The sequence below is a fragment of the Saccharothrix sp. CCNWYY140 genome, assembly GCF_037401995.1.
Lineage (GTDB): Bacteria > Actinomycetota > Actinomycetes > Mycobacteriales > Pseudonocardiaceae > Actinosynnema.
This window is the reverse complement of record NZ_JBBEGC010000038.1, coordinates 1-55,946: the sequence shown is the minus strand read 5'-3', so window position 1 is coordinate 55,946 and position 55,946 is coordinate 1. Positions and strand designations below refer to the sequence as shown.

52 protein-coding genes and 1 pseudogene (1 of these 53 running past the window's edge) are annotated in these 55,946 nt (G+C 72.0%); 27 read left to right on the top strand and 26 right to left on the bottom strand.

Annotation, left to right across the window (positions count from 1 at the left end; translation table 11 throughout):
- A protein-coding gene (locus WBN91_RS18885) for a WXG100 family type VII secretion target (RefSeq protein WP_337723750.1) crosses the window boundary here: on the top strand, window positions 1–1,501 show its 3' portion. It extends 143 nt beyond the left edge of the window; the window shows 1,501 of its 1,644 coding nt (coding positions 144–1,644); its start codon lies beyond the left edge, outside the window; it ends in the stop codon at window positions 1,499–1,501.
- A gap of 62 nt (window positions 1,502–1,563) precedes the next feature.
- Here WBN91_RS18885 and WBN91_RS18880 read toward each other — a convergent pair whose 3' ends face one another.
- Together WBN91_RS18880 and WBN91_RS18875 are read right to left on the bottom strand one after the other, a co-directional pair.
- Window positions 1,564–3,000: a glycerol-3-phosphate dehydrogenase/oxidase gene (locus WBN91_RS18880; RefSeq protein ID WP_337723749.1), complete on the bottom strand. Its 1,437-nt coding sequence runs from the start codon at window positions 2,998–3,000 to the stop codon at window positions 1,564–1,566.
- A complete protein-coding gene (locus WBN91_RS18875; RefSeq protein WP_337723748.1) occupies window positions 2,997–3,566 on the bottom strand; it encodes a TetR/AcrR family transcriptional regulator in 570 nt (189 codons plus the stop codon). The genes WBN91_RS18880 and WBN91_RS18875 overlap by 4 nt, the downstream gene beginning before the upstream one ends.
- A gap of 16 nt (window positions 3,567–3,582) precedes the next feature.
- On the opposite strand from WBN91_RS18875, the gene WBN91_RS18870 reads away from it, so the two are divergent.
- Both WBN91_RS18870 and WBN91_RS18865 read left to right on the top strand, forming a co-directional pair.
- Window positions 3,583–5,199, top strand: coding sequence for an FAD-binding oxidoreductase (locus WBN91_RS18870; RefSeq protein ID WP_337723747.1), 1,617 nt, complete (start codon window positions 3,583–3,585; stop codon window positions 5,197–5,199).
- Window positions 5,196–6,392, top strand: coding sequence for an amidohydrolase (locus WBN91_RS18865; protein WP_337723746.1), 1,197 nt, complete (start codon window positions 5,196–5,198; stop codon window positions 6,390–6,392). The genes WBN91_RS18870 and WBN91_RS18865 overlap by 4 nt, the downstream gene beginning before the upstream one ends.
- Here WBN91_RS18865 and WBN91_RS18860 read toward each other — a convergent pair.
- Together WBN91_RS18860 and WBN91_RS18855 are read right to left on the bottom strand one after the other, a co-directional pair.
- Window positions 6,389–7,402: an NADP-dependent oxidoreductase gene (locus tag WBN91_RS18860; RefSeq protein WP_337723745.1), complete on the bottom strand. Its 1,014-nt coding sequence runs from the start codon at window positions 7,400–7,402 to the stop codon at window positions 6,389–6,391. The two genes, WBN91_RS18865 and WBN91_RS18860, sit on opposite strands and share 4 nt — an antisense overlap.
- Before the next feature lie 38 nt (window positions 7,403–7,440).
- Entirely contained in the window at window positions 7,441–8,139 is a 699-nt protein-coding gene (locus tag WBN91_RS18855) for a GNAT family N-acetyltransferase (protein ID WP_337723744.1), read from the bottom strand.
- 34 nt (window positions 8,140–8,173) lie between these two features.
- Here WBN91_RS18855 and WBN91_RS18850 point away from each other — a divergent pair, with 34 nt between their 5' ends.
- Window positions 8,174–8,578 (top strand): GNAT family N-acetyltransferase, encoded by a 405-nt coding sequence (locus WBN91_RS18850; RefSeq protein WP_337723743.1) that lies wholly within the window; start codon window positions 8,174–8,176, stop codon window positions 8,576–8,578.
- Here WBN91_RS18850 and WBN91_RS18845 read toward each other — a convergent pair.
- From WBN91_RS18845 to WBN91_RS18825, 5 genes are all read right to left on the bottom strand, one after another.
- A complete protein-coding gene (locus tag WBN91_RS18845) occupies window positions 8,575–9,000 on the bottom strand; it encodes a hypothetical protein (protein WP_337723742.1) in 426 nt (141 codons plus the stop codon). The genes WBN91_RS18850 and WBN91_RS18845 overlap by 4 nt on opposite strands.
- Entirely contained in the window at window positions 8,997–11,765 is a 2,769-nt protein-coding gene (locus WBN91_RS18840) for an FtsK/SpoIIIE domain-containing protein (protein ID WP_337723741.1), read from the bottom strand. Before WBN91_RS18840 ends, WBN91_RS18845 begins: the two co-directional genes overlap by 4 nt.
- Window position 11,766: 1 nt before the next feature.
- Window positions 11,767–12,018: a hypothetical protein gene (locus tag WBN91_RS18835; RefSeq protein ID WP_337723740.1), complete on the bottom strand. Its 252-nt coding sequence runs from the start codon at window positions 12,016–12,018 to the stop codon at window positions 11,767–11,769.
- Window positions 12,019–12,038: 20 nt separating this feature from the next.
- Window positions 12,039–12,299 (bottom strand): hypothetical protein, encoded by a 261-nt coding sequence (locus WBN91_RS18830; protein ID WP_121223353.1) that lies wholly within the window; start codon window positions 12,297–12,299, stop codon window positions 12,039–12,041.
- A gap of 134 nt (window positions 12,300–12,433) precedes the next feature.
- Window positions 12,434–13,249, bottom strand: a complete 816-nt coding sequence (locus tag WBN91_RS18825) for a hypothetical protein (protein WP_337723739.1) — start codon at window positions 13,247–13,249, stop codon at window positions 12,434–12,436.
- 121 nt (window positions 13,250–13,370) lie between these two features.
- Between WBN91_RS18825 and WBN91_RS18820 the strand changes: the two genes are divergently transcribed.
- The gene (locus WBN91_RS18820; RefSeq protein ID WP_337723738.1) at window positions 13,371–14,117 is read left to right on the top strand and encodes an SDR family NAD(P)-dependent oxidoreductase; all 747 of its coding nucleotides are present in this window, start codon (window positions 13,371–13,373) and stop codon (window positions 14,115–14,117) included.
- Window positions 14,118–14,286: 169 nt separating this feature from the next.
- On the opposite strand, the gene WBN91_RS18815 is transcribed toward WBN91_RS18820, so the two are convergent.
- From WBN91_RS18815 to WBN91_RS18800, 4 genes are all read right to left on the bottom strand, one after another.
- On the bottom strand, window positions 14,287–15,069 hold the full coding sequence (locus tag WBN91_RS18815; RefSeq protein WP_337723737.1) for an alpha/beta hydrolase: 783 nt from the start codon (window positions 15,067–15,069) through the stop codon (window positions 14,287–14,289).
- Entirely contained in the window at window positions 15,070–15,648 is a 579-nt protein-coding gene (locus tag WBN91_RS18810; protein WP_337723736.1) for a DUF4232 domain-containing protein, read from the bottom strand.
- 91 nt (window positions 15,649–15,739) lie between these two features.
- On the bottom strand, window positions 15,740–16,801 hold the full coding sequence (locus WBN91_RS18805; RefSeq protein ID WP_337723735.1) for a gamma-glutamylcyclotransferase: 1,062 nt from the start codon (window positions 16,799–16,801) through the stop codon (window positions 15,740–15,742).
- A 151-nt stretch (window positions 16,802–16,952) separates the two neighbouring features.
- Window positions 16,953–17,327: a winged helix-turn-helix transcriptional regulator gene (locus WBN91_RS18800; protein ID WP_337723734.1), complete on the bottom strand. Its 375-nt coding sequence runs from the start codon at window positions 17,325–17,327 to the stop codon at window positions 16,953–16,955.
- 95 nt (window positions 17,328–17,422) lie between these two features.
- Between WBN91_RS18800 and WBN91_RS18795 the strand changes: the two genes are divergently transcribed.
- The gene (locus tag WBN91_RS18795) at window positions 17,423–18,238 is read left to right on the top strand and encodes an NAD(P)H-binding protein (protein ID WP_337723733.1); all 816 of its coding nucleotides are present in this window, start codon (window positions 17,423–17,425) and stop codon (window positions 18,236–18,238) included.
- Here the strand turns inward: WBN91_RS18795 and WBN91_RS18790 are convergent.
- Entirely contained in the window at window positions 18,235–19,224 is a 990-nt protein-coding gene (locus tag WBN91_RS18790; RefSeq protein WP_337723732.1) for a LysR family transcriptional regulator, read from the bottom strand. The genes WBN91_RS18795 and WBN91_RS18790 overlap by 4 nt on opposite strands.
- A gap of 321 nt (window positions 19,225–19,545) precedes the next feature.
- Here WBN91_RS18790 and WBN91_RS18785 point away from each other — a divergent pair, with 321 nt between their 5' ends.
- The gene (locus WBN91_RS18785) at window positions 19,546–19,971 is read left to right on the top strand and encodes a nitroreductase family deazaflavin-dependent oxidoreductase (protein ID WP_337723731.1); all 426 of its coding nucleotides are present in this window, start codon (window positions 19,546–19,548) and stop codon (window positions 19,969–19,971) included.
- An 11-nt stretch (window positions 19,972–19,982) separates the two neighbouring features.
- Here the strand turns inward: WBN91_RS18785 and WBN91_RS18780 are convergent, their stop codons facing one another.
- The gene (locus WBN91_RS18780) at window positions 19,983–20,798 is read right to left on the bottom strand and encodes a PhzF family phenazine biosynthesis protein (protein ID WP_337723730.1); all 816 of its coding nucleotides are present in this window, start codon (window positions 20,796–20,798) and stop codon (window positions 19,983–19,985) included.
- Between the two features lie 75 nt (window positions 20,799–20,873).
- Here WBN91_RS18780 and WBN91_RS18775 point away from each other — a divergent pair, with 75 nt between their 5' ends.
- Entirely contained in the window at window positions 20,874–21,689 is an 816-nt protein-coding gene (locus WBN91_RS18775) for a LysR family transcriptional regulator (RefSeq protein ID WP_337723729.1), read from the top strand.
- Between the two features lie 218 nt (window positions 21,690–21,907).
- Here the strand turns inward: WBN91_RS18775 and WBN91_RS18770 are convergent, their stop codons facing one another.
- From WBN91_RS18770 to WBN91_RS18760, 3 genes are all read right to left on the bottom strand, one after another.
- Window positions 21,908–23,275, bottom strand: a complete 1,368-nt coding sequence (locus tag WBN91_RS18770; RefSeq protein ID WP_337723728.1) for a GTPase domain-containing protein — start codon at window positions 23,273–23,275, stop codon at window positions 21,908–21,910.
- Window positions 23,272–25,071, bottom strand: a complete 1,800-nt coding sequence (locus tag WBN91_RS18765; protein WP_337723727.1) for a dynamin family protein — start codon at window positions 25,069–25,071, stop codon at window positions 23,272–23,274. The genes WBN91_RS18770 and WBN91_RS18765 overlap by 4 nt, the downstream gene beginning before the upstream one ends.
- A 105-nt stretch (window positions 25,072–25,176) precedes the next feature.
- Complete coding sequence (locus WBN91_RS18760; protein ID WP_337723726.1) at window positions 25,177–26,109, bottom strand: IniB N-terminal domain-containing protein; 933 nt, start codon at window positions 26,107–26,109, stop codon at window positions 25,177–25,179.
- Window positions 26,110–26,362: 253 nt separating this feature from the next.
- Between WBN91_RS18760 and WBN91_RS18755 the strand changes: the two genes are divergently transcribed.
- Both WBN91_RS18755 and WBN91_RS18750 read left to right on the top strand, forming a co-directional pair.
- Window positions 26,363–27,622 (top strand): Hsp70 family protein, encoded by a 1,260-nt coding sequence (locus WBN91_RS18755; RefSeq protein WP_337723725.1) that lies wholly within the window; start codon window positions 26,363–26,365, stop codon window positions 27,620–27,622.
- 8 nt (window positions 27,623–27,630) lie between these two features.
- Entirely contained in the window at window positions 27,631–30,033 is a 2,403-nt protein-coding gene (locus tag WBN91_RS18750) for a helix-turn-helix transcriptional regulator (protein ID WP_337723724.1), read from the top strand.
- Between the two features lie 88 nt (window positions 30,034–30,121).
- Here WBN91_RS18750 and WBN91_RS18745 read toward each other — a convergent pair whose 3' ends face one another.
- Window positions 30,122–30,649, bottom strand: coding sequence for a DUF2165 domain-containing protein (locus WBN91_RS18745; RefSeq protein ID WP_337723723.1), 528 nt, complete (start codon window positions 30,647–30,649; stop codon window positions 30,122–30,124).
- A gap of 667 nt (window positions 30,650–31,316) precedes the next feature.
- The gene (locus WBN91_RS18740) at window positions 31,317–35,357 is read right to left on the bottom strand and encodes an nSTAND1 domain-containing NTPase (RefSeq protein WP_337723722.1); all 4,041 of its coding nucleotides are present in this window, start codon (window positions 35,355–35,357) and stop codon (window positions 31,317–31,319) included.
- Window positions 35,358–35,655: 298 nt separating this feature from the next.
- Between WBN91_RS18740 and WBN91_RS18735 the strand changes: the two genes are divergently transcribed.
- From WBN91_RS18735 to WBN91_RS18725, 3 genes are all read left to right on the top strand, one after another.
- The gene (locus WBN91_RS18735) at window positions 35,656–35,841 is read left to right on the top strand and encodes a hypothetical protein (RefSeq protein ID WP_337723721.1); all 186 of its coding nucleotides are present in this window, start codon (window positions 35,656–35,658) and stop codon (window positions 35,839–35,841) included.
- Between the two features lie 104 nt (window positions 35,842–35,945).
- Window positions 35,946–37,403 (top strand): DNA-3-methyladenine glycosylase 2 family protein, encoded by a 1,458-nt coding sequence (locus WBN91_RS18730; RefSeq protein ID WP_337723720.1) that lies wholly within the window; start codon window positions 35,946–35,948, stop codon window positions 37,401–37,403.
- Between the two features lie 11 nt (window positions 37,404–37,414).
- Entirely contained in the window at window positions 37,415–37,906 is a 492-nt protein-coding gene (locus WBN91_RS18725) for a methylated-DNA--[protein]-cysteine S-methyltransferase (protein ID WP_337723719.1), read from the top strand.
- Here the strand turns inward: WBN91_RS18725 and WBN91_RS18720 are convergent.
- Window positions 37,855–38,580, bottom strand: a complete 726-nt coding sequence (locus WBN91_RS18720) for a DUF2306 domain-containing protein (RefSeq protein ID WP_337723718.1) — start codon at window positions 38,578–38,580, stop codon at window positions 37,855–37,857. The two genes, WBN91_RS18725 and WBN91_RS18720, sit on opposite strands and share 52 nt — an antisense overlap.
- A 207-nt stretch (window positions 38,581–38,787) precedes the next feature.
- On the opposite strand from WBN91_RS18720, the gene WBN91_RS18715 reads away from it, so the two are divergent.
- From WBN91_RS18715 to WBN91_RS18700, 4 genes are read left to right on the top strand one after another with little or no spacing between them, the layout of a single operon-like run.
- Entirely contained in the window at window positions 38,788–39,375 is a 588-nt protein-coding gene (locus WBN91_RS18715; protein WP_337723717.1) for an ArsR/SmtB family transcription factor, read from the top strand.
- The gene (locus tag WBN91_RS18710; protein ID WP_337723715.1) at window positions 39,375–40,082 is read left to right on the top strand and encodes an SRPBCC family protein; all 708 of its coding nucleotides are present in this window, start codon (window positions 39,375–39,377) and stop codon (window positions 40,080–40,082) included. The genes WBN91_RS18715 and WBN91_RS18710 overlap by 1 nt, the downstream gene beginning before the upstream one ends.
- On the top strand, window positions 40,079–40,723 hold the full coding sequence (locus tag WBN91_RS18705; RefSeq protein WP_337723714.1) for a DUF998 domain-containing protein: 645 nt from the start codon (window positions 40,079–40,081) through the stop codon (window positions 40,721–40,723). Before WBN91_RS18710 ends, WBN91_RS18705 begins: the two co-directional genes overlap by 4 nt.
- A 14-nt stretch (window positions 40,724–40,737) precedes the next feature.
- Window positions 40,738–41,529: an alpha/beta fold hydrolase gene (locus tag WBN91_RS18700; RefSeq protein ID WP_337723713.1), complete on the top strand. Its 792-nt coding sequence runs from the start codon at window positions 40,738–40,740 to the stop codon at window positions 41,527–41,529.
- Here the strand turns inward: WBN91_RS18700 and WBN91_RS18695 are convergent.
- Window positions 41,522–41,686 carry a hypothetical protein gene (locus WBN91_RS18695; protein ID WP_337723712.1) on the bottom strand — a complete coding sequence of 55 codons (165 nt, stop codon included), beginning with the start codon at window positions 41,684–41,686 and terminating at the stop codon, window positions 41,522–41,524. The two genes, WBN91_RS18700 and WBN91_RS18695, sit on opposite strands and share 8 nt — an antisense overlap.
- Before the next feature lie 44 nt (window positions 41,687–41,730).
- On the opposite strand from WBN91_RS18695, the pseudogene WBN91_RS18690 reads away from it, so the two are divergent.
- A pseudogene (locus tag WBN91_RS18690) lies at window positions 41,731–41,904 on the top strand (winged helix-turn-helix transcriptional regulator); the annotation flags it as partial.
- A gap of 18 nt (window positions 41,905–41,922) precedes the next feature.
- On the opposite strand, the gene WBN91_RS18685 reads toward WBN91_RS18690, so the two are convergent.
- Window positions 41,923–42,756, bottom strand: coding sequence for an SAM-dependent methyltransferase (locus WBN91_RS18685; RefSeq protein ID WP_337723710.1), 834 nt, complete (start codon window positions 42,754–42,756; stop codon window positions 41,923–41,925).
- A 223-nt stretch (window positions 42,757–42,979) separates the two neighbouring features.
- On the opposite strand from WBN91_RS18685, the gene WBN91_RS18680 reads away from it, so the two are divergent.
- The 3 genes from WBN91_RS18680 (at window position 42,980) to WBN91_RS18670 (ending at window position 44,522) form a co-directional block, all read left to right on the top strand.
- Entirely contained in the window at window positions 42,980–43,864 is an 885-nt protein-coding gene (locus WBN91_RS18680; protein ID WP_337723709.1) for a helix-turn-helix domain-containing protein, read from the top strand.
- 135 nt (window positions 43,865–43,999) lie between these two features.
- Window positions 44,000–44,239 (top strand): DUF397 domain-containing protein, encoded by a 240-nt coding sequence (locus WBN91_RS18675; protein WP_337723708.1) that lies wholly within the window; start codon window positions 44,000–44,002, stop codon window positions 44,237–44,239.
- Entirely contained in the window at window positions 44,223–44,522 is a 300-nt protein-coding gene (locus WBN91_RS18670) for a hypothetical protein (protein ID WP_121223323.1), read from the top strand. The genes WBN91_RS18675 and WBN91_RS18670 overlap by 17 nt, the downstream gene beginning before the upstream one ends.
- Before the next feature lie 188 nt (window positions 44,523–44,710).
- Here WBN91_RS18670 and WBN91_RS18665 read toward each other — a convergent pair whose 3' ends face one another.
- Complete coding sequence (locus WBN91_RS18665; protein WP_337723707.1) at window positions 44,711–45,310, bottom strand: TetR/AcrR family transcriptional regulator C-terminal domain-containing protein; 600 nt, start codon at window positions 45,308–45,310, stop codon at window positions 44,711–44,713.
- A gap of 73 nt (window positions 45,311–45,383) precedes the next feature.
- Here WBN91_RS18665 and WBN91_RS18660 point away from each other — a divergent pair, with 73 nt between their 5' ends.
- Window positions 45,384–45,905 carry a peroxiredoxin-like family protein gene (locus WBN91_RS18660; protein WP_337723706.1) on the top strand — a complete coding sequence of 174 codons (522 nt, stop codon included), beginning with the start codon at window positions 45,384–45,386 and terminating at the stop codon, window positions 45,903–45,905.
- A 105-nt stretch (window positions 45,906–46,010) separates the two neighbouring features.
- Here WBN91_RS18660 and WBN91_RS18655 read toward each other — a convergent pair whose 3' ends face one another.
- Both WBN91_RS18655 and WBN91_RS18650 read right to left on the bottom strand, forming a co-directional pair.
- Complete coding sequence (locus WBN91_RS18655; protein ID WP_337723705.1) at window positions 46,011–46,388, bottom strand: hypothetical protein; 378 nt, start codon at window positions 46,386–46,388, stop codon at window positions 46,011–46,013.
- Window positions 46,389–46,686: 298 nt separating this feature from the next.
- Window positions 46,687–48,930, bottom strand: a complete 2,244-nt coding sequence (locus WBN91_RS18650; RefSeq protein ID WP_337723704.1) for a PQQ-dependent sugar dehydrogenase — start codon at window positions 48,928–48,930, stop codon at window positions 46,687–46,689.
- A gap of 234 nt (window positions 48,931–49,164) precedes the next feature.
- On the opposite strand from WBN91_RS18650, the gene WBN91_RS18645 reads away from it, so the two are divergent.
- From WBN91_RS18645 to WBN91_RS18625, 5 genes are all read left to right on the top strand, one after another.
- Window positions 49,165–50,073 (top strand): helix-turn-helix domain-containing protein, encoded by a 909-nt coding sequence (locus tag WBN91_RS18645; RefSeq protein ID WP_337723703.1) that lies wholly within the window; start codon window positions 49,165–49,167, stop codon window positions 50,071–50,073.
- A 121-nt stretch (window positions 50,074–50,194) separates the two neighbouring features.
- Window positions 50,195–51,055 carry a dioxygenase family protein gene (locus WBN91_RS18640; RefSeq protein ID WP_443217747.1) on the top strand — a complete coding sequence of 287 codons (861 nt, stop codon included), beginning with the start codon at window positions 50,195–50,197 and terminating at the stop codon, window positions 51,053–51,055.
- A gap of 224 nt (window positions 51,056–51,279) precedes the next feature.
- Window positions 51,280–51,714 carry a hypothetical protein gene (locus tag WBN91_RS18635; protein WP_337723701.1) on the top strand — a complete coding sequence of 145 codons (435 nt, stop codon included), beginning with the start codon at window positions 51,280–51,282 and terminating at the stop codon, window positions 51,712–51,714.
- 19 nt (window positions 51,715–51,733) lie between these two features.
- Entirely contained in the window at window positions 51,734–54,664 is a 2,931-nt protein-coding gene (locus tag WBN91_RS18630; RefSeq protein ID WP_337723700.1) for an ATP-binding protein, read from the top strand.
- A 31-nt stretch (window positions 54,665–54,695) separates the two neighbouring features.
- Complete coding sequence (locus WBN91_RS18625) at window positions 54,696–55,847, top strand: FAD-dependent monooxygenase (RefSeq protein WP_337723699.1); 1,152 nt, start codon at window positions 54,696–54,698, stop codon at window positions 55,845–55,847.
- Window positions 55,848–55,946: the final 99 nt, after the last annotated feature.

Below are 55,946 nucleotides of genomic sequence, written 5' to 3'. Positions count from 1 at the left end.
GGCGTCCAACCCGCTGTCGGGCTTCCTGTCCGCCGGGTTCAGCTGGGCCATCCAGCACGTGGACTTCCTGCGCGAGCCGTTCGACGCGCTGCTGGGCAACCCGCAGGCGATCCAGAAGATGTCGAGCGACTGGGCGTCCGCGGCCAAGCAGATCGAGGGCATCGTCGCCGACTACCGGCGCACCGCCGTCGAGGAGACCCGCGGCTGGCGCGGCCGGTCGGCGGACGGCTACCGCGAGGCGGCCAAGAAGCACGCCTCCGGCCTGGAGACGCTGAGTAAGGCCGCGCACGGCATCTCCAACGCCGCCAAGGGCGCGGGCGAGCTGGTGGCGCAGGTCCGCAAGACCATCATGGACCTGATCAGCAAGGCCGTGTCGGACATGGTCATGAAGATCATCCAGTGGCTGTCGGTGTCCTGGCTGACCTTCGGCGCGTCCATCGCGGCGGCGATCGCCGACATCATCCAGATGGCCGTGAACTACGCCAAGAAGCTCGCGGACTTCCTCCAGAAGCTCGGCAACTCGCTCAAGAAGCTCATCGACCTGATCAAGCAGGTCGTGCAGATCATCAACACCGCCAAGCAGATCCTCCAGGCGATCACCGCGATGACCCACTCCAACAAGGGTGGCGGCGCGGGCGGCGGCGGTGCGGGCTCCCGGCCGTCGTCGGGTGGCCTGGGTCTGACCGAAGAGCAGCTCAACCACATGGACCGCAACGCCAACGACCGCTACACGTCGGGCAACGGCGGCGGCGGCACCAACACCAGCGGTGTGGGCGCCGGCTCCGGTGGGCCGCAGGTGAGCCGTCCGCCGACGCTGGGCGGCACGCCGACCGGTGGCGAGTGGGGTTCCGGTTCGGGTTCCGGCGGCGGCTACACCCCGCCCGGCGGCACGGTCAGCCGTCCCCCGCAGGTCGGTGGCGGCTCGGCCGGTCGCGGCGGGAGCGGCGGCAGCGGCGGTGGCGCGAGCTCCGGTGGCCACTGGGAGCCGGGCCGGTGGGTCCCGGCGGCGTCGGGCTCGACCCCGCCTCCGACCACGCTGCCCGGCGGCATCCGCGACACCACGTACGCCACCAACACGACCCTGCCCTACGTGCCTTCGGCCAAGCCCTTCTCGACCCCCGACCTGCCCACGTCCGGTGGTAGCGGCGGCGGGGTCGGCGGCGGCGGTGGCGGCGGTATTCCGGGTGGTTTCGGTGGTGGCGGCGGTGGCGGTCTCGGCGCTTCCGGTGGCGGCGGCGCCGGTCAGACCCTCCAGGCCGGTGGCGCGTCCGGCGTCCTCCCGCAGGGCTCGGGCGGTGCGGCCGGCGGCGGCGTGCCGGGTGGCGGCGCGGGTGGTCGGGCCGGCGGCATGGGCGGCGGCATGATGGGCGGCATGATGCCGCCGATGGCGCCCCAGGGCGGCCAGGGCGACGGCAAGGACCACCAGCGCAAGGTCCGGCTGGAAGGCGAGCCGCTGATCGACGAGCCGCCGAAGGCCGCGAAGCCGATCATCGGCGAGTGACCTGACCGGTAGCCGGTCACGCAGGCCGAAAGGGGACCTCCTGGGCGGGAGGTCCCCTTTCGCTATGCGTGCAGGGCGGCGAGTTCTTCCTCGACTTCCCGGCGCACGGCGTCTTCCCGTGCCCTGCGGTCCTCCGGCACCAGTCCGGTGCGGGTGCGGCGGTCCAGCACGTCGTCCGCGTCCAGCGCGCCTTCGTGCCGCACGGCCCAGGCCACTTCGCCGATCTCCGCGACCTTCCCCGCCTCGGTGCCGTAGCGCGCGACCAACTCCGCCGGCCCGGCCGCCAAGCCGGAACCGACCAGTGGCAAGGACTTCGTGCGGCAGGGGACCGTCGTCAGGCCGGTGGCGTCGACGGCGTCCGCCGCCATCCGCCGGTAGGTCGTGAGCTTGCCGCCGACCACGGTGGTCACGCCGTCCGAGGTCAGCACCGCGTGCCGCCGGGACAGGTCCGCGCTCGGCCCGCCCCCGGTGTCCAGCAACGGCCGCAGACCGGCGAACGCGCCCAGCACGTCGTCCCGGGTCAACTTCCGGCGCAGCACCGAGGACGCCATGTCCAGGAGGAAGTCCACATCGGACTCCGGCACCTCGGGGACGTCCGGCACGGGTCCGTCGACCGGTTCGTCGGTCAGGCCCACGTACACGCGCCCGTCCCGCTGCGGCAGCACCAACCCGTAGCGGTTGTGGGTCCCCGGCACCGGCACGGTCAGCGCGGTCTGCGTGATGCCCATCGTGTCCGCCGCGAGGACGAGGTGCGAGCCGCGGGACGGGCGGAGCTTCACGTCCACGAGGTTCCCGGCCCACACGCCGGTCGCGTTCACGACCGCGCGGGCGCGGACGGTGAGGCTCTCGCCGGTCAGGACGTCGACGACCTGCGCGGTCCGGCCGTGCAGGGCGGTGACCCGGGCTCGGGTGATGACGCGTGCGCCAAAGCCGGCGGCGGTCCGGGCGAGCGCCACCACCAACCGGGCGTCGTCGACCAGTTGGCCGTCGTAGGCGAGCAGACCACCGCGCAGGCCGTGCGGGTCGAGGCCGGGGACCAAGGCCAGGGCCTCGGCGGCGGGCACGTGCCGGGGCCGGGGGAGGACGCGGCTCGGCGTGCGGGCCAGGCGGCGGAGGACGTCGCCCGCGCGCAGACCGGCCATGACCACGGGGTCGTTCGCCTTGCCGTGCAACGGGACCAGCTGCGGCAGCGGGCGCACGAGGTGGGGCGCGGTGCGGGTCATGAGGATGCCGCGCTCGACCGCGCTCTCGTAGGCCAGGCCCACCTCCCCCTGCGCCAGGTACCGCAGGCCGCCGTGCACCAACTTGCTGGACCACCGGGACGTCCCGAACGCCAGGTCGTGCGCCTCCACCAGGCACACGTCCAGGCCGCGCGACGCGGCGTCCAGGGCGACCCCGGCCCCGGTCACCCCGCCGCCGACGACCAGCAGGTCGACGGTCCTCTCGGCCACCTCGGCGAGTTCGCGGCGGCGGCGGACGGCGTTCAGCGAGGTGGTCACGACAGCGCCCCGTTCAGGAAGTCGGCGAGCTCGGCCACCAGGGCGTCGAAGTCCAGGTCGGTGGTGGCCGGGCGGACCGACAGCACCATCGACTGGGTGGTCAGCAGCACCAGCCGGGCCTGAGCGTGCGGGTCGCCGGGGCGGATCGAGCCGTCGGCGTGGCCCGCCTCGACCTCGCCCAGCAGGAACGCCTCGACCAGGCGCTGCGTGCTGCCCAGGCGCTGCACCAGGTAGGGCAGCATCAGCTCGGCGTCCAGGTCCAGCACCCGGCGCATCAGCGGGTCGGCGGCCAGCAGGCGGATGCCCGCGATGGCCCTGGCGACCAGCCGTTCCCGCGCGGTCGCGCCGGAGGGTTCCTCGATGCGGGCCAGCAGCGCGGTGAACTCCCTGGTCATCAACGCCCGCACGAGGGTCCGGACGTCCGGGAACCGGCGGTAGAGGGTCATCCGGCTCACGCCGGCGCGCTTGGCGATGTCCGTCAGCGTGGTGCGGCGGACACCGACCTCGACCACGCAGTGGCGGGCCGCGTCGAGGAGTGCGTCATCACTGTGACGTTGGGACGTCATGTGTCACACTGTAGCGGTGACCGAGCGCATCGACCACACCCTCCGGGGCAGGTGGACCCCCTCGACGGCCGAGCTGCCGCCGCACGCACTCAAGCTGCTCCGGCAGCGCACCGGCCTTACCGAGGTCCGCACCCCCGCGCGTCCGCTCGACGTGCCGGAGCCCGCCCTGGACGCCGACGCCCGTGCCGCGCTGGACGCCGTGGTCGGCCCCGGGTTCGTGCGGGTCGACCGCGACTCCCGGCTCGGGCGGGCCGGTGGCCTGTCCTACCTGGACCTGCTGCGGCAGCGCGGCGCCGGCGACCTCGCCGTGCCCGACGCCGTGGTGCTGCCCGCGACCCCCGAGCAGGTGACCGAGGTGCTCGCGGTGTGCGTCGAGCACGACGTGGCCGTGGTGCCGTTCGGCGGCGGCACGTCCGTGGTCGGCGGGGTGGCGGCGATGCGCGGGGACAAGGCGTCCGTGATCGCCCTGGACCTGGTCCGGCTGGACAAGCTGGTCTCGCTGGACCCGGTGTCCCGGATCGCCGTGCTGCAAGCCGGGTTGCCCGCGCCCGAGGCGGACCGGCTGCTCGCGCCGCACGGGTTCACCGTCGGGCACGTGCCGCAGTCCTACGAGCGCGCCACCATCGGCGGGTTCGCCGCGACCCGGTCCGCCGGGCAGGCGTCCTCCGGGTACGGCCGGTTCGAGGACATGGTGGAGGGCGTCCGGGTGGCCACACCGGTCGGCGAGTGGCGGCTGGGCGCCGCGCCCGCGTCGGCGGCCGGGCCGGACCTCAAGCAGCTGGTGATCGGCAGCGAGGGCGCGTTCGGCGTGCTCACCGAGGTCGCCGTGCGGGTCCGGCCGCGACCGGTGGTCGAGCGCTACGAGGGTTTCGTGGTGGACGGCTGGGAGCGCGGCGCGTCGGTCGTGCGGCGGCTCGCGCAGCGCCGGGTGCTCGCCGACGTGACCCGACTGTCCGATGTGGACGAGACCGAGGTGTCGCTGTCGATGGCGGGCGGCTGGAAGACCTCGGCGTTGAAGGGCTACCTGCGGGGACGCGGGGTCAAGGAGCCTTGCCTGCTGATCCTCGGTTGGCACGGGGCGTCCGAAGCGGAGGTCAAGCGCCGTCGACGGGAGACCGTGCGGGGCCTGCGGGCCGTGTCGCTGGGCAAGCTGTTGGGCGAGGCGTGGCGGCACGGCCGGTTCAACGGCCCGCGCCAGCGCGACGCGCTGATGGAGGTCGGCGTGTGCGTCGAGACTCTGGAGACGGCGACGCACTGGTCGCGGATCTCCGCCTTGCGCACGTCGGTTCGTGACGCTTTGCGGGACGCGTTGGGCGAGTGCATCGTGATGTGCCACATCTCGCACGCCTACGAGACCGGCGCGTCGCTGTACTTCACCGTCCTCGCCGCACGCGACGCCGACGACCCGGTCGGACAGTGGCAGGTGGCCAAGGCCGCCGCCGGCGAGGCGATCAGCGGCGTCGGCACGATCAGCCACCACCACGCGGTCGGCACCGACCACGCCCCCTACCTGGAGGCGGAGATCGGGTCGCTGGGCGTGGCGGTGCTGGCGTCCGTCAAGCGGACACTCGACCCCACCGGCGTGCTCAACCCTGGCAAGCTCATCCCGGGCGGGATAGTTTCGGGCGGGTGACCGGTGATCTGCTGATCCGTTCCGTGCGGCCGTGGCCGAACAGCCTTGACGTGCCCGCGGTCGACGTCCTGTGCTCGGGTGGGAAGCTGGCGGCGTTCGGCGCCGGCCTGGCCGCCCCGCCCGGTGTGCCCGAGGTGGACGGCCGCGGCGGCGTGCTGCTGCCCGCCTTCACCGACGCCCACGCCCACCTCGACTCCACCAGGCTGGGCCTGCCGTTCCGCCCGCACAGCGCCGGCGCCGGCCTGGCGGAGTTGATCGACAACGACCGCCGCAACTGGCGTGGCGCCGAGCGGTCGGTGTCCGAACGCGCCACGCACACGCTGGGTCGGACGATCGCCGGCGGCGCGACCGTCGTCCGCAGCCACGCCCAGGTGGACGTCGACTCCGGACTGGAGAAGCTGGAGGGCGTCCTGGCGGCCCGCGAGACCCACGCCGGCCGCGCGCACGTCGAGGTCGTGGCCTTCCCGCAGTGCGGGATCCTGCGGGAGAAGGGCACCGCGGAGCTGCTGGACGCGGCCCTGCGCGCGGGCGCGGACCTGGTCGGCGGCCTGGACCCGGCCGGGTACGACCGCGACCCGGTCAAGCACCTGGACGTGGTGTTCGGGTTGGCCGAGAAGCACCAGCGCGGGGTGGACGTCCACCTGCACGACGCCGGGTCGCTGGGAGCGTTCCAGATCGAGCTGATCTGCGAGCGGGTGGCGGCTCTGGACATGCGCGGCAAGGTGACCGTGAGCCACGCCTTCGCGTTGTCCACTGTGGACGAAGAGCGGCAGCGCGGGCTGATCGAGATGTTGGCCGAGCACGACGTGGCCGTCACCACGGTGGCGCCCGGCGTGCGCGAACCGTTGCCGCTGCGGCAGTTGCGGTGGGCAGGTGTGCGGATCGGCCTTGGTCAGGACGGCATCCGCGACTACTGGTCCCCGTACGGGAACGGCGACATGCTGGACCGGACCTGGCAGCTCGCGTACCGGAGCGGGTTCCGAGCGGATGCCCTGGTGGAGATGTGCGTGGACATCGCCACCAGGGGCGGGGCTTCGGTGGTGGGGCGCACCTTGGGGTTGACCGAAGGTGCGCCGGCGGACGTCGTGGTGGTGCCCGGTGACACGGTGACCGCCGCCGTCATGGACCGTGCGCCTCGCACATTGGTGGTGCACGAGGGCCGGGTCGTCGCGGCGGAGGGCGAGCTGGTCTAGAAGGTGACGAGGGCCTTGCCGAGGTTCTCGCCGCGGAGCATGCCGAGGAAGGCCTCCGGAGCCTTCTCCACCCCGCCCTCGGTGACGGTCTCGTCGTACTTCAGCTCGCCCGACGCGATCCAGCCGCCGACCTCCCGCACGAACTGCTCGCGCAGGTGCTCGTGGTCCGCGACCAGGTACCCGCGCAGCGTCAGGCGCTTGCCGACGGCCAGGAACAGGTTGTCGGGGCCGGGCTTGGGCTCGGCGTCGTTGTAGACCGAGATCGCGCCGCACAGCGCCGCCCGGCCGTTGAGGTTGAACGCGTCCAGGGCCGCTTCGAGGTGGTCGCCGCCGACGTTGTCGAAGTACACGTCGATGCCGTCCGGCGCGGCCTCGGCCAGCTGCTCCCGCACGGGGGCGTTCCGGTAGTTGAAGGCCGCGTCGAAGCCCAGCTGGTTCACCAGGTAGTCGGCCTTGGCGTCGGTGCCGGCGCTGCCGATCACGCGCTTGGCGCCCTTCAGCTTCGCCAGCTGGCCCGCCACCTGGCCGACCGCGCCGGCCGCGCCGGACACGAAGACGACGTCGCCCTCCTTGAAGGCGGCCACCTCCACCAGACCCGCGTACGCGGTCATGCCGGGCATGCCGAGGACGCCCAGGTATGCGCCCAGCGGCGCCTTGGTCGGGTCGACCTTCTTGGCGTGGGCCGCGTCGAGCAGGGCGTATTCGCGCCAGCCCAGTCCGTGCAGGACGGTGTCGCCCACGGCGAAGCCCTCCGCCCCGGACGCCACGACCTCGCCGACCGCGCCGCCGTCGAGCGGCTGGCCGATCTGGAACGGGGGCACGTACGACTTGCGGTCGTTCATCCGGCCGCGCATGTACGGGTCCACGCTCATCACGAGGTTGCGGACCAGGATCTGGCCGTCCCCCGGGGTGGGGACCTCGACCTCGGCCAGGGCGAAGTCGTCGAGGGTCGGGAAGCCCTTCGGGCGGGCGGCGAGGTGGATCTCCCGCGCGGTGTTCGGCACGCTCATGTTCCGTGCAACCACCGCGTCGGCCGCCGGTGTTCCCGTCATTTCAGGGCTGTGACGCTGCGATAGGTGAAACCGAGGCGTTCGTAGACCCTGATAGCCGGGGCGTTGGCCCCGTCCACCATCAGGGCGCACTCGCCGTGCTCCGCCAGGAGTGCGCAGGCCACGTACGCGCAGATCCGGGTGGACAGTCCGCGTCCGCGGTGGTCGGGGTGGGTCGCGACGCCCGCGAGGAAGCCGATGCCGGGCGCCGACCAGGCTTCGGCGGCCACCGCGACCAGGCAGTCGTCGACGTGGATGCCCGCCCACCGGCGTGGTCCGCGTTCGTGCGGCCATACGTAGGAGTGAGGGCTGGCCTTGCGCAGCAGGGACTCCACGTCGTCCCACTCGTCCTCGCGCAGCCAGCGGACGCCGTCGGGCGCGGCGAGCGTGCCGGTGCGTTCCATCCACCCGAAGGTGCCGCGCGCGGGGTACTGGGGGAGTGCGGCGGCCGTCTCCGTGGTGACCATCGGTTCCAGGCCGGGTCGGTGGAGGGTGTCGAGCAGCGTGGCGATGTCGTCGGTGGGGCCGGCGAGCACGAGCCGGTCGTGCCGGTTCAGGGCGGGCGCGTGGACGGCCACCGCGCCGCCGTGCGCCCACGCCGCGCCGCCGCCTCCAGGCAGCAGGCTCTGGGCGGCCCACCGGACGATCGGGTCAGGGTTCGCCGCCGCCACCTCGTCCGGGGTGTGCAAAACACGCATGACCGCATCATCGTCGAGCACTACCCTCGCCCGCATGCAGATCCGGCGGGTGACCTCGTACGACGATGTGATGGCCGCCGCACGACTGTTCGACGACCCGCCGACGGCCGCGGCCACCCGGGCGTTCCTCGCCGATGAACGCCACCACCTGCTCATCGCGTACGTGGACGACGAGCCGGCGGGCTTCGTGTCCGGGGTGGAGACCACCCACCCGGACAAGGGCACCGAGATGTTCCTGTACGAGCTGGGCGTGGACGACGCCTACCAGCGCCGGGGCATCGGCACGGCCCTGGTGGAGGCCTTGCTGGCGTTGGCGAAGGAACGCGGTTGCTACGGCGCGTTCACCGCCACCGAACCCGACAACACCGCCGCCCTGGCGACCTACGCCCGCACCCGGGCCGACGCCGAGGCGACGGTGTCGTTGAGCTGGACGTTCTAGGAACCCTTGCGGAACAGCGTCCGCTTCTGGAGGGCGTCCTCCAGTCGCTGGTGCGCCAGTTCCATCATCCCGTTGTAGTGCTCCTGCGGGCGCGGCGGGACGGCCTCGTCCGGCGCGGGCAGGGGCTTCATGGTCAGCCAGCGCTCGTCCCACAGCAGGTCCAGCGCCGACTCCCACAGCAGGGTCACGCCGACCCGGGTCAGCATCTCCTGCTCCACGGCCTCCGCCATGCGGTCCTGCGAGGCGCTCAACCGCTCCAACGCCTCCCCGACGCGCTGGTGGTCCACGTCCCTCATGCGCTGCACGGAGTCGCCCGCCAGCGCCACGATCTCCTTGTACCGCTCGACCGCGGAGACCGCCTCCACCTCCGGCACGGCGTCCCCACTGCGCTGCGCGGGCACGACAGAGGCGTGGCTGATCATGATTCCTCCCCGGTGTCGAACGGAATGACCACCTGCGGGCGGGAGTGCTCGAACCGGTCGAAGAACAGGCAGCGGTGCGGCCTCGGGGACCACGACATCACCTGCTCCGGACCGAACGAGATCAACTCCTTGCCCTGCACGTCGAACGCGAGCCACGCGCCGATGTCGTCGTACTGGCCCGGCGGCAGGCTGTTCTTCAGCCGCTGCACGCCCCGCCACCACCCGAGCAGGTGGGTGCGGTTCTCCGGGCCGTGCTTGAGCACGGTGCGCAGACTGTCCACTCCGGACGTGCGAGTGGTGGGATCCTTGTTCTCCAGCAAGGCGTGCGCGGCGTCCACCGCGTACACCACCAGGTAGTGGGGCGGCAGCGGCGCGCCGGACTCGCCGGTCACCGACGCCGTCAGGCGGGCCGCGGTGCCGTCCAGCAGCGCCCGGATGCCCTCCAGGCCGAACAGCTCCGCCGAGTGGCCGGCGTTCTGGAGCTGCTTGTAGAGCTTCTCCGCGTACGGCCAGGCGTCCTCGGCCAGGCACGCCAGGCTGAACTGCGCCTCGCCCGGCTCGCGTTGCCGCGCCAGGGACAGCGCCGCGCCGCCGAGCACGCCCGACGCGTCCTCGGGCAGCGAGCCGATGACCGCGATGTTGCGCCCCGGGGTGCGCGGGAACCGCACCTTGGCCGCGCTGCCCGCCACGTCGATGACCTGGCCCAGCAGCACGGTCGGGTTGGCCTCGCCGGTGCGCAGCGACTGGAAGTCCGGCAGCGACTGCAACGCGGGCACCTTGCTGCCGTCGAACAGGATCGGCTCGGGCAGGTCCGGCGGCCGTCGGCGGTGCAGCTCGGCCTGCAAGACGTCGAACGTGCCCTTGCTCGTGGTGTCCGGGATGCGCGCGACCTCGTTGCCCGGCCGGACCCCCGACTCGTGGTTGACCACGGCGTGCCAGCGCGGCAGCTCGACGGCGGCGTCGTTCTGCGGCTCGGCCAGCACGCGGCGGGCCTTGGGCAGCGCGATGCGCACGGTGAACTGCTCGAAGATCGCCGACTTGCCCCAGAACCCCTCGATGCCGGACACGTCCTGGCTGGACAGCACCAGGTGGATGCCCTGCGACCGGCCGCGCCGCGCCACGTCCTCCAGCAGCTGCGTGGCCTGCGCGGTCACGTTGTCGCGCTCACCGAACAGGTACTGGAACTCGTCGATCACGGCCACGATCCGGGGCCACCGGCCGTCCGGGTCCTCCTCGCGCAGCTGCTCCAGCTTGGTGACCTCGTGCCGCTTGGCCGCGTCCGCCCGCCTGCGCATCTCGTCGGCCAGGAACTTCAGCAGCGCCACGCCGAACTCGCGGTCGGTGTTGACGTTCACGCCGACCAGGCGCGCGTGCGGCAGCCACGTCGGGTCCTTGCGGCCCGGCGCGAACTGCGCGAACGACACGCCCTCCTTGAAGTCCAGCAGGTACAGCTCCAGCTCGTCGGGGTGGTAGCGGGCGGCCAGGCTGCCCAGCATCGCGTAGAGGAAGTTCGTCTTGCCCGACCCGCTCGGTCCGCCGATCAGGGCGTGCGGCGAGGTGTCGCCCAGCGCCACGTGCACCGGTTCGCCCTCGTGGTAGCCCACCGGGGCCACGACGCCGGAGGCCGAGCTCTCCTGCCAGAACTGCTCGGGCAGCAGGTCCTGGAAGGTGCTCAGCCGCGTCCGGCGCTCCTCCCGCTTGTCCGCGATGGCCGCGCACGCGCGGGGCACGGCGGTGCGGGAGAACGGCGGGTCCAGCGTCACCACGACGTGCTTGCCGGTCATGGTGCAGGTGGCGGTCTGGTCGGGGTGGATGGTCACGGTCTCGATCGGCGAGTTCACCGTCACAGGGATGTCCACGATGATCAGCTGCACGCCGCACGCCAACCCGTTGCGCGCCACCCGTTGCAGCTGCTGCTGGTGCTCTTCCTTGAGCACCTGGCGGTTGCCGAACAGCACGGCCACCCGCCACGGCTCGGTGCGCCGCCCGCCGACCGACCGCACCGACTGGTGGCCCTCGACCAGCACCCCGGTGTGCACGCGGCGGATGTGGTCGGACAGCTCGTCCAGCAGCTCCTGCGGGCGGGCCGGGTCGTGCACGGTCAGCAGGCCCGCGCGGGTCAGCGGGTACAGGCCGGGCAGCGAGCCGGTGAGCTGGTTGACGTCCCACACGTGGATGTGCACCAGGCCCGGCTGGAAGTGGCTGACCAGGCGCAGCAGCAGGTTCTCCACCAGCGCGTCCGCCGCCTGGCGACTCTCCCAAGTGGACGACACGTGCAGGTGCGAGTGGTCCAGCAGCGGCACGGCCACCGGGAACGCGCGGGGCTCGGGCGCGCCGCGCACCACGCCGGTGCCGATGCGCCACAGCTCGGGCACGCCCTCGCTGCCGTCGGCCGTGCCGGGCGTGCCCAGCCAGCCCTCCGGCGGCCACGACGCGGGACCCGGCGCGACCGCGTTCACCAGGGCGGTCAGCTGGTCCGGGCCACCCTCGGACCACTCGCGGAACGCGGCCACCCGGTCGACCAGCGCCTGCGCGAGCTGCTGCCCCAACCCCTTGTGCCGCTGCACGGCCCGCGCCAGCACCGGGTCGGCCAGCGCCCGGTCGACGCCCTCGCCGCGCAGCATCACCTCGAACATGTCCCGGGCGCGCTCGTCCACCAGCTGCCGCAGCTCGCGCGAGGCGTTGCCCAGCGCGGCGGCCACCGCGTCCCGGAACTCCTCGAAGGCGCCCTCGACCTTCCTGCGCCGCTCGTCGCGCCTGCTCACGTCACAGCTCCACGGCCAGGCGCTGGACCAGGTCCAGGCTGCGGACGATGAGGTCCAGCTCGTCGGCGAAGCGCTCGTGGGCCTTGGCGAACCCGGCGGGCACCAGCGGCTCGGGGTGGTTCGCGCCCGCGTCGGCGAGGATGTCCATCGCCTCGTCCAACGCGCTCTGCGCCTCGCGGACACTGCGATAGGCGTCACGGAGCAGCTCGCAGCTCTGTTCGAGCGCGAGCCGCACCTCGGCGACCGACGTCACGTCACGGCCTTCACGACTCGTCAGAGCCGGGAGTTGATGTTCTCGGCCTGCGCGATGCCGTTGGCCAGGAACTTCTGGAGGTCGGTGACCCCGCTGACGACCTCGGCGAACTGGCTGTTGGCCTGCTCCACGTCGGCCTGGGCGCTGCCCTGGGTGGCGGTGCTCAGCAGCGCCTGGGCGTCCTCGGCCAGGTCGGCCGCCTGTTGCAGGGCCTGGGCGCTCTGCCCGGCCTTGTCGACGGCTTGGGCGATCGCGGCGCGGACCTCTTCGATGCTGGCCATGTCGGTCCCGACCCCTCCCACAACGCTGGAGTTCCTATAGTTGAAAGTAGTACCGAAGGTTTCACGATTCACAAGCAAGATCGGCTGACCGGGTGGCATCGGAAACCCACTCGATCGGATTAGCGTTGTCGATCTCAGTCGGGCGCCGTCCACACGAATGCCGAGGCCGGTGTCGCGGACAGTTCCAACGCCGTGATCCCACTCTCCGGGACGGGCGTCGCTGACCAGCGCGTCACCGCCGACTCACCCGACCACTCCACGGGCGTCCACCCCGTTCGGCCCAACGACGACACCGCGCCCTGTAGCGCGACCGTGGGCGAATCGACACTCGACCCGAGATCGATGTGCACGCTCAGTAGGTGCCCATGTGGAGCCACTCGGGTGATCTTGCCACTTCGCGCGACCCGACTCGCTACCGCCCGCGCTTGCCACTCGGCCCCGGCGGACCGGTCGGCGGCGACGTCGACCCGCAACAGCAGCCGGGTACCCCCGCCGACCGGGGGATCAACATCGGCGACCGGCCGATCTTCCCCGTTTTTCGCGGTTTCGGCCTCGGGCCGGCGCTGCGGGTCCCCGCCCGCCCAAGCCTCGATCAGCAGCCGTTCCGCGCCCGGCACGATGCCGTCCAACTGGGGCTGGTCCTCCAGCACGGTCCACGCCGTGGGCGGCTCGCACGCGACCCGGGGCATCGGGAAGTCGTCCCCGAGCGACCGCACGAACATCCGGACGGCCCGCGCCAGCGCACCCGCGACGTTCTGCGTGGCCCGCTCGCCACTGACCAGCGACACCGTCACCGACCAGCACCCGGGTTCCTCGTCCGAGCAGTCCCCGGCGGCGACGACCCGACCGCCGACCCGCCGCAGCAGCCCGGCACAGGCGGCCCGCGCCTGCTGCTCGTCATCGGCCGCGACCACCACGGTGATCAGCAGCTCCAGGTCTTCGCCCACCATCGCAGCACGAATTGTCCACGAACCCCGCCGATGCCCGCACTCCGCCCGTTCGGTGGCACCGACCGAAGTGCTCTCGGCCCAACTTGACCTGGAGTGTGCTCCAACCGATTTGCTGTACGGCATGACGAACAACCTTCAGGGCAAGGTCGCGTTGGTGACCGGGGCGTCTTCGGGCATCGGCGAGGCGACGGCGGTCGCGCTGGGCAGGGCCGGGGCGTCGGTCGTGCTGGCCGCCAGGCGGGTCGAGCGGCTGGCGGCGGTGGAGGCGCGGTTGGCGGAGGAAGGGGTCAAGGTGTTGACCCTGGAGTTGGACGTGACCGACGAGGCCGCCTGCCGGGCCGCCGTCGAGCGGGCCGTCGAGGTGTTCGGCGGGTTGGACGTGCTGGTCAACAACGCCGGCGTGATGCTGCTGGGCACCGTCCTGGGCGCGGACACCGAGGACTGGCGGCGGATGGTGTCGACAAATCTCCTCGGCGTCATGTACCTCACCCACGCCGCCCTGCCGCACCTGGTCGAGCGGCGCGGCGCGCTCATCCAGATCTCGTCCACCGCCGGCCGGGGCGCGCGCCCGACCGCCGCCGTCTACGCGGCCACCAAGTTCGGTCTCAACGCGTTCAGCGAGGCGCTGCGGCAGGAGGTGGCCGCACAGGGCGTCCGGGTCGTCGTGGTCGAGCCGGGCGTGGTGGAGACCGAGCTGCGCGAGCACATCACCGACCAGAACGCCAAGAACGCGCTGGAGGACCGGATCACCGGCATGCGCCAGCTCCAGGCCGAGGACATCGCCGCCGCCGTGCTCTACGCCCTCACCCAGCCCGAGCACGTGTCCGTCAACGAGATCCTGGTGCGCCCGACCGATCAGCTCTGGTGAACCACCCGCCGGACGACCTCCAGGCCCCGCGCCCGCCGCTCTGTGCCCCGCGAGGCCGCCGTCGGCTTGTCGCGCCGCCTTTCCCGACGATCAGCTTTTCCGATCGGCGGGAAACGCGGCGCGACAAGCCGACTTTGGGGCGGCCGAGCCGCGCGACGGAGTCGCGCCATTAGACACCGAGCACTCGCCGGACGAACGCAACCACGTCGTCCAGCACTTCGTCCCGGTTGGTCTCGTTGAACAGCTCGTGCCGCGCGCCGGGGTAGATGCGCTCCTCGAACAGCAAGCCCCGGACGCGGTCGGTGCCGGTACGGGTGTCGGCCAGCGGCACGAGCTCGTCGGCCTCGCCGTGCAGCCACAGCGTCGGCAGGTGCTCCAGGGTGGGGCCGTAGTTCACCTCGTCCAGCGCGCGTTCCAGCGCCTCCAGCGTGGACCGCTTGAACGGGCCGTGCCAGACCAGGGGGTCGGCGGCGTACTGCTTGCCGACCTCCGGGTCGCGGGACAGCACGTCCGGGTCGATCGGGGTGTCCGGGATCTCCGGCAGGGACAGCAGGTCCAGGCCCTGCCACGTGCCGAGCAGGGGCGCGGACAACACCAGTGCCGCCAACGGGTGCAGCTGCGCGTACCGGGTGGCGACCAGGCCGCCCATCGAGTGTCCGATGAGGACGGTCGGCAGGTCGGTGGCGGCCGAGCTGACCGCCGCGCCGACGTCGGCGACCAGGCCGTCGAAGTCGGTGATCAGCACGGGTTCGCCCTCGGACCTGCCGTGCCCCACGTGGTCGGCGGCGACCACCAGCGCGCCCGCCTCGACGAGTCTGTCGGCCACGTGCCGGTAGCGCCCGCCGTGCTCGCCGTAGCCGTGCACGAGCACGGCGAGCCAGGTGGCGTCGAGGTTCGGCCAGGTGCGGACCGCGAGCTCCCCGGCGTGGCCGGGGACGTTGGACTCGATCACCTAGGCAGCGTAGAACGCGCTGATCTCGATCTTCCCACCGCCGCACACCGGACCCAGGCCCCACGCCACGCTCAGCGGCTGCGTCTCGTCCGGTGGGATGGCGGCGGCGTTGCTCGCCTCCGGCTGGCACGGTCGGTCCACCGGCTCGTCGCCTGCGGGCACGACGTTCCAGTGCAGGTTGGCCGCCGCGCTCGCGCCGGGCGCCAGCGGGACGGGTGACGGGCCGGGGTTCGGGGTGCGCTGGAGGTCGGTCGGCACCGGCTGCCCGTTGGCGTCCTGGAGCTGGAAGCCGCTGTAGCCGTTGAGCGTGCACAGCGCCTGGCCGGTGTTGGTCACGACGAACTTGCCGTACCGGTTGCCCGCGCCCGCGTCCGTCGGCTCGACCTTGCCGCTCAGGGTCGCGGCGGTGCAGCGGCCGGTCGCGGGCGCCGCGGTCGTCGGGGACGTCGGCGGGACGGGGGCGGCGGAACTGGTCGAGGACGGGGCGAGCGGCAGGGTCTGCTGGTCGGCCGCCTGCCGCGGACTGCCGCACGCGGCCAGCGCCACCAGGGCACCGCAGCACACGAGGAGTCGCCTCATGTCCACCTCCTGGTCGTGGTCCTACCAGGAGGACGTACCCCGCCGCCGATCGGTTGGGTGCGGCGGACAGTAATTCACCGGATCGGGCGCATCACGGACGGTTCTCGACCCAGCCGTGGGGCAGCACCGGCATCCCGTCCACGCCGGCGGTCCACAGGTAGGTCCAGCACACGCGCCCGTCGGGCATGGTCACCCGGATGCGGCGGTACTCGTCGCCCTCGTACTCGTCGAGCACGGGCAGCGCGTCCTCGGGCGACTCCAGGCGCACCACGTGACCGGGCACGCCGGGGCCGTCGCCGGGTCGCAGCGCCGGGTAGCCCGCGCCGGTGTCGTGCAGGGAGCCGGGCAGGCGGGCTGGTTCGGGCTCGCCGGTCACGAAGGGCTCGATCAGGTGCCAGGCCCTCATGCCGGGCTGGAGGGTGCCGTACACGAACAGGCGGTCCGGCCAGTCGTCCGGGGTGGGGTCGCCGTGCACCGGGGTGACGTCGAGGCCGTCGCTCTCGGCCGGTCGTCCGCCCATCGTCCACGCCCTCCGCTGGTCCACGTCCGCGCAGCGCACCGGACGCCCGTTGACGAGCAGCGGCATCCGCCGCTTGCCGGCGCCGGTGTAGGCGAGCACGGAGTCCACCACGGCGCCGTCGAACAGGGTGACGCTTCCGGTGTGCACGCGCACCAGCCGGTAGCGCAGGCCGCGCCCCTCGCAGCGGTCGAGGACCCGGAGCTGCTCGGCGGTGGCGAACCACACCGCGTGCTCCTCCTCGACGCCGGGCGCGGCGGCCAGGGTCGCGGGGCGCTGCCCGTCGCGGGCGCGCAGCCCGGCCGCCCACACGGCGGCGAAGCCCTCGCAGCGGGCTCGGAGCACGACCGCCGGGCCGGTCAGTCCGAGTTCTTCACGCAGCCAGGTGACCTTGGCGGGGTTGGCGTTGGACCCGTAGGCCAGCACCGGCATCCGGCCCGCCAGGGGTGGTTCGCCGTGGTCGGCGAGCCACTCGTCGAGGTCCTTGCCGTCCGGTGCCACCCGCCAGCCGGAGTCGGCGCCCGGGTCGGGTGTGACCGGCCAGCCGGCGCCGTCGACGTGCACGAAGCAGTGTCCCGGCCGAGCTCCCGGGTAGGGCTCGGCCGGGTGGGTATCGTCCGTGAAGGGCTGCGTCATGACCCCATTCTGGCAAAGCTCACATGGAATTCACGTCGTGTTGGGTTTTCACCGACCGCAAACACCCGATGTTTCCTCACATTTTGTGCGCCGAACGGGTGCTTTACCGCCGGGGTGGAGCGATTCAGATCGGAGTTCTGAACGTGACCCGTCACACGTTCTCGGCGCGTCGGGCGTCGTAGGCGTCCTGTGCGGCCTTGAGGTGGTGCAGGTTGTCCTCGATCCACGTGAACAGCCCCCTGATCCGTTCCGCGGCTTGAGTACCCAGCGGGGTCAAGGAGTAGTCGACGTGCGGTGGGATCACCGGCCGGACCTCCCGGTGGACCAGACCGTCACGCTCCAGCGCCTGGAGGGTCTGGGCGAGCATCTTCTCGCTCACGCCCGCGACCTCGCGGCGCAGCTCGCTGAACCGTCGCGTCCCGTCCAGCAGCTTGCCCAGCACGAGGCTGCCCCACTGGCCGGTCGCGTGGTTGGCGATGACCCGCGAGGGGCAGTTGCGGTCATACACGTCACCATTGGTCGCCACCGCAACGACTCTACCTGGACGCTTTCCCAATCGTAAGTACCCCACGCAAAGGTTGGTACTTACGAATAGTTAGCGTCGTACTTAGCGTTGCCGGCATGACCACGTTGATCACCGGCGCGACCGGCCACCTCGGCTCCCTCATCGTCAAGCACACCCTCGACCGGCTCCCGGCGGCCGACCTGGCCGTGTCCGTGCGCAACCCCGACAAGGCGGACCTGCCGGTGGAGGTTCGCCTCGGCGACTTCGCCCGGCCGGAGACCCTGGCCACCGCGTTCGCCGGCGTCGACAAGCTGCTCCTCGTCTCTGCCGACGGCCCGGACGAGGTGCGCATCGCGCTGCACCGCAACGCCGTGGCCGCCGCCGTCGAAGCGGGCGTGCGGCACATCCTCTACACGTCGGTCACCGACGCCGACACGTCGCCGCTGAGCCTGGCCAAGGTGCACAAGGCGACCGAGGAGATGATCCGGGCGACCGGCGTGCCGTTCACCTTCCTGCGCAACGGCATGTACCACGAGAACTACACCGGCACCCTCGGCTTCGGTCCCGTGGTGGCGGCGGCCGGCGACGGCGTCATCGCCAGCGCGTCCCGCGAGGACCTGGCCGTGGCGGCGGCGGTCGTGCTGAGCACCGAGGGCCACGAGAACGCCGTCTACGAGCTGACCGGCGCGCGGGCGTGGGGCTTCGCCGAGCTGGCCGACCTGGCCGGCACCACGTACCAGCCGGTCGGCCAGTCCGAGCGCGTGGCGGCCCTGGAGGGCTTCGGGCTGCCCCCGTTCGTGGCGGAGCTGATCACCGACATCGAGGTCAACATCGGCGCCGGCGCGCTGGCCGAGGTGCGGCCGGACCTGGAGAAGCTGATCGGCCGGGCGCCGACCCCGATCGAGGACGCGGTCCGGGCGGCCCTGGCCTAGTCACCCGCCACCAGGAGCGCCGCGTCGATCTCGGCGTGCGCTCCCGGGTTCTCCTCCCACCACTTGGCGTACCCGGGGTTGCGGGGCAGGACCGCCTTGTAGGCGCGGGCCGCGCACGCGAAGACGTCGTGTGCCCGGCCCGCCGCCGGCCCCTCCCGACGGGTGGCGAGCATCAGGTCCACCATCAGGGGCGCGCCCTTCAACGGGCGGATCACGATGCCGTCGCCGCTGCGCGACTGGGGCAGGGCGAAGGACACCGCGCCGTTGGCCACCAGGCCCCGGGCCGTCGAGGCCTCGTTCACGTGGTGGGTCAGCCTCGGCGTGAACCCGGCCTCCGCGCACGCGGTGAAGATCTGGAGCCGGTTGCCGACCAGTTCGTCCGGCGGGCTCACCCAGTCCCGATCGGCCAGCGAGGCCAGGTCCACTTCGTCCGCTTCCGCCAGCGGGTCCCCCTCCGGGAGCGCCACGAACTGCGGTTCGCTGATCAGGCGGCGGATTTCCAGGCCCCGGAGTTCCCGGCGTTCCATGCCCTCGAACCGGTCCAGCACCCCGAGGTGGACCTGCCCGGACACCAGCAACTCCAACAAGTCCGAGCCACCCGGCATGATCTCGGTGCGGACCTCCGAACACGGGATCGTCCGCCGCAATTCCTCCACGAAGTGGCCGAAAAACAGGGTGGGAACACCGCCCGCGATCAGCGGACCCGGCGTGCGGTCACGAGTGCGCTCCTTGGCCAGGCTCACCAGCTGCTCGACCTCGTCCAACACCAGCCGGGCCGTGCCGACGACCTGTTTGCCCAGGTCCGTGGGTACGCTGCCGCCGGGCGTCCGGTCGAACAGCCGACCGCCCACGATCCGCTCGACGGTCCGCAGCTGGGCGCTCATCGCCGGCTGCGTCAGACCGAGCCTGGTCGCGGCCTTGGTCAGGCTGCCTTCTTCGGCGATCGCGCACACCGCACGGAGGTGGCGCAGTTCGAGCTCGGGCATAACGCTCTTCTATCCCCCTTTTGTATGAGCCGCCACCCCTCACGGCCGCCATAGTTGGCGAAGTACCCGTGCAGTGGAGAGGAAGACATGCGTCTCGCCAGCCAGATCTACTAGAAACAAGACGCAACGAAGCTGTGGCCCTCCCGTCCCGACGAGCGACCCGGACCCCGTTTACGCGGGCGGTTGGTCCGGGGGACGCCCGGGACCCGGTGAGCGGCCGAGGGGGTGCGAGGCGGACGTCCCCACCCCGTTGCGGGCCGCCGGTCGTGACTGCGGAGTAGCGACCGGCGGCCTCGCCGCCTTCTGGGTAGCGTCCAGGGCATGTCAGTAGTGGACAGCCCCGTCGGCTGGGTGAACAAGCACATCAAGACCTACATCGAATCCGATGGTCGCAAGGGCCACGAGTGGCGTCCGGGCGTCTACACGCTCCTGCTCACCACGACCGGCCGGAAGTCCGGCCAACCGCGCCGCACGGCCCTGATCTACCAGCCCTACGGCGACTCGTACGTGGTCGTGGCCTCCTACGGCGGTTCACCGGACCACCCGGCCTGGTACAAGAACCTCCTCGCCGACCCGACCGTCCAGGTCCGCGTGGGCGACGACGAGTTCACGGCAACGGCCCGCACGTCCACTGGGGACGAACGGGCCGAGCTGTGGTCGTTGATGAACGAGGTCTGGCCGGACTACGAGTCCTACCAACGCAAGACCGACCGCGAGATCCCGGTCGTGGTGCTGGACCGGACCTAGATCCGCCGGCGTCAGATCCGCACGGCAGCGCCGGTGACCCGGACCCGTCGGTCGCCGGCCCGGACGTCCACGGTCAGTTCGCTGGGACGGCCCATGTCCACGCCCTGGTGGATGGTGATCGTGCGGTCGCCGGTCACCAGGCCCAGGTCGCGCAGGTAGCCGCCGAAGGCCAGGGCCGCCGCGCCGGTGGCCGGGTCCTCCACGACTCCGCCGACCGGGAACGGGTCGCGCGCGTCGAACACGTTCTCCTCGCGCTGGAACACCAGTTGCGCGGTGAGGGCGTCGTGCGCGCGCAGCAGGTCGGCGAGGGCCTCGAAGTCGTAGTCCAGGTCCTTGAGGCGGGTCCGGGTCCCGGCCGCCAGCACCAGGTGCCGTCCGCCGGCGAACGCCCAGTGCGCCGGGAAGCGCGGGTCGAGGTCGTCACGGGACCAGCGCAGGGCCGTGAGCGCGAGGTCGAGGTCGGCTTCGGTGACGGGCTCGGTGGAGGTGGGCACGCTGGTGAGGGTCGCGGTACCGTTCCCGGCCTCGACCTCCACCAGGCCGACCGGGGTGTGGAAGCGCAGCGTGCCGGTGGTGCCGAGGGCGACGGCGGTGGCGACGGTGGCGTGGCCGCAGAACGGCACCTCCACCAGCGGGCTGAAGTAGCGGACGTCGAACTCGTTCGTCTCGGCGCGCGGGAGGACGAAGGCGGTCTCGGAGTAACCGACCTCGGCGGCGATGGCGAGCATCGCGGCGTCGTCGAGCCCGGTAGCGTCGAGGACGACACCCGCGGGGTTGCCGCCGGCCGGGTCGGTGGTGAAGGCGCTGTAGCGGAGCACGTCGGTCATGACACCAGGGTGCGGCACGGCCGCCATCGAAGCCAACGATTCTCTCCGATTCTCCCAATCGGTATTGTCGATGTCATGGACAGCCGTCTCCTCCGCACCCTCCTGGTGCTGGCCCGCACCGGCAGCTTCACCGCCACCGCGGCGGAGCTGCACCTGGTGCAGTCCACGGTGACCAGCCAGGTGAAGGCGCTGGAACGGAACCTGGGCGCCCGCCTGTTCGACCGCCTGCCCAGCGGCGCGCGGCTCACCGAAGCCGGCCGGAGGGCGGTCGAACACGCCCGCGAGGTCCTGGTGGCGGAGCAGCGCTTGCGCGACGCGGTGCGCGGCAGCACCGAGGTCGAGGGGGACGTCCGCATCGGCGCCCCCGAATCGGTCTGCGCCTACCGCCTGCCGCAACGCATAGCGGACGTGGCCCTGCGCTGGCCGGGCATCACCGTCCACATGTCCCCCGTGGGCACCCGAGCCGCCATCGCCGGCGTCCGCAGCGGCGCACTGGACCTGGCCCTGGTCCTGGAGGAGGCGGTCACCGCGCCGGGCCTGAAGGTCAACGCCATCGGGGTGGAACCGATCGAACTGGTCACCGCTCCGGGTGTCCCGGTCGAGGAGCGGTACTTCCTGCTGGAGGAGGGCTGCTCCTACACCGACCGCTTCGTGCGCGACCTGACGGCGACGCCCAACATCACGCGGTTCGGCAGCATCGAGGCCGTGCGGTCGTGCGTGATGGCGGGCTTGGGCTGGTCGGTCCTGCCGCGGGTGGCGGTGGCTGAACAGCTCGACGCGGGCACGTTGCAGCGCGTGCGGGAACTCCCCGACAGCACGTTGTTCCTGGTCACCGACCCCCGCCGCACCCCGTCCGCCGCCGTCCGCACGGTCGCCGACGCTCTCGCCTGAGCCGCCCTGTCCTGAGCCGCCCTGTCCTGAGCCGCCCTGTCCTGAGCCGCTCTGTCGGACCCCGCTGGGACAATGAGCCCCAGGGGGCGCTCGCCCCGGATTGTCGGTCCCCCGTGGGACAATGGACATCGAGGGCCGGAGGCCGCGCCGGACATCGTGCGCCGGAGGCCGCGCCGCGCTCAGCCCAGTCCACGCCAGGAGGACCGGAGGCCGCGCGCTCAGCCCAGCCCGGCCAGCATCCCCTCGCAACTGCGCACCACCACGGTCGCCGCCCGCCGCTGCCCGTTGTCCAGGGTCGGGCTGGCCGCCTGCTCCCGCCACCGCCCCAACGCGTCCAGCACGACGTGCCGCAGCTCCACCTCGCTCGGCTCGTACTCCATGCCCAGCCGCGCCACCAGCGACGTCCCCTCCCCGCCGACCAGCCGCGCCGCCTCGTCGTCCAACCCGGGCAGCTTCAACCGCCCGCCCTGCAACGCCGCCAGCAGCCGCAGCTCGCGGAAGTCGTGCGCGGAAGCCAGGATCCGCTCCACCGCCGCCGCCAGACCGGCCGCACCCGGCCGAGGCTCGTTGCGCAGCACGACATCCAGCCCGAGCAGGGCCGAGCGCGCCTTGAGCACGTCCGCCCGCTCGGTGAAGTACAGCCCGATCGACTCCCGCAGCTCGCCCAGCCCGCTGCGCTGCACCAGCTGCCCGGTCAGCTTGACCTGCGTGTCGAACCCCTGCCGGATCAACGTCGTGGTCAGCCGGACCCCGAAGATCCCGAACCGCTCCACCAGGCCCCGCCGCACCGCCGGGTCCAGCCGCACCGGGAACTCCGCCCCGACGAACCGGTCGGCGGACAGCAGGTAGTCCTCCAACTCCGTGCGCGCCAACGACGCCAGTGCCGCCAGGGCCGCGAACTCCTCCGCCCGCAACGTCCGCGCGGCCACGGCCAACAGCCCGGACACCGCGACCACGTTCTGGCACAACGGCCGGACCTGGGCCTCCCGCCGGTACCGGCGGGCGATCTGCTTGGCCGACGACAGCGCGTCGATGCGCCCGCCGCCGATCTCGTCCGCCCGGGCCAGCACCAGCACGGTGTTCACCGGCGCCGCCCGCGCGACCGGGTGGTCGTGCGCGGTCTGGAGGTAGCGCAGGTCCGTGTTGTGCATGTGCCTGGTCAGGAACAGCACCGCGTCGGCCTCGCCGTACACCTGCTCGACCGGGGCGTCCGCAGGCGTGTCGATCAAGGTCAGGTCCCGCAGCGACCGCGACGGCCACTCCACGGTCACCCGCTCGGCGTCGTGCACGTCGATGAACGCCCGGCCGTCCCGCCGCACCACGGGCACCTCGTGCGCACCGACCGTCGCCCTGGGCGCGGCGCCGTCGCGGTACCAGGTGAACGTGCCGGTGGGCACGAACTCCTCGCCGATCACCGCCGACACCACGGTCGACTTGCCCGTGCGCGGCGCGCCCGCCACCGCCACCCGCACCGGTTCGCTGAACCGGGCCTGGTGGCCGCGCAGCCACGCGACGGCGCGCGGGCTGTCCCGGTACACCGCGAGCGCGTCCTCCAGCAGCGCCCACACCTCGTCGGCGAGCGTCACGCGCTGATCCCCAGCGGTGGCGTGTGCCCGCCCGCCAGCGCCTGCACCCGCTGGTAGAGCTGCACGAGCCGGTCGAGTTCGTGCCGGGCCTCGCGGACCCGGCGGTCGCGCTCGGCGGAGTCGTCCTGCACGGCCCGGCGCGCGCCCCGCGCCGACTCCAGCAGGGTCTCCTGCAACTCCTCGGCCAGCGTGCTGAAGTGGTTGCGCAGGCTGCGCTGGATGTGCCGGGCCGCGTCCCGGAAGTCCTTGCTGAACTTGATGAAGAAGTCGTCCACGTGCCGCTGCGCCGCCACCTTCGCGGCGGCCTGCCTGCGCTTCAACCGCTGCTCGCTCTCGTCCATGATGGACTTCCCGCCGAACAGCGCGCCCGCGCCCAGCGAGATCGCGTTGATCAGCGGCATCCCGGCCAGGCTGGTGACCAGGCCGAACATCAGCACGCCGCCGTAGGAGCCGCGCAGGCCGGTGAACAGCTTCTGCCCGACGGTGAACCGCTCGATGACCGGTTTGTCCATCTTGGACACCCGGTCCAGCACGTCCGCCGGGAAGATCGACTCGGGCAGCAGGTCGTCGCGCCGCACCGGGAAGCTGCGGGCGACCTTCTCCGCGACCCACTCGGCCCGGTCCATCAGCCAGGTGAAGTTCTGCGCGGCGGCCTCGGTGAGGTTGTCCTCCAGCCAGCGCTCGAACTCCTCCCAGCCCAGCGCCGGGTCGGCGGTCTCGAACGTCCGGTCCACCTCGCGCAGGATCTTCCGGGTCCGTTCCCGCAGGTCGTACTCGATGTCGGAGACGAGGTCGGCCATCTCGTCGGACAGCACCGTCTGCCAGCGGGCGGACCGGCGGCGCAGCTCGTCGATGCGGCGCTGGGCCTCGTTGAGCGCGTTGATGGTCTGCTGGGTGCTCTGCGTGCCGTCGTTGGTCAGCTCCTCGCGCACCGGCGCGACCAGCTGCTTGATCGCCCCGGCCGCGGCGACGGCGACCGACCGGCGGGCCAGCACGTCGGCGGCGGCCACGATGTCGCGCTGCACGCACTCCAGCAGCTCGGGGAACCCGGACTCCGCGTTGAGGGCCTTGTCGCCGGTCTTCGCGGCGCGCAGCCGCAGGGCCGCCGACACCGGGATCAGCTTGACCGCCACGCCGGCGCGGGCGAGGTGGGTGCGGTTGCGCTCCAGCACATGCCGCCACTGCGCGGCGATGTCGATCTTGGTGAGCACCACGGTGACGTTCGGGCAGGACGCCATGACCTGGCGCAGCAGCTCCAACTCGGACGCGGTCAGCTCGGCTGTGGCGTCGGACACCATCAGCACGGCGTCGGCCTGGAGGAGCGCGGTGAACGTGCTCGCGGTGTGCGCGGGGCGCAGGTCGCCGACGCCGGGTGTGTCGATGAGCACAAGTCCGGACGTGAGCAGGGCGCGGGGGATGCCGACCTCGGCGCGCAGCAACTCGCCGGTGTGCCCGGCGCTGACCTGGCTGGCCAGCTGGTCCAGCGGCACCGGGATGCGTTCGGTCGGGGTGTTCGCGATGGTTCTGACCAGGGCGGCGTTGGGGGTCTCCGCGTGTTGGACGAACGTCGGCACGGTGGTCGTCACGTCGTCGCCCACCGCGCACACCGGGGCGTTGACCAGCGCGTTCACCAGCTGGCTCTTGCCCTGCTTGGGCTCGCCCAGCACCAGCACCCGCAGCTTCGGGTCCAGGGTGCGGGCGCGCTTCTCGCGGAGTCTCTCGGCCAGGTCCGGCCGGTTGTGGGCGGCGCAGGACCGGATCGTGTCGTCGAGCACGTCGAGCCAGGGCGCGGACATCACCCGGAAGAGTGTGCCGTGTTCACCCGGTGAGGTGAAAGAGAGGGCCGGCCCTGTCCGCTGGACAGAACCGGCCCTCGGGTAGTGGATCAGTCTTCGAGCGACTTAGAAGAGCGCGTCGCTGATGTCGCCGCCGCCCACGACCGGGAGGTCGTTCAGGCCGACGCCCAGCAGCGGCGCGTTGATGGCGCCGACGTGGTTGACGGTGCTGGTCAGGCCCGCGACGCCGACCACGCCGTCGGCGGTGTCCTCGACGGTGTCGACGACGTTGGCCGGGGACACGTCGCCGTGCGCGAGGCCGGTCACACCGTCGACGTTCAGGGCCTTGGTCAGGCCGCCGGCGTCGAGGTTGCCCACGTTGTGGGTCACGTTGCCGGCGACCGTGCCGGCGAAGCCACCGAAGCTGTCGACCACGCCGTGCAGCGTGTCGACGGCGCCGAACGCGGGGCTGGTCAGGCCGTCCACGGCCGGCACCGCACCGGTGACTCCGCCGGCGGTGGCGAGGGCGCCGTCCAGGGAGCCGGTCGCCAGGTCGGTGACCCCACCGGCGGAGGCGAGCGTGCCGTCCAGGGTGCCGGTCACGTCACCCACCGCGGTGAAGTCGCCGGACAGGGACGCGTCGAGCGAGCCCGCCACGTCGCCCACCGGGCCCCAACCGGAAACGCCGCCGAAGACCTCCAGGCCACTGGCGTCGGCGCTCAGCGCGCCCGCCGCCGCCAGGTTCACGTCGGACGTGCCGGACACGCCCGAGAGGGCCACCTGCTGGGCCACGGCCTGCAACTGGCCGACGGCGCCCAGGGCGTCCGTCGCGTCCAGCGGCAGTTCGTTGAGCACCGAGCCGTCGAGAGCGGGCAGGCTCCCGGCGGGCACGTAGTCGAGGACCAGCGGGAGGACTTCCTGCACGTCAAGAGCGCTGATGTCGCTCAGGCCCGCGGCGGCCAGGGCACCCTCGGCGTCGGCCTGGAAGTCGGCCAGCGCGGTCGGGTTGCTCAGCAGGTCGAGGACGAAGTCGTGCAGCGTGTTGGGGCTGGAGCCCATGATCTGTGTCTCCTGGCTAGATAGGTCGCGGGGAGGCGTGGACCGGCAGGGGTAGGTCCCGCCCATGCCGATCAAGGTATTGACCGGGGGATTTCCCGCCATCGGGGATTACTCCCCGTAGATCCCGCAACCACGATGGGGTGGTTCTCGTTCACTCCCTAGGGGGTTAGGGGATGTGCTTGTGACCCCTCGGTAGCCCGTGTACGAACCGACGAGCGCTACCCCGACCAGGTGATCCGAAGGAGGCTCCGCGTTGCCGTACGTCCTCGGGGTCGACGTGGGCACCACCCGCACCGCCGCCGCCCTGTGCCGCCTCGGCGGGGCCGGACGGGCCGAGCCGGAGGTCGTCGGCCTGGGCGGACCGGGCGGTGGTGTGGCGTCGTCCCTCCAGCTCACGGCCGACGGGACGTTCGCCGTCGGCGAGCCGGGCGACCCGCGGTGGACCGCCACCGGCTTCGCCGCGCGGGTCGGTGACGGGGTGCCGGTCGTCCTGGGCGCCGAGCCGTTCGCGGCCGAAGAGCTGACCGCGCTGATGGTCAGCTGGGTCGCCGGGCAGGTCGCCGCCCGCGAGGGCGAGGCGGCGCAACGCATCGTGCTCAGTCACCCGGTCGGGTGGGGTGCACATCACAAACGGCTGATGGACCAGGCCCTGCGGGTCATGGGCCTGGAGAACGTGACCCTGCTCGCGGAACCGCTCGCCGCGGCGGCCGGGCACTCGTTCGCGCGCGGACCGGTCGGCGTGTTCGGCATGGGCAGCCACGCGTTCAGCGCCGCCGTGGTCCGCCCGTTCGAGGTGGTGTCGTGGGCGGAGAGCCCCGACCAGGACACCGGGGTCGACTTCGACGACCTGGTGTTCGGGCACGTGCGCACCGAACTCGGCCGGGCGTTCGGCGAACTGGACCCCCACGACCCGCGCACCCGCGGCCTCTACGGGCGGCTCCGGCGCGACTGCGAGGCCGCCAAGCGCGTGCTCTCCGGCACGTTCGAGACCGTCATCCCCGTGCACCTGCCCTCCGGACGAGTGGACGTGCCGCTCAGTCGGGCGAAGTTCGACGAGCTGATCCGGTCGTCGGTCGAGCAGGCGGTGTCGGTGTTCGAGCGGGTCGTGCGCGGGACCGCGCTGGAGGCCACCGTGCTGGTCGGCGGCAGCACCCGCATCCCGCTGATCTCGTCCCTGCTCCCCGGACGAGTGGTCTTCGAGGCCGCCCCCGAGACCACCGCCGTCAAGGGCGCCGCGCTCGCCGGGCGGCACATGCTGCTCGGCCCCGACGACAACGAACCCCTCGAGACGTCCGTGCTGGTCCGGGACGACGACCCGCTGCTGCGGTTCCCCGTGGGCGACATGGACGTCCCCGACGCCGACTCCACCGCACCGCCGCCGCGCCCCCCGATCGACATCACCCCGCTGGACCTGCCCGAACGGCGCTCCGTGCAGCGCCTCGTGCGGGGGCTCGCGGTGACCGGGGGACGACGCCGTTCCCGTGACGAACAAGACTCAGAGGACGGCCGTTGAGCCTGCGCATGACTACCGAACGACCGGTGCTGGACGCGGACGCCCGCCGAGTGCTGGACGGGATCACCGCCGCGCCCGAGGCGGTGCTGCGGCTCGGCGTCCTGGCCCCCGGCGGCTACGGCAAGACGACCGTGCTGCGGGAGATCGAACGCGCTTACCGGGAAGCCGGGGTCGAGGCCACGATCGTGGACGACGCCCACCTGTTGGGTGACACCGAACTGCTGTCCTTGCGCTCTCTGGTCGAGCAAGGGGACACGCGGATCGTGGTCGCCTACCGGCCTTGGCCCCGGTCGCGCGCCTTGGCGGCGTTGGCGGAGTCGTTGGGGCGCGTTCGGCAGCCTTTGATGCCGCAGGCGTTCACACGCGAACAAGTGCGCGCGGTGCTCCCCGCATCGAGCCGCGCCTTGGTGGACTTCGTGCACCACCAGACAGGCGGTGTGCCGCGTTTTGTGGCGCGGCTGGCCGGTATCAACGCGCCCGAAGTGACCGCTGACGTGGTCGCGTCCTTCCGCGCCGACCTCGACTGGCTGGACACGGACGTCCAGAAGTTCCTGCTCGCCGCCGAAGCCGGCGCGGCGCTGCGGCTGGACCTGCTGAGCGCGTTGCTGGGCAAGGACGTCGACGCGGTCGGCGAGGTCATCGAGGCCGGTCGCGCGACCGGACTGCTCGCGCCGGACGGGACGCTGCTGCCGATCGCACGGGCCGCCGTGGCCGCGCTGAGCCGCACCGACCGGCGGATCGCCGTGCGGCAACGGCTCGCTGAACTGCAACTGCGGTCCGGCGGACCCGTGTTGGACCTGGTCCGACCCCTGCTGGGCACCGGCGTCGGCGGTCCGGCGGTGGAGGCGGCGTTCCAGGCTGCGGCCCGCGAAGCCCTGCCCACCGACCCGGCCCTGTCCGCACGGCTGCTGGCCGCCGTGGGCACGCCGTCGGCCGAAGTCGTGGTGCGGCAGGCGTCGGCGTCGGCGATGGCCGGCGACCTGGACGCGGCGCTGCGCCTGGCCGACCGGGTGATCTCCGGCGGCGACCAGGAACACCGGGGCGCGGCGGCCGAGGTGGCGGCGATCGCGTTGGCGCACCGGGGGCAGTTGGCGCGCAGCACCGAACTGCACCGGTGGTCGCCCAGCGCGACCTCGACCGCGTTCGCCGTGGTGGGGCAGGTGGGCACGGGCCGGCTCCCGACCGGGACGCTGCCGGTGGCACCGCCGACCATGCTGGACGGGGGCGCTTCCCTGATGGCGCAGGGGGTCGTGGAGTCGGTCACCGGCACTTCCACCACCGCACTGTCCACTTTGGTGCGTGCGGCGGCGTTGCTGGAACCCGCCGGGCGGGCCGTGCTGCTGCCCGACACGCCCGCCGCTTTGGCCGCGTTGGTGGCGATGCAGAGCGGTGAGCTGTCGGTGGCGGAGTCCGTGCTGGAGCGCGCGGTGGCCACGTCTCTCGGCGGTGTGCTGATGGACGTGCGGCACCGGTTGCTGCGGGCGTGGATCGCGATGGTGCAGGGGAACCTGGTGCAGGCCAGGGAGACTTTGGTGCTGCTGCGCAAGGTCGGGCGTCCGTTGGAGGCCCGGGACTGGATCTTCGCGGTGGCGCTGGAGATCGGCGTGGCGCGGCGCAACAGCGACCTGGCGGCGTTGAAGCGGACGTGGGACCAGGCTTGTGAGGCCGTGCTGCGGCATCCGGTGGACCTCTACACGTTCCTGCCGCTGGGCGAGTTCGCGGCGGCGGCGGCCCGGTTGAGGGACCAGCACCGCTTGGCACCGCACCTGACGGCGGCGCGGAACCTGTTGCGGCAGTTGGGGGATCCGCCGCTGTGGGCCGTGCCGTTGCACTGGGCGGCGCTGCACGCTGCGATCATCGCGGAGGAGACTTCGGTGGCCGAGGAGCACGCCGCGTCACTGGCGTCGTTCCGGGACCGGAGCCGGTACGGGGCTTTGGTGTCGGCCGCCGCGGAGAGCTGGCTGGACGTGTTGGCGGGCAAGGTGGACCCGGACCAGGTGGAGTCGGCCGCGCGCGGGCTGCACGCCGCCGGGCAGTGGTGGGACGCGGCGAGGTTGGCCGGTCAGGCGGCGATAAGGACGTCCGACCGGCAGGCGATGGTGCGGCTGCTGGACTGCGCGCGGCTGTTGCAGGGCCGTCCGGCGGGCGCGGGTCGCAGGCCTGCCGAGCCGGTGGCCGAGGATGCCGTCTCCGGTGCGGGGGTCGGCGCGGGTGCGGGCGTGGACCAGCTCAGCGACCGCGAGCGCGAGGTCGCCGAGCTGGTGGTCGGTGGGCTGACGTACAAGCAGGTCGGGGACCGGCTGTTCATCTCGGCGAAGACCGTGGAGCACCACATGGCACGCATGCGGCAGCGGTTGGGCTGCACGAGTCGGGCGGAGCTGCTGGACCAGCTCCGCCAGATCCTCGGTTAGCTCCGAGTCTTTCACTCGAAAGTGATCTTGCCATGTTCGAACACATGTTCGAACATGGACTCATGACTCAAACGACCCGCTTCCACCCTCAGCCCTCGACTCCCTCCTCCGCGCCGCCTTTCGCAGTGTCCTTTGTGGACACATGGAGGACGATCAACCCCACACCCGCGATCACGAAGTTCTGGAACGCCGCGGTCAGCCCGTTCCAGTCCTTGGACTGCCACATCAGGAACCACTCGCCGCCGATCACGATGAATCCACCGCCGAACAGCAGCACCTGCATGACCCACCCCACCGACGACAACCGCCGAGCCACCACCGTCCGACCGCGCAACCAGGCCACCAGCCCGGCGAGCAGCACCACGGCGGTGACTGCCTCCCAGGCGATGATCAGCAGGTAGGCGATCGTGACGACGGTTTGGTCGGTGATGGCGCGGTACATGGTGTTCGGCGACTGGAACGTGGTGTCCATCGCGAACACGTGCTCGACGAACGCGCGGTTGGTCCCGTAGTCGGTGACGTTCCCCAACACCACAAGACCCATGTAGACACCGGTGATCGCAACCAGCACGGCGACCGCCGCTTGCGGGCTCCCCACCCGGGCAAGTAGACGCATGCCTGGCAACTTAGTGACAACCGATGCGAGGTCCATGACAAAAAGTGTCGAAACCTACGGCTTAGTGGGCCACCCAACACAACCCACTACGGCCCACCACCTCCCGCCGCGGCGGGACCAGCCCCACCGAGCCCGCCCTGCCGGACGGCCGCACTGGCACCGCCCTGCTGCCGCGCCCGCCCTGCCGGACCGCTGCGCCGCGCCCGTCCCGCCGGAATCGCCGCGGGGGACCGCCCTGCCGAGCCCGCCCTGCCGAGCCCGCCCTGCCGGGGCCGCCCTGCCGAGCCCGCCCTGCCGAGCCCGCCCTGCCGGGGCCGCCCTGCCGGGGCCGCCCTGCCGGGGCCGCCCTGTCGGACCGCTGCGGCATCTGCCCTGCCGGGATCGCCGCCGGGGACCGCCCTGCCGAGCCCACCCTGCCGGGGCCTCGGCACCGGGAACCTGCCTGCCGGAACCGCCGCGCGGGGACCGCCCTGCTAGGGCCGCCCTGCTGGGACCGCCCTGCTGGGACCGCCCTGCTGGGACCGCCCTGCTGGGACCGCCCTGCTGGGACCGCCCTGCCGGGACCGGCGGGCTCGGGTGGCGCGGCCAGTGCCTCGGCCGGCTGAGACCGTCCGGTCGCTGTCGGGCGGCGCGTGGCGAGTGGGGGTGTGGTGCGGGTGTCGGTGGGTCAGGGGCAAGGGGGCTGGTAGTCGAGTTGGGGCAGGTGTTTGCGCCACTGCTCTTCCGGCAGCACTCCCTTGGTCTTGGCGCAGATGCGGTTCACCGAGTCGTCCGGCTCCAGGTTCCACACGCGGACCGTCGTGTCCAGGCTGGTGGAGGCGAGCGCGTTGCCCTGGGGTGAGAAGCGGACGTCGTGGAGGCCGGCGTCGTGGCCCGTCAGGGCTTGGCCTATCGGCTCCGGCCGGTTCCGGTCGCGGACCGACCAGAGTCGGATGGTCCGGTCGTCGCCGCCGGCGGCCAGGGTGGCGCCGTCCGGGCTGAAGGCCACCGACACCACCGCCTCCACGTGGCCCGTCAGCGGGCCGCCGAGCGGCTTGGCCTTCGCGGGGTTCGTCAGGTCCCACAGCCTGATGGTCTTGTCGTCGCTCGCGGTGGCCAGGGTCTTGCCGTCGGGGCTGAGGGCGCCCGCCCTGATGGCGCCGGTGTGGCCGGTCAGCGGTTGGCCCAGGGGCTGGGCGGCGGTGGGGTCGGAGACGTTCCACAGGCGGACGGTGTGGTCGGCGCTGACCGTCACCAGGGTTTGGCCGTCCGGGGTGAAGGCGGCCTCGTGGACGTAGCCGATGTGTCCCACCAGGGGTGCGCTGGCGGGGCGGGGATTCCTCGGGTCGCTGATGTCCCACAGCTGCACCGACTTGTCGTCCGAGCCGGTGACGAGGACCTTGCCGTCCGGTCTGAACGCCACCGGGGCGGTGTAGCGGGTGTCCAGTGCCATCGGGAGGGAAAGGGGGGTGATCGCGCGGGGGTCGGTGAGGTCCCACAGGCGGACCGCTTTGTCGCTGACGGTGGCCAGGGTCGTGCCGTCGCTGCTCAGGGCCATGCTCCACACGCCGGCCTCGTCGGGGGTGGTGGTGGACAGGGCGCTGCGGGGTGCGTCCGGGTCGGTCAGGTCCCAGACGCGGATGGTGCGGTCGCGGCTGCCGGTCACCATGCGCTTGCCGTCGGGGGTGAAGACCGGGCCGACGGTGCGGGACGCGTGGCCGACCAGCACCGTACGGGGCAGTGACCACAGGCGGACGGTGCTGTCCTGGCTGCCGGTTGCGAGGGTGTAGCCGTCGGGGCTGAACGCCACCGCGTACACGATGCCGTTGCGGCCGGTCAGCGGCTGGCCCACGGCCAGCGGGTGCGCGGGGTCGGTGACGTTCCACAGGCGGGCGGTGCCGTCGGCGGAGCCGGACGCCAGGACGCGGCCGTCGCGGTGCCACGCCACCGACCACACCGGGCCGGTGTGGTCGGTCACCGGCCGGCCGAGGGGGGTGGGCGCGGCCGGGTTGGTCACGTCCCACAGCCGGATGGTCTTGTCGTCGCTGCCGGTGGCCAGCGTGCGGCCGTCCGGGGAGAACGCGACCGAGCGGACGATGCCGTCGTAACCGGAGAGGGGGGAGCCGATCGGAGTGGGTGCACCGGGGTTGGAGACGTCCCACAGGACGATGGTGCGGTCGTCGCCGCCGACCGCCAGGACCTTGCCGTCCGGCGAGAACGCGACCGAGCGGACCTGGCCGGTGTGGTGGCCCAGGGGCTCGCCGAGGCGGCGGGGCGCGGCGGGGTCGCTGACGTCCCACAGGCGGGCGGTGTGGTCCTCGTTGGCGGTGACCAGGGTGCGGCTGTCGGGGGAGAACGCGACCAGGTAGACGGTGCCGTTGTCGCCGTCCAGCGGCTGGCCGAGGGCGCGTGGCCGGCTGGTGTCGGTGACGTCCCACAGGCGCACGGTGCCGTCGTCGCTGGCGGTCGCGAGGGTGCGGCCGTCGGGGCTGAACACCGCCGAGCTGACCCAGCTCTTGTGCGCGCGCAGCGGGGTGCCCAGCGGCTTGGGGTTGTCGCGGTCGCGCAGGTCCCACAGGCGGACGGTGTTGTCGTAGGAGGCGGTGGCGAGGGTGTTGCCGTCGCGGGAGAACGACGTCAGGTACACCGCGCCCTGGTGCCCGACCAGCTGGGTGGCCAGCGGCAGGCCCTGGGTGGACAGGACCCGGGTGTAGACCTCGCGGTCCTCGGGGCGCATCCGGTGGGCGACCAGGTCCAGCTGGGCCGACAGCGACGGGTCGGTCTCCAGCAGGCGGTCGGCCTCGGCCACGACCTGGCGGAACACGGCGTCGTCGCGTTGTCGGACCGCGAGGACGGCGGCGGTGATCGCGATGATCGCCAGCACGACGACCACCGACACCGCGCTGCGCCGTCCCCACAGCGCGCGCCTGCGGTACTGGGTGGACACGGCCAGGAAGTCCTGGGCCACCCCGGTCAACCCGCCGGGGCCGGCGGCGTCGGCCCAGTGCCGCGCGGTCTCCAGGCGGGCGCCCCGGTAGAGCAGGGACGCGTCGCGGTCCTGGTGGGCCCAGCTCGCCGCGTCCTCCTCCAGCCGCTGGCGCAGCAGTTGGCCCTCGCGGTCCTGGTCGATCCAGCTGCGCAGCCGGGGCCACGCCTGGAGCAGGGCCTCGTGGGTGATCTCGACCGAGCCCGCGTCCAGGGTGACCAGGCGGGCTCGGGCCAGCACCTCCAGGGCCTCTTCGCCGGCGGCCCGGTTCGGGGCCTGTTCGACCAGTTCGTGGCGGGTGGAGCGGCGGCGGGTGTCCTGGGTGTCCTCGCCGACCCGGACCAGGCGCAGCAGCAGGGGGCGGGCGGCGGCCTGGGCTTCGGGGGCGAGGTCGGCCCACGCCCGTTCGGCGGTCGCCGCGACCGCGCCCTGGATGCCGCCCGCCGCGCGGTAGCCGGAGATGGTGAGCTTGCCCGCGGTCCGGCGTTGCCAGGTCGCCAGCAGGGCGTGTGAGAGCAGCGGCAACGCGCCCGCGTCGTACGCGCCCTGCGACGCCCGGCCGGGCGCGCGCCCGCTGCGGACGCCCAGGTCGCGCAGCATGAGTTCGATCAGGCCGGGTTCCAGCTGGAGGCCGGCGGCCTTCGCGGGCCGCGACACCGCTTCGCGCAGCTCGGCCGAGGTCATCGGGCCCAGCACCATCTGCCGGTCCTGCAACGCGTCGGCCAGTTCGGGGTAGGCCAGGCAGCGGCCGTAGAAGTCGGCCCGCACCCCGAGCACGACCAGCGCGGGCGCGTCGCCGCCGGGGATCGCCGGGGTGCACGCCGCGTGCAGCGCCTGCACGAACAGCTGCACCAGCCCCTCGTCGGGGCACAGCGTGAACGCCTCCTCGAACTGGTCCACCACGACGACCACCCGGTCGCCGCCGTGCGCCGCCGCGTAGCCGGCGAACACGTCCCGGATGCGTCCCGCGAACCGCAGCACGCCCATGACGGACTGGCCGACGAACGGGTCCGTGGGGTGCTCCGGGGCGTCCGGGGACGTCGGGTCCAGGACGTCGTCCAGTTCCGGGATGTGCCGCACGAGTTCTTTCACCGGATCGGCGCCGGGCGTGAGGACGATCGACGGCCATTTCTCCGAACCGGGCACCGCCAATGCGCCCTCGCGAATGGACGGAATGACCCCGGCGCGCACGAGGGAGGATTTCCCGGCGCCGGACGCCCCGACCAACATCACGATTCCGCCGGAATCCACCGCGGCGCCCAGTCGGGAAACCAGTGCGGCGGTGCTGCGTTCGCGTCCGAAAAACCAGGAGGAATCCTCGGGCTGGAACGCGGCGAGTCCGCGATAAGGGCACAGGCCGATTTCATCGGAACTGGGCGGTTCTTCGTCCTCGGGGCTCGCGGCGGGGCTCGCCAGGGCCTCCTCCCACAGCGCCCGCCACGCCTCCAGGTCGTACAGGCCGGGCACCGACGGCTTGGGCCGGACCTTGCGCGCCTCGCCGATGAGCACCTCGAGCACTACCGAGAGTGCCGAGAACCGGGCCGGGACGTTGCGTCCCCGCCGCCAGTCGCTGACCCGCTGCGCGGTGGCCCGGACCGGCCTGCCCCGGTCGTCGGTGCGGCGGGCGCGGCCGACCGACTCGGTCACCCGCTTCAGGGGTGGGTCACCCGCCGCGGCGTAGAGCAGCGCGAAGCGCTCCGCGAAAACAACACGGGGACCCGACCCCTGACCAGAACCAGCCATCCGCGGCGGACCTCCTCCTCGGTTGCGCGAGTTCCGGACCGGAAAACCGGCTGAGAGCGCGTGAACAGGTCGTTTGTGGACCGGTGCGACACCGGGCAGTCCACCCTAACGACTTGCGCTGCCAAGCTGCCCCTGACGTTGTCGCTGACGTCGCCAGGTTGTGCGAAGGGACCGGTCGAAGTGGTTTCGCAGGCAACTAACGCGAGTGGCAGAACGTTCGCCGCTGAGGAGTCCTGGGGGTCTTCTCAGCGGGGTGCACAGAGCCAGCCCGGCCGGTGGAACGGTGCGGCGACCTACCATGCCGACCGGGACTGAGCCGCGGCTGACCGGCCCCGCGCCGGTCACCGACCGTGACCACCGGGGGGCGCCCGGCGAGTCGCTGGTGTGCCCGATCCTCCGGACCGTGCTGGACGCGCACGACCGGGACCGGGCGGAGGTGAACCTGGTCGCCCTGGCCAGGCTCGCGGCTCCACTGCACGCGTGAGGCCGGCAGCCGCACAACGGGGTGCGGCGACCCGGCGCGCGTTGTTGTTCTCCATGTCGTATTTCCGCCAGCCAACGGCCTGGCGTTGACCGATGCTGGTTGGCGTGCACCAAGACGCGGAACGTTGTGTGCGAGCCGTGCAGTCCAAGGACGCGCGGTTCGACGGGTGGTTCTTCACCGCCGTGCTCACCACGCGGATCTATTGCCGTCCGAGTTGTCCGGTGGTGCCGCCGAAGGTCGAGAACATGCGGTTCTACCCGAGTGCGGCGGCGGCGCAACAAGCGGGATTCCGCGCGTGCAAGAGGTGCCGTCCGGACGCGAGCCCCGGTTCACCGCAGTGGAACCACCGCGCCGACGCCGTCGCCAAGGCCATGCGCCTGATCGCCGACGGCGTCGTGGACCGCGAGGGCGTGCCGGGCCTGGCCGCCCGGCTCGGGTACAGCGTCCGGCAGGTCGAGCGGCAGCTGCTCGCCGAACTGGGCGCGGGACCGCTCGCCCTGGCCCGCGCGCAGCGCGCGCAGACCGCCCGCCTGCTGATCGAGACGACCGGGCTGCCGATGGCGGACGTGGCGCTGGCCGCCGGGTTCGCGAGCGTGCGGGCGTTCAACGAGACCGTGCGCGAGGTGTTCGCGATGTCGCCCACCGAACTGCGGATGCGGCGGTCCGCGCCGTCCGCCGCGCCGGGGGTGCTGTCGCTGCGGCTGCCGTTCCGCGCGCCGCTGTGCCCGGACAACCTGTTCGGGCACTTGGCCGCGACCGCTGTGCCGGGCGTGGAGGAGTGGCGGGACGGCGCGTACCGGCGAACCATGCGCACCCCGCACGGCCACGCGGTGGTGTCGCTGCGGCCCGAGCCGGACCACGTGGCGTGCCAGCTCGCGCTCACCGACCTGCGGGACCTGTCGATCGCCATCGCCCGCTGCCGCCGCATGCTGGACCTCGACGCCGACCCGGTCGCCGTCGACGAGCAGCTGGCCGCGGACCCGCTGCTGAAACCGCTGGTGGACAAGGACCCCGGACGCCGGGTGCCGGGGACGGTGGACGCCGCCGAGTTCGCGGTGCGGGCGGTGCTGGGCCAGCAGGTGTCCACCGCCGCCGCGCGCACCCACGCGGCCCGGGTCGTGCTCGCCGCGGGCACGCCGGTCGAGGACCACGGCCTGACCCACCTGTTCCCGACACCCGAGCAGCTCGCCGCGCTGGACCCGGCCGTGCTCGCCATGCCCCAGTCCCGCAAGACGGCGTTCGCCGCTCTGGTGCACGAGTTGGCGTCCGGCGCCCTCGACCTCGGCGTCGGCGCGGACTGGGACAAGGCGCGGGCGGACCTGCTGGCGCTGCCCGGCTTCGGCCCGTGGACCGTCGAGGTCATCGCGATGCGGGGACTCGGCGACCCGGACGCGTTCATCCCGGGCGACCTGGGCGTGCGGCTCGCCGCGCGGACCCTCGGCCTGCCCGACACCCCCGGCGCGCTCACCCGGCGCGCCCGCGCGTGGCGCCCCTGGCGGGCCTACGCCGTCCAACACCTCTGGGCCACCGGTGACCACGCGGTCAACCGGCTGCCCGCGTGAAAGGACCACCCATGACCCACACCACGGTCGACAGCCCCGTCGGCCCGTTGACGCTCGTGGCCACGGACGGCGTGCTGTCCGGGCTCTACATGACCGACCAGCGGTACCGGCCCGAGGACTCCACGTTCGGGCCGGTCGACGCCGGGCCGTTCGGCGACGTGATCGCGCAGCTGGAGGAGTACTTCGCGGGCAGGCGCACGTCGTTCGAGCTGGAGCTGGACCCGCTGGGCACGCCGTTCCAGCGGACCGTGTGGCGGGCGCTGTGCTCGATCCCGTACGGGGAGACGGTGTCCTACGGTGAGCTGGCCGCCCAGCTCGGGCGGCCGACCGCGGCGCGGGCCGTGGGCATGGCCAACGGCCGCAACCCGATCGGGATCATCGTGCCGTGCCACCGGGTGGTCGGGTCCACGGGCGACCTGACCGGCTACGGCGGCGGCATCGACCGCAAGCGTCAGCTGCTGGAGTTCGAGACGGCGACCCTGGCGTCCTCGACCGTCCGCTGAGGGCGGCGCTTGCGCACGACATCCCGTTCCAGCCACCACTCGATGAACAGGAAGGGCAGCACCCAGCCCATCCACGCGGAGATCGCGGAGGTCGCCTGCATCAGGGCGACCTCGCTGCCGCCGAACGCGGTGTCCTTGAACGGCGGCAGGGCGAAGATCATCGCGACCGCCCACAGCCGGTTGGTGATGATGGAGAAGGTGAGGGTGGCGCTGCGCAGCATCCAGCGGCGGTGCTCGGCGAGGCGCTTGCGGCGGGCCATGCGGTAGGCGGTGACGGTGAAGCCGAGCCAGAGCGTGCCCATGAGGACGTTCCCGATGGCGTTGACCGGCCCGAACGGGCTGACGGCACCGATGACCACCGCCAACACCCCACCCGGCAGGACCCCCGCGAACACGTAGGCCCGCCCCGCGTACCGGTGCCACTTCGGGTACCGCTGCCGGAACCACGGCCAGATCTGGAGGACGGCGGTCACGATGGCGACCGACGCGAAGACGACGTGCCCGACGAGGGCCGGGTAGTACCAGGCGTAGCCGGGGTCGGGCACGCGGGACTGGGCGCGGTCGCCGGTGAGGTAGGGCGGCAGCGAGAACGCGACGAAGAGCAGGACCAGGAACCCGAGCGGCACCACCCACGGCCGCCGCCAGAGCTTCTTCTTCCCCTGTGTGTGCACCATGCCCCGAACTCTGACCGCCCCCGCTGACGAGCCACGCACCGATCGCTGACGAGCTCCGCCACCCCGGCATGCCCGCCCACGCCCACCCCGCCCACGCCCACCCCGCCCGTGCCTCCGCCGCCCGGCCCCGTGCCCTCCGCCCGCCCGCCAGCCGCCGACAAATCCGTTTGTCTTGACAACTCGACTTGTCGGTGCGAGAGTTCTCCCATGCTCGAAGTGGCGGTGATCGAGGACCCGGCTACGGCCGAGGTGACGTTGGACCCCGTGCGGCTCCGACTCCTTGCCGAACTGGTCGAACCCGGCTCGGCGACGACCCTGGCGGCCAAGGTGGGACTGCCCCGGCAGAAGGTCAACTACCACCTGCGCACGCTCGAACAGCACGGCCTGGTCGAGCTGGCCGAGGAGCGGCGCAAGGGGAACATGACCGAGCGGGTCATGCGGGCCACGGCCGCGTCCTACGTGATCTCGCCGGTCGCGCTGGCCGCCGTGCAGCCCGATCCCGAGCGGTCGCCGGACCGGTTGTCCGCCCGGTGGCTCCTCGCGGTGGCCGCGCGGTTGGTCAGGGACGTCGGGAACCTGCTCACCGGCGCGGCGAAGGCGGGCAAGAAGGTGGCCACGTTCGCCATCGACGGCGAGGTCCGGTTCGCCACCGCGCAGGACCGCTCGGCCTTCGCCGAAGAGCTCGCGACCGCCGTCGCCGGCCTGGTCGCCAAGTACCACGACGAGACGGCCGAGGGCGGGCGTCCGCACCGCCTCGTCGTCGCCGTCCACCCCAGCATCCCCAAGGAGTCCTGATGGGCCACGCGTTCGAGGAGACCAACGAGGTCGAGCTGGCCGGTGTCACGCCGGACCAGGTCTGGGACGCCATCGCGACCGGGCCGGGCATCGACTCGTGGTTCATGGGCCACAACGAGGTCGACCCCGGCGCGACGATCCGCGGCGCGTTCGGCGGCTACGAGCCGGCGCACCCGATCAGCGCGTGGGAGCCCGGCAAGCACCTCGCCTACGGCGGCGAGCCCGCGCCCGACGGCCGCAAGCTCGCCTACGAGTTCCTCATCGAGGGCCGCGACCACGGCAGCACCGTGCTGCGCATGGTGGTCAGCGGCTTCCTGCCCGGCGACGACTGGCAGGACGAGTTCGAGGCGATGACCGCGGGTGGCGCGATGTTCTGGCGCACCCTGGTCGAGTACCTCACGCACTTCGCGGGCCGGATCGCCCGGCCGGTCACGGTCTTCGGCCCGGAGGTCCGGGACTGGCCCGCGCTCTGGACCCGCCTGCACGCCGAGATCGGCGGGGCGGAGCCCGGCGACGAGGTGGACGTGGACGGCACGCGGGGTGTCGTCTACTACGCCAACGCCCAGACCATCGGCATCCGCACGCCGGATGCGATCTACCGCTTCTTCCGGGGCATCACCGGACACCTGATCGCCATGCACCACGTCTTCGCCGCCGACGGCCGCGACGAGCGCACGTGGTCCACCTGGATGGGAACCCTGTCATGACCACCCTCACCGAGGCCCGGCACACCACCAAGGCCCACGACACCACCAAGCTCCTGCTCGGCTGCGGCGCGATCGCCGGACCGCTCTACCTCGTCACCGGCTTCGCGCAGGCGTTCACCCGCGAGGGCTTCGACCTGACCAAGCACCCCTTCAGCTTCCTGTCCCTCGGCGAGGGCGGCTGGGTTCAGATCGCCAACTTCGTCCTCAGTGGACTGTTGTTCCTGGCGATGGCCATCGGCACCAGGAGGGCGCTGAAGGGACAACGCGCCGGCACGTGGGGTCCGATCCTGCTCGGCATCTTCGCGCTCGGCATGATCGGCGGCGGCGTGTTCGTGGCCGACCCGGCGTTCGGGTTCCCGGCGGGCGCACCGGCCGGACAGCCGGAAACGCTGTCCTGGCACGGGATCCTGCACGGGGTGGCGTTCTTCGCCGCCTTCCCCGCGCTGATCGTCTCCTGCTTCGTGTTCGCCCGTCGCTTCACCGGCACGTGGTCGCGGCTGTGCGTGGCGGCCGGTGTGGTGTCGCTCGCGCCCATCGCGTTCATGGGTACCGACTACGCGACCGTCGTGCTCTACGTCGTCGCCGTCGTCAGCTGGTTGTGGGTGTCCGCGGTCGCCGTCAAGCTCCGCGCCGAAATCTGAGGGAGAGAAGGAAGATGGGTCACGTCACGTCCCAGGACGGCACGCGCATCGCCTACAGCAAGACCGGTTCCGGCCCGGCGCTGATCATCGTGGACGGAGCCCTGTGCCACCGCGCGTTCGGCCCGGCCGAGCAGCTCGCGCAGGCCCTGGCGCCGCACTTCACCGTCTACACCTACGACCGGCGCGGCCGGGGCGAGAGCGGGAACACCGCGCCCTACGACGTGGCCCGCGAGGTCGAGGACATCGCCGCGCTGATCGACGAAGCCGGTGGTCGGGCGCACCTGTTCGGCATGTCGTCCGGCGGCACGCTGGTGGCCGAGGCCGTGCACCGGGGCGTCCCGGTGGACAAGTACGCCATCTACGAGTCCCCGATGGTCGTGGACGGCACGCACGCCCCGATGCCCGCCGACTTCCCGGTCAAGGTCAAGCAGGCCGTGGACGAGGACCGGCGCGGCGACGCGGTGAAGCTGTTCATGGACTACGTGGGCACGCCGGGCATCGTCACGGCGATCATGCGGATCACGCCGCCGTGGAAGAAGCTCAAGGCCGTCGCGCACACCCTGCCGCACGACCTCCGCGTGGTCGGCGACTTGCAGAACGGCGAGCGCCCGGCGGCCGACCGGTGGTCCGGCGCGAAGGCGCCCGGCCTGGTGATCGCGGGCGGGAAGAGCCCGGAGTACATGCGCAACGCCCAGGCGGTGCTGGCCGAAACCCTGCCGGACGCGGAGTTGAAGGTGCTCGCCGGGCAGACGCACATGGTCAAGGCGAAGGTCACCGCTCCCGTGCTGGTGGACTTCTTCAACTGAACACCGAGATCCGCGTCCGGTGGTGGCGGGGCGACACGGCTTCGTCCACCACCGCGACCGCGAGATCCCGGTAGGACAAGGGACTCCCGGGCGCTTCCCCACCTCCGGTGCGGTAGCGCCCGGTGCGCGTGCCGTCGTCGCGCAGGACGGCCCGCACCGGTTCACCGAGCTGCGTGCCGCCCTGCCGCGCGGGACGGCTTCGCGCGGCGCACCGACCGCGGTGGGAATCCGCCTCACGTGGAATACGCGCTGACCCCGTTGGGCCGCAGCCTGCTCACTCTGGTCGACGCGGTCCGGGTGTGGGCGGAGCGGCACCTCGGCGAAGTCCTGGCGCACAGGGACAGCGCCGTGCCACGGCGTGGCACGGCGCTGTGAGCCCCCTCGGCGGAACCGCTACGACTTGCGCGCGACCGCGCCCGCGATGCAGTACGACACCGCGTCCAGCTCCTTGAGGCGCGGGCCGTCCGGCCACCAGTCGGCGCAGATCACCAGGCCCGGGTCCACCAGTTCCAGGCCGTTGAACATGCCCAGCAGCTCGTTGTGGGTGGCGAACTTGCCCGAGCCCATCGGCGAGTGGAGGAAGGTCTCCTCCATGCGCCGGGCGATCGCCGAGTGCTCCTCGGTGCCCGGGTCGAGGAAGTGGCTGATCGCCACGTACGAACCGGTCGGCAGGGCCTCGATGTACTCGGCCATGATCTCGGCCGGCGTGGGCGACTCGCCGTTGTAGTGGTGCAGCGTGCCCAGCTGGAACAGCGCCAGCGGCTGGTCGAAGTCGATGTGGCGGCGCACGACCTCGTCGTTGAGGATCTCCTGCGGCTTGAAGATGTCCGCCGCGGAGAAGTGGGTCTGGTCGTTCTCCTCCAGCAGCGCGCGGCCGTGGGCCAGCACCACCGGGTCGTTGTCGACGTAGACGACCCGCGAGTCGGGTTGGATGCGTTGCGCCACCTGGTGCGTGTTCTCGGCGGTCGGCAGGCCGGAGCCGCAGTCGAGGAACTGCGTGACACCGGTTTGGCTCGCGATGAACCTGGTCACCCGGATGAGGAAACCCCGGTTGTCCACGGCGAGCGTCTTGGCCTCGGGCGCTACCCGCTCGACCCGGCGCAACACTTCCCGGTCGATCTCGTAGTTGTCCTTGCCGTCGAGGAAGGCGTCGTAGACCCTGGCGATGCTGGCCTTGCTCGTGTCGATGTAGGTGGGGATGGCGGTGTCCGAAGACGTGCCCGGCATTGGTGACCTCGCATGAGTGATTCAAGGGGGCGGCGGTTGTGCACCGCGTCACAGTCCACTGAGCGTAAGGATATGGGCCCAATGCGTGAGTGAGCGGTGTACGGCGGATGGTGGAAGATCGTGGGTGTACGTTCGGTGACGATGCGATTTCCGCCCTCTCGACCGCAACCGCTGTTCGGGTGGAGGGGGTTCGCACGAGTGAGCGCGGTCGGGAGGACCAGGTATGCGCACCGGTGACTCCGAGAACCCGGCGACCGAGCGGGAGAGCGGTCCCACCGCCCTGCGGATCGTGCTTGGTTCCCAGCTCCGGAGGCTGCGCGAGGCCGCCGAGATCACGCGGGCGGACGCCGGCTACGCGATCCGCGGCTCGGAGTCGAAGATCAGCCGGATGGAGCTGGGCCGGGTCGGCCTGAAGGAGCGCGACGTCGCCGACCTGCTGACCATGTACGGCATGACCGACGTGGACGCGCGGGACAAGTTCCTCGCGATGGTCCGCCGGTCCAACGAGCCCGGCTGGTGGCACCGGTACAACGACCTCATGCCGGACTGGTTCCAGGACTACGTGGGCCTGGAGGAGGCGGCGACCCGCATCCTGACCTACGAGACGCACTACGTCCCGGGTCTGCTCCAGACCGAGGACTACGCGATGGCGATCGCCAGCAACGGCCGTCCGGACCTGGCCGGGCCCGAGGTCCGGCGGCGCGTGGCGTTGCGCATGCAGCGGCAGAAGATCATGTTCCGGCCGAGTGCCCCGCGGCTGTGGGCGGTGATCGACGAATCGGTGCTGCACCGCCCCATCGGCGGGCGGGATGTCCTGCTCGCCCAGATCGAGCACTTGCTCTCCGTGACCAAGGATTCGTCCATCACCCTCCAGATCGTTCCCTTCGCGCTGAGCGGCTACGCAGCGGAAGGACCGTTCACGATGCTCCGCTTCGGTGAGCCCGATCTGCCGGACATCGTGTACCTGGAACACCTGTCCGGTGCCCTCTACCTGGACAAACTCGAAGAGCTGGAGATCTACAGCCGTCGTTTCGACCGCCTGACGGTCGACGCGGAGACCCCGGATCGAAGCCGACAGATGCTCATGAAGTTCCGAGCGGCGCTGTAGCGACTCGTCCGACCGGGCGAGATTCGCCCTCTGCATCTGCACGTGCATTTACCCGTGCTTCACGCAGTGCTACCGTCCGTGCACAGTCAAATGCACGTGCAGATGCACTCCGTCGTCGTTGGGTAGGTGATGTCGATGGCCGGCAAGGCTCACAACGGCATGTCCGCTGCGGCTTTGCGGGACGTGACCTGGCGGAAGAGCGCCCGCAGTGGCCAGTACGGCAACTGCGTCGAAGTAGCGGTGTTGGACGGCGGCGACGTCGCGGTCCGCAACTCCCGGTTCCCGGACGGTCCCGCGCTGGTCTACACCAGGGCGGAGATGGCGGCCTTCGTGGCCGGTGCCAGGGACGGGGAGTTCGATGACCTCGTCGACTGACGCCCGCACCACGCTCCAACTGCGTCAGCTGATCGCGCGCGGTTTCCAGTTCCTCCACCCGCGCGACGCGAGGGGGGAACTGGCCGCCGTCGTCGGGGTTCGTGCGCACGACGCCGTCATCGACGTCGTCCGGCTGCACACCGAGGACGACGCGGTGGCCATGAGGATGCCCGCGGATGAGGTGAACGTCCTGGCACCGTCCCGGTTCTCCTGGCGCAGGCGCGGTCCGGCGTCGAGCGTGCTCGAAGAGCTGCTCGAACTGCCCGACGACCGGATCGCCTGACACTGGCTCCCCGTTCGCGCCGAACGGGACAGGGGCGGCACGTCGCCCCTCCTCGACGAACCTGACCTGGAGACGCAGCGGGAACCGGCTCCGCGCCCTTGTCGGTTCCGTGACGCTCGAAGCGGAACTCCGTGTTCGTCACGCCGGCGCGGAGGTCGGCGCCCACTCGGCCTCCGCGCCAGCCTTTACTACTCCTCAGACATACCCCGCAGGACGACCTCCAGGCCACGCTGGAACCCGTCGTCCACCGACCGCGCGGCCCGCGCGGTCTCGGCCAGCAGCGGGAACTCCGCGTTCGCCGCCATCGCGGCGGTCCCGGTCCCGGTCAGCGGCCCCAGGTGCTCCAACTGCACCGCGCCGATGAGGTAGCTCAGCAGGGCGCGCAACGCGACCACCCGGCGCGCGCCGGTGAAACCATTGGCCGCCAACACTTCCAGCACCGACTCCGACCAGCGCCCGAGCGCGGGCGAGCGGTGGCGGTGGGTCATCGTCAGCACGATCGCGTGGGGGTGGGCGGCGACCGCGTCCCGCACCCGCCGCACCAGCACGGCGATCTGCTCCCGCCACGGCGCTTCCGGCGGCTGCGTGTCCACTGTGGACAGGATGAGGTCGACGACGAGCGCTTCCAGCTCGGTCTTCTCCCGCACGTACCGGTAGAGCGACATCGTGCCCATGCCCAGTTCCGTCGCGACCGCGCGCATGGACAGGGCGGGCAGGCCGTCGCGGTCCACCACGGCGAGCGCGGCGGCGGCGAGGGCTTCCGGGGTCAGGGACTTGGGTCGTGGCATGGCGCTTGACAGCGTACGACATACGCTCATAACGTCGTAGGCGTACACCGCACGCTTAACGAGGGGAGTCGTCGTGCTCACGACGCACGAGTGGACAGCCGTCATGGGGCAACCGGTGCGGGTGCCCGACCCCGACCGGTTGGTGCACCTCCAGTTCCGCCGGTTCGCCGGCTGCCCGGTGTGCAACCTCCACCTGAGGTCGATCGTCACCCGCCACGACGAGATCGCGGCCCGGGGCATCACCGAGGTGGTCGTCTTCCACTCGACCGCCGAGGAACTCCGGCCGCACGTGGAGGACTTCCCGTTCGCCGTGATCGCCGACCCGGACAAGCGGCTGTACGTGGAATTCGGTGTCGAGGCAAAACCGCGGGCACTGCTCGACCCGCGCGCATGGGGTGCGATCGTGCGGGGAATTGCTCGGGACTTGGGTCCGTTGTTGCGCGGACGACGTCCATTGCCCACCCCGTCCGGTGGGCGGTTGGGATTGCCCGCCGATTTCCTGATCGCGCCGGACGGCCGGATCGTGGCGGAGAAGCGCGGTGTGCACGCTTACGACCAATGGACCGTGGACGAATTGTTGGCCGCCGCCGCATAGCGCGCGGTCCGAGGTTGTCCACAGGTTTGTCCACAGCTGTGGATCGGTCGAACACGTGTTCGAGCAGCGGCCCGAGGTGGGGTGACACCTCGGGCCGGTGTGCTGTCAGGCGCTCACGCTCAGGCTGTAGCCCGCGAAGCCGGACTGGCAGTGGTAGGAGCCCCACACGCCGCCCGTCGTGCCGTTGTCACCCGCGGAAGTGCAGGTCGCGAGCGTGCTGAACGTGTTGAGGTACACGTTGCTGAACGACGCGCCGGTGGCGTCCACCGACAGGCTGTAGCCGGCGAACCCGCTGCGGCACCCGTAGCCGGAGAACACCCCGCCGGCCACGCCGTTGTCCCCCGTGGTCGTGCAGTGCGCGTTCGAACCCGTGTACAGGTAGACCGAGCTCTGCGGGGTGGCCTGCGCGGACCCTGCGGTGAGGGCCAGCGTGGCTGCGGCGCCGGCGGCGGCCGTGGTGAGAACGCGCGTGAACTTGTTCATGTCGATGTCTCCACAATGTCGGATTCGACTACCCCCGGTGCCATGTGCCGGCACCGGAACCGACATTAACAGCGTGTTACCGGGAAATCTCTCGGCATTTTTCCCGAGTGTGAACAGCCTCCTTCGGGCGTCCGGCCACCGGCGGGTAACCGCGCTGGTCGGCGCGGTTACCCGATCGATCCGGTGAGCTGGGACACGATGTCGTGGAACCGCATTTGAGCGGGTGCCGTCGGAGTACCCGGAAATGGCGTTCGACGGCATGTCTTGATCTTGTCGCAGTACCCGTCGCGGGACGGGCCTACAACCACACCCGGAACCGGGCGTTGTACGTGGTCGGAGCCGCCGGCGCGACGATGTTGTGCGTGCGCGTCCCGCCGTCGGACCAGCTGTGCCAGCGGTAGTTCATGCGCAGCTCACCGAGGATTTGCGGGCTGGGCGCGCTGACCGAGTTCACCGAGCCGACGATCACCGTGCGGGTGAACGGGGCCCGCTGCGTGGTGCTGCCCACCGTGAGCTGCGCGCCCGACGGGGTGGAGGTGAAGGTCAGCACCACCGTGCGCGGGTCCAGGCGGACCTTGGTGGCGCCGGTCCGGCCGCCCGAGTCGGTCGCGGTCAAGGTCAGCTCCAGGTAGGACGGGTACTCGTGGTCCGGCGCGGTGAACGAGCCGCCGAACCCCGTCGACTCCTGCACCACGTGCTCGTGGCACGTCCCGCCGGTCGCGCAGTGCTGGAGGCTCAGCTTCCAGCGCAGGCTCCCGCCGCCGAGCGTGCCGTCCTGCGGATCGGCGGCCCGGCCGGTGAAGGTCACCGCGTCGCCGACCGCCCACCGCAGCGACGACGTCGGCGAGTCGATCACCGGGACCGGGTCCTGCCCGCTCACGGTGACGGTGACCGACGTCGTGGCGTACGCGCCGCGGGAGTCGGTGACCTTGAGGCCGACCACGGTGGTGCCGCTGTAGATCCGGGTCGAGGTGGCGGAGATGGCGTCGTCGTAGGCGTTGTCGCCGTCGAGGTCCCACGCGTAGGTCAGCGGGTCGCCGTCCGGGTCGCTGGACGACCGGCCGTCGAGCTGCACCGACAGCGGCGCGGGACCCGAGGACGGGGTCGCCTTCGCCACGGCGGTCGGCGCGCGGTTGCCGCCGGTCGGGTAGCCGACCCGGCGCAGCTGGCCCGCGCCGAGCGAGACGTAGAACAGGTCGCCGCCCGGACCGGTGAGCAGCTGCACCGGCAGGTCCACCCCGGTCACGAAGGGCACGACCTTGGCCGGGTCCGGCACGCCGTTCGTCGTCTTCATCGCCCACACGCAGCCCCGCGCGCTGTCGGCGAAGAACAACGCCCCGTCGTACTCGGCGGGGTAGTTCCCGCTGCCCGCGAAGGCGATGCCGCCGACGGAGGACCCGCCGGTCGGGCACGGGTCGGTCGGGACGACCTTCGCCGAGTGGTGGTAGGCGTAGAACGGCGCGGTCTGGCCGGTGGTGTAGAGCGATTCGCACATCGCCAGGTCGGAGCTGTCGTACCCCGGCTGCCGCCCGAAGCCCTCGAAGCACGGCCAGCCGAAGTTCTCCACCACGGCGTCGTCGGGGTCGAGGATCCGGTTGACCTCCTCCCAGTCGCCCCAGCCGACGTCGCCGACCCACAGCTCCTCGGTGCCGGGCCGGAAGGCGAAGCGGAACTGGTTGCGCAGGCCGTACGCGATGATCCGGCGGGCGTTCGGGTCCGCGTGGGCGGCCAGCGGGTTGCCGGGCAGGGCCGCGCCGGTGTCCGAGTCGACGCGGACGACGGCCCCGCTGAGCGTCACCGGTTCGCCGGCCGGTCGGCGCGGGGACTGCGCGCGCAGCGCGCCACCGCGGGCGGTGGGGGAGGTCAGGTCGGTGCCGGCCGCGCCGGGCGGGTCGGCGCACGGGTTGCCGACCTGGCCGTGGTCGGCGAAGTGGAAGCTGGCCCCGTCCCCGCCGCCGACGTAGAGCGCGCCGTCGGGGCCGAAGGCCACCGTGCCGATCGAGTGGCTCGGGTACTGCTGGCACCAGTCGGTGACCAGCGGTTTCTCCTCGACCGACACGCCTGCCGAGCCCATCGCCAGGCGCGAGACGCGACCGGTGACGACGCAGCCGCGGTCGGTCGCGCCGGGCGGGTTCGGGCAGGTGTCGCCCCAGCGCGGGGCGGTGCCGCCGGGTTCGGCGTCACGGGTGTAGGCGACGTAGACGTACGGGCGGGTCGGGTAACCGGGGTCGACGGCGAGGCCGAGCAGGCCCCGGTCCCAGAAGTCGTGGGTCTGCGGGCGGAGGTCCGCGAACACGGTGGGGGACGGGTCGGCGAGCGAGTCGAAGACCTTGACCAGGCCGCTCTTCTCGGCGACGAACACGGTCCCGTCGGGGGCGAACGCTGCGGCGGTCGGGTCGGTGAGGCCCCCGATCGCGAGGGTGTCGGTGAAGCCGTCGGGGACGGCGGCGGCGCGGGCGGGCGGGGTGAGGGCGACCAGGCAGGCGGCACCGGTGGCGAGGACGAGCGCGGCGGCGGTGCGTCTGAGTCGGAGTGGGTGCATCAGTGGACCCCTTCGTAACTCGACTGAGTGGGCTCGAAAGGGTCACACGTCGGATGATCGACCACTTGGAGTTCAGCGGGTGTCGCCCGTTCACCCGGTCGGTCACACCGTTCGGAGCAGTTCAGTGGTGCTCAGAGTTGGATCGTGGTGACACTGGACCTGGAGATTGGTCTGGACCTTCGTCCCCGCCCTGCGACCGGGGCCGCGAGTCCACCCCTGCGAGAGGACTGGCACATGCGCGGCACGACCGTGTTACCCGGAACGCCCTGCGAGGTCCGGAACGGCGGCGAACTGCCCATGCACCGGCTGGAGGTGCCGGTGCTCAACGCGCTGCCCTTCGCCATCGGCACCTTCGACGCCATCGGACCGATGGCCCGCGCGGACTTCCCGCACCGCCACACCTTCCACGAGATCGTCTACGTCACCGGCGGCACCGGCACGCACGTCGTCGACCTGGCCCGGTGGGAACTGCGCCCGCCCCACCTGTGCGTGATCGCGCCCGGCCAGGTGCACCACTGGGACGCCGAGGACCTGACCGGCTACGTCGTGCTGTTCACCGACGACTTCCTGCTCGACCACCCCGGCGACCGCGAACTGCTGCGCCGGCTGTCCGAACGGCCCTGGCTCACCCTCGACGGCCCCACCCACGCCCGGCTCGGCCGGCTCGTCGCCGAACTGGACGAGGAGTACCGGGCCGGCGCGCGCGGCGTCGAGTCCGTGCTGCGGGCGTTGCTGCACGTCCTGGTGGTGCGCGCGGCGCGGCTGCCGCAGACCGCCTCCGCCGTGCCACCCGCCCGGCCCGGCGCGGTAGCCGAGGAGTTCGCCCGCCTCGCGGCCCGACCCGACCTCGGCCTGTGGTCGGTGAGCGCCTACGCCGAGCGGATCGGCGTCACCCCCGGCTACCTCACCGAGGCGGTCAAGGCCGCCACCGGCCGCACACCCTCGCAACTGGTGCGCGAAGCCCGCGCCGGCGAGGCGAAACGGCTGCTGGCCCGGACGGACCTGACCGTCCGGCAGGTCGCCGGCCGCGTCGGCTTCGGCGACGCCGCCTACTTCTGCCGGTTCTTCCGCCGCGAGACCGGCGTCAGCCCGGGGGACTTCCGCCGCAGCGGCGACGTCCGCGCGGTGCGGCGTTCACAGTGATGACCGCCCACGGGATTCACCACGACCAACCGGTCCAGTCCATCGTCCGCGGTCTCGCGCCTCCATAGGTTCGGTATCAATTCCCGAGCCATCCCCACGAGGAGCAGGCATGGACACGCCTATGGACGGCGACCGCCCGATCGAGGGCGCCCTCCAGGACGAGAACGACTCCCGCCGCATCAGCCGCCGACCCGTGCTGCGCGCGGCCATCGCCGCCGGCGTCGCGGTGCCCGCCGCGCTGATGGGCGTGCCCGCGCTGGCCCGCACCATTCCCGGCACCGGCGGCACGCTGGAGCTGACCCCGGAGTGCGACGACGGCGACGACCCGACCCCGCCGCAGACCGAGGGCCCCTACTTCAAGCCCAACTCGCCGCGCCGCACGTCGCTGGTCGACGCGGGCACCGTCGGCACCCGCCTGACCGTCAGCGGGTACGTCTTCGGCCTGGCCTGCGTGCCGATCGCCAACGCCCTGCTGGACTTCTGGCAGTGCGACAACAACGGCGTCTACGACAACACGGGCTTCCGGTTCCGCGGTCACCAGTTCACCGGCGCGGACGGCAAGTTCACGTTGCAGACCATCGTCCCGGGCCTGTACCCGGGGCGGACGCGGCACATCCACGTGAAGGTCCAGGCGCCCGGCCGCCCGGTCCTCACCACCCAGCTGTACTTCCCGAACGAGCCCCGCAACAACACGGACACGATCTTCGACCCGCGCCTGCTGATGACCGTGCGCAACGTCGGGACCGGCCGCGAGGGGCTGTACGACTTCGTCCTGAACGTGCCCCAGACCACCACGTCCCCCACCGGTCCGACCACGACCACCACCACGCCGCCGGGCGGCACGACGTGGACGATCGGCACCACCTACAGCACCGGCACGAGCGTCACCTACGCCGGCGCCCGGTACACGTGCCTCCAGACCCACACCGCCCAGCCCGGCTGGGAACCGCCGAGCACGCCCGCCCTCTGGCGCGCGGGCTGAGGCCGTTCCCGAGAATTGCGGACAGGCACGGGCCGAAGGTCCCTGGACATCCGGGGACCTTCGGTGTACCACCCGGACTGTCCACACTGGACTCTTCGGGCGGTGATCCTCCTTGACGCGTAACGGCTGCGTCGTTCCTCCGATGCACAGCGCAGACATTGGTTCGAGCGTCAGGGGTCGTCGTGGTCGAGAGAGCGTTAGGCCGGCACCGCATCCTCACGGGAGTGCTCGGCGCCCTCCTGTTGTTCATCACCGCGGCGTGCGGGTCGACTCCCCGAGCCGCCAACGCCGACCTGCGCACCACCACGACGACCACGCCGACCACGACAACAACAACCACTACAACACCAACCACCACCACAACAACGACGACCACGACCACCGTCGCACCGCCGCCGCCACCAGCACCGCCCGTCCAGCCGCGGGTAACCCAGCAGCCCGCACCCGTCCGGACCACCGAAGAGGCCCCGCCCCCGCCCCCGCCGCCGGCGGCCCCCGCGTGCGACCCCAACTACGACGGTTGCGTGCCGATCGCCAGCGATGTCGACTGCGCCGGCGGCAGCGGCAACGGTCCCGCCTACGTGAGCGGTCCCATCCGCGTGATCGGCAACGACATCTACGGGCTCGACAGCGACAAGGACGGCATCGCCTGCGAGTGAGGCCCGGCAGAATCGGCGCATGCGGTTCGGCATCCTCGGTCCACTCGAAGTGCGCACGGACACCGGTGAGGTGGTCCCGGTCGGCGGGCCGAAGCCGCGGGCGTTGCTGACCGCGTTGCTGCTCGACGCTGGCCGGGTGGTCACCTTCGACGGTGGCGCGAACGCCGTGCAGGCCAGGGTGTCGCGGTTGCGGCGGGGATTGCCGGACGGGCTGATCGAGTTCACCGGCGGCGGGTACCGGATCGCGGTGGACCCCGACGACGTCGACGCGCACCGGTTCGACCGGCTGGCCCGGGAAGGCCGCCGGCTGGTCGGGGCCGGTGCGCACTACGCCGCTGTTGCTGTGCTGAGGGAAGCGCTCGCGTTGTGGCGGGGACCCGCGCTGGTGGACCTGCCGGAGGCGGAAGCGCAGGTCGCGCGGTTGGAGGAGACCCGGCTGTCGGCCGTGGAAGACCTGGTCGAGGCCGAGTTGGCGACCACGGGCACGTCGGTCGGCCGGCTGCGGGAGCTGGTCGCCGCCCACCCGTTCCGGGAACGGCTGCGGGGCCAGCTGATGCGGGCGTTGCACGACGACGGGCGCACGGCCGAGGCGTTGGCGCAGTTCGATGAGGTCCGCCGGCTGCTGCGGGACGAGCTGGGCGTCGACCCGTCCGACGAGCTGTCCGCGGTGCACCTGGCGCTGCTGCGCGCCGAACGGCCACCGGCCCGGCGCGGGCTGGGCGTGGCGCTCACCCGGATCATCGGGCGGGACGACGAGCTGGCCCGGCTGGCGCGTCCCGAGCGGCTGGCCACGATCACCGGTCCGGGCGGGATCGGCAAGACGCGGCTCGCGGTCGAGGCCGGCGGGCGGTGGGGGCGGGACGTGTGCTTCGTGGACCTGTCTTCGCTGGTCGACGGCGTGCAGGTGCCGCACGCCGTGCTCGGTGCGCTCGGCGTGCGCGAGCCGGGGTTCGCGCGTGCCGACCCGGTGGACCGGCTGGTCGCCGAGCTGCGCGACCAGGACACCGTGCTGCTGCTGGACAACTGCGAGCAGGTGCTGGACGCGGTCGCGGACCTGGTCCGTCGGCTGCTCTCGGCGTGCCCGCGGCTGTCCGTGCTGGCCACCAGCCGCGAACCGCTGGGGTTGACCGGTGAGGTGCTGGTGCCGCTGGAGCCGTTGGCCGACGAGCAGGCCTCGGCGCTGTTCACCGAACGAGCCGTTGCCGTCCGGCCTGGGTTCACCGCAGGTCCGGAGGTGGCGGAGGTGTGCCGGCTGTTGGACGGGCTGCCGCTGGCGATCGAGCTGGCGGCGGTGCGGCTGCGCCAGTTCGACCTGCCCGAGCTGACTGTCCGGCTGCGCGAGCAGGACCATTTCCGGCTGCTGTCGCGGGGGGATCGAACCGCCGCCGAGCGGCACCGGACGCTGCGGGCGGTCGTGGCGTGGAGTTGGCACTTGCTGCGGCCGGAGGAGCAGGAGTTGGCGCGGCGGTTCGCCGTGTTTTCCGGTGGTGCGACGGGGGACGCGGTGGTGGCGGTGTGCGGGTCGGAGGATGCCTTGGCCGACCTGGTGGATCGGTCGTTGATGCGGGTGCGTGGCGGGCGTTATCGGATGCTCGACACGATCTTGTTGTACTGCAAGGAAGAGCTGGTTGAGTCGGGCGAGGAGGTGGCGTTTCGGCAGGCCCATGCCCGGTACTTCCTCGACCTGGTCACCCGCGCCGATCCGCACCTGCGGCGGGCCGAGCAGCTGGACTGGCTGGCGGTGCTGTCCGCCGAGCACGACAACCTGGTGGCGGCACTGCACTGGTCCGCCCGTCATGACCGGCCGACCGCGCTGCGGCTGCTGACTGCGGCGGCGGCGTACTGGTGGCTGAGCGGGCGGCGGGACGAGGTGGCAGAGGTCGCGGCCGAGCTGCTCGACGCCGGGTCCGATGGTTCCGATGGTGTCGACGGGTTCGACGGGTTCGCCGAGGAGTACGTCAGCTGTGTCGTGCACGCCGGGGGGCGGGCGACGGACGCGCAGCGGACGCGGGCGGTGGAGGTGTTGCGGTCGCTGGACCGGCCGTTGCGGCACCCGTTCGGCGCGGCGGTGTGGGCGATGGCGCATGGCCCCGGTCCGCGCTTGCCCGTGCTGCTGCTGCGTGGCGATCCGTGGAACACAGCCCTGGAACGGCTCGGTGACGCGTTGATCCAGCTGGTCGACGGGCACCCGGCGGCGGGTGAGCGGTCGCTAGAGGACGTACTGGCGCGGTTCCGGCGGTTGGGCGAGCGCTGGGGCACCTCGCAGGCGCTGGACTGGCTGGCGTTCGCGGCGGGCCGGCGTGGTGACTGGGCGCGGGCGCACGAGCTGTGGGAGCAGGCGCTGGCGCTGTTGACCGAGCTGGGAGCGCGGCTGGAGCTGGTGGACGTGCTGTGCCGGCGGGCGGAGTGCTTGGTGCGCCAAGGGGAGTGGGCGGCGGCCGAGGCGGACTACCGGCGGGCCGCTGAGCTCAGCGCCCGAACCGACGCGCCTCCGGTCGACCTCGGGTTGGCGAGGTTGGCCCGGCTGCGCGGTGATCGGGCGGAAGCGTCCCGGCTGCTGGAGCGGGTGCGGGCGGCGTTGGGCGCCGGTGACCCGATTGCCGCGCTGCTGCGCACCGAGATCGCCACGGAGTCCGCGCGGCTGGCGGGCGATGCGGTCGAGCTGCACCGGGTGGCACTGGACAACCCGATGGCCGGTGCCGTCGCTGACGCGCTCGAAGGCCTTGCCGGTGCGGTGGAGAGGGAGCGGGCTGCGTTTCTGCTGGGTACGGCCGTGGCGCTGCGGGGTGCGGCGGTGGTCGGGGATCCGGATGTGGCCGGGGTGGTGGAGCGTGTGCGGGGCGTGGTCGGGTCGGAGGCCTTTGCCGAGGCGTATGCGCGCGGGGCTGGGCAGTCCCGGGAGCAGGCGCTGACGGTGGTGCGGGAGGAGTTGTCAGCGGACCGGCGGTGACCTGTCAGCGCCGGTCGGCAGGGTCGTCTTCATGAAGAACGTGCTCATCTCCGGCGCCGGCATCGCGGGTCCGGCCCTCGCCCACTGGCTCACCCTGGCCGGATGCAGTGTCACCGTCGTGGAACGCGCCCCTGCCGTGCGACCGGGCGGCCAGGCCGTCGACTTCAAGGGCGAGGCGCACCTGAAGGTGTTGGAGCGCATGGGGATCCTGGAGGAAGTCCAGCGCCTCCAGACCGGCGGCACCGACCAAACGATCATCGACGCCGAGGGCCGTGCCCTGGCCACCATCCCCGGCGAGTTCACCGGCGGCACGGTCGAGATCGGGCGCGGCGAGCTGGCGTCCTTGCTGTACGAGTACACCGCCGACCGTGCCGAGTACATCTTCGGCGACACGATCACCTCGCTGACCCAGACCGAGGACGGCGTCCACACCACCTTCCAGCATGCTCCACCGCGCACGTTCGACCTGGTCGTCGGCGCGGACGGCATCCACTCCGCTGTGCGGCGGTTGGCGTTCGGTCCGGAGAAGGACTTCGTGCAGTTCCTGGGGCATTACTACGCCTTGGCGGACGTAGAGTTCGACGGCGATGCGGTGATGTACAACGAGCCTGGGCGGATGGTGGCTGTGGGGGGACCGAAGTCGCCTGCCTTCTTCGTGTTCGCCTCGGAGGAGGTGGAGTACGACCGGTACGACGTTGAGGAGCAGAAGCGGATCGTCGCCGGTGCTTACCGGGGCGGCGGGTGGCGCATTCCCGAGCTGATGGACCGCTTGCCCCAGACGGAGAACCTGTTCCTGGACACGATCAGCCGGGTTCAGATGCCTACGTATTCGCAGGGTCGGGTGGTGTTGCTGGGGGATTCGGCGTATGGCAACACGCTGGGTGGGTTCGGCAGTGGATTCGCTGTGGTGGGTGCGTACGTGCTGGCGGGCGAGCTGGTTGCGGCCGGTGGGGACCACGGGGTGGCGTTCGCTCGGTACGAGTCGCTGTTTCGCGGTTATACGAAGGTCGCGCGGAAGGCCAACGCGGGACCGTTCCTGGCACCGCCGACTCGGAGGCGGATGGCAATGCGCAACTGGATGTTCCGGTCGCCGTTGATGCTGAAGTTCATCCTCAAGTCCACGGACTGGTTCGCCACGAGCATCGACCTACCTGACTACTCCTTTACCACCGCCCGCCCTTGACCAGCACGAACGCAGGGCGACGGCTGCTACGCGCCGAAGGCGCGAGCCGAAGCGGCTAGCGCCCACGGGAAGGGCCTCGGTTTCTTTCCCCGTCCGGCC

Coding starts and splice junctions, on each gene's coding strand:
- WBN91_RS18875 (WP_337723748.1), bottom strand. CDS start 3,566: ATGACGTCCCAACGTCACAGTGATGACGCACTCCTCGACGCGGCCCGC.
- WBN91_RS18860 (WP_337723745.1), bottom strand. CDS start 7,402: ATGAGCGTGCCGAACACCGCGCGGGAGATCCACCTCGCCGCCCGCCCG.
- WBN91_RS18855 (WP_337723744.1), bottom strand. CDS start 8,139: ATGCGTGTTTTGCACACCCCGGACGAGGTGGCGGCGGCGAACCCTGAC.
- WBN91_RS18850 (WP_337723743.1), top strand. CDS start 8,174: ATGCAGATCCGGCGGGTGACCTCGTACGACGATGTGATGGCCGCCGCA.
- WBN91_RS18845 (WP_337723742.1), bottom strand. CDS start 9,000: ATGATCAGCCACGCCTCTGTCGTGCCCGCGCAGCGCAGTGGGGACGCC.
- WBN91_RS18830 (WP_121223353.1), bottom strand. CDS start 12,299: ATGGCCAGCATCGAAGAGGTCCGCGCCGCGATCGCCCAAGCCGTCGAC.
- WBN91_RS18825 (WP_337723739.1), bottom strand. CDS start 13,249: ATGGTGGGCGAAGACCTGGAGCTGCTGATCACCGTGGTGGTCGCGGCC.
- WBN91_RS18820 (WP_337723738.1), top strand. CDS start 13,371: ATGACGAACAACCTTCAGGGCAAGGTCGCGTTGGTGACCGGGGCGTCT.
- WBN91_RS18810 (WP_337723736.1), bottom strand. CDS start 15,648: ATGAGGCGACTCCTCGTGTGCTGCGGTGCCCTGGTGGCGCTGGCCGCG.
- WBN91_RS18805 (WP_337723735.1), bottom strand. CDS start 16,801: ATGACGCAGCCCTTCACGGACGATACCCACCCGGCCGAGCCCTACCCG.
- WBN91_RS18795 (WP_337723733.1), top strand. CDS start 17,423: ATGACCACGTTGATCACCGGCGCGACCGGCCACCTCGGCTCCCTCATC.
- WBN91_RS18790 (WP_337723732.1), bottom strand. CDS start 19,224: ATGCCCGAGCTCGAACTGCGCCACCTCCGTGCGGTGTGCGCGATCGCC.
- WBN91_RS18785 (WP_337723731.1), top strand. CDS start 19,546: ATGTCAGTAGTGGACAGCCCCGTCGGCTGGGTGAACAAGCACATCAAG.
- WBN91_RS18780 (WP_337723730.1), bottom strand. CDS start 20,798: ATGACCGACGTGCTCCGCTACAGCGCCTTCACCACCGACCCGGCCGGC.
- WBN91_RS18775 (WP_337723729.1), top strand. CDS start 20,874: ATGGACAGCCGTCTCCTCCGCACCCTCCTGGTGCTGGCCCGCACCGGC.
- WBN91_RS18765 (WP_337723727.1), bottom strand. CDS start 25,071: ATGTCCGCGCCCTGGCTCGACGTGCTCGACGACACGATCCGGTCCTGC.
- WBN91_RS18760 (WP_337723726.1), bottom strand. CDS start 26,109: ATGGGCTCCAGCCCCAACACGCTGCACGACTTCGTCCTCGACCTGCTG.
- WBN91_RS18750 (WP_337723724.1), top strand. CDS start 27,631: ATGACTACCGAACGACCGGTGCTGGACGCGGACGCCCGCCGAGTGCTG.
- WBN91_RS18745 (WP_337723723.1), bottom strand. CDS start 30,649: ATGCGTCTACTTGCCCGGGTGGGGAGCCCGCAAGCGGCGGTCGCCGTG.
- WBN91_RS18740 (WP_337723722.1), bottom strand. CDS start 35,357: ATGGCTGGTTCTGGTCAGGGGTCGGGTCCCCGTGTTGTTTTCGCGGAG.
- WBN91_RS18735 (WP_337723721.1), top strand. CDS start 35,656: ATGCCGACCGGGACTGAGCCGCGGCTGACCGGCCCCGCGCCGGTCACC.
- WBN91_RS18725 (WP_337723719.1), top strand. CDS start 37,415: ATGACCCACACCACGGTCGACAGCCCCGTCGGCCCGTTGACGCTCGTG.
- WBN91_RS18720 (WP_337723718.1), bottom strand. CDS start 38,580: ATGGTGCACACACAGGGGAAGAAGAAGCTCTGGCGGCGGCCGTGGGTG.
- WBN91_RS18715 (WP_337723717.1), top strand. CDS start 38,788: ATGCTCGAAGTGGCGGTGATCGAGGACCCGGCTACGGCCGAGGTGACG.
- WBN91_RS18710 (WP_337723715.1), top strand. CDS start 39,375: ATGGGCCACGCGTTCGAGGAGACCAACGAGGTCGAGCTGGCCGGTGTC.
- WBN91_RS18705 (WP_337723714.1), top strand. CDS start 40,079: ATGACCACCCTCACCGAGGCCCGGCACACCACCAAGGCCCACGACACC.
- WBN91_RS18700 (WP_337723713.1), top strand. CDS start 40,738: ATGGGTCACGTCACGTCCCAGGACGGCACGCGCATCGCCTACAGCAAG.
- WBN91_RS18685 (WP_337723710.1), bottom strand. CDS start 42,756: ATGCCGGGCACGTCTTCGGACACCGCCATCCCCACCTACATCGACACG.
- WBN91_RS18680 (WP_337723709.1), top strand. CDS start 42,980: ATGCGCACCGGTGACTCCGAGAACCCGGCGACCGAGCGGGAGAGCGGT.
- WBN91_RS18675 (WP_337723708.1), top strand. CDS start 44,000: ATGGCCGGCAAGGCTCACAACGGCATGTCCGCTGCGGCTTTGCGGGAC.
- WBN91_RS18670 (WP_121223323.1), top strand. CDS start 44,223: ATGACCTCGTCGACTGACGCCCGCACCACGCTCCAACTGCGTCAGCTG.
- WBN91_RS18665 (WP_337723707.1), bottom strand. CDS start 45,310: ATGCCACGACCCAAGTCCCTGACCCCGGAAGCCCTCGCCGCCGCCGCG.
- WBN91_RS18655 (WP_337723705.1), bottom strand. CDS start 46,388: ATGAACAAGTTCACGCGCGTTCTCACCACGGCCGCCGCCGGCGCCGCA.
- WBN91_RS18650 (WP_337723704.1), bottom strand. CDS start 48,930: ATGCACCCACTCCGACTCAGACGCACCGCCGCCGCGCTCGTCCTCGCC.
- WBN91_RS18645 (WP_337723703.1), top strand. CDS start 49,165: ATGCGCGGCACGACCGTGTTACCCGGAACGCCCTGCGAGGTCCGGAAC.
- WBN91_RS18640 (WP_443217747.1), top strand. CDS start 50,195: ATGGACGGCGACCGCCCGATCGAGGGCGCCCTCCAGGACGAGAACGAC.
- WBN91_RS18630 (WP_337723700.1), top strand. CDS start 51,734: ATGCGGTTCGGCATCCTCGGTCCACTCGAAGTGCGCACGGACACCGGT.
- WBN91_RS18625 (WP_337723699.1), top strand. CDS start 54,696: ATGAAGAACGTGCTCATCTCCGGCGCCGGCATCGCGGGTCCGGCCCTC.